Source organism: Pseudomonas sp. 05L36, assembly GCF_056398125.1.
The window spans coordinates 164388-219466 of record NZ_JBFTOU010000005.1 but is presented as its reverse complement, the minus strand read 5'-3'; the positions used below and the strand labels follow the sequence as shown (position 1 = coordinate 219466).

Below are 55079 nucleotides of genomic sequence, written 5' to 3'. Positions count from 1 at the left end.
CCACCGGTGGTAACGCGCTGAAGTTCTACGCATCGGTTCGCCTGGACATCCGCCGCACTGGCGCGGTGAAAGAAGGTGATGAAGTCGTCGGTAGCGAAACCCGCGTCAAGGTTGTGAAGAACAAAGTGGCTTCGCCGTTCCGTCAGGCCGAGTTCCAGATTCTTTACGGCAAGGGCATCTACCTCAACGGTGAGATGATCGACCTGGGTGTTCTGCACGGTTTCGTCGAGAAGTCCGGTGCCTGGTATGCCTATGAAGGCACCAAGATCGGTCAGGGCAAGGCCAACTCGGCCAAGTTCCTGGCAGACAACCCGGAAGTCGCGGCAAAGCTGGAGAAGCAACTGCGTGACAAGCTGTTGTCGCCTGCATCGGTAGCAGACGCCAAAGCTTCTGCGGTCAAAGAGACCGAAGTCGACCTGGCTGACGCTGATATCTGATCGAAGCGATGACCGCCGTACTCGATACACTCGTCGCGGTGCGGCGAACCGCAATGGACCTGCTCGCACGACGCGAGCACGGTCGTGTCGAGCTGACGCGTAAACTGCGTCAGCGCGGCGCCCTCCCTGAAATGATCGAAACAGCACTCGACCGGTTGACAGAAGAGGGGTTGTTGTCCGAAGCCCGTTACCTCGAAAGTTTCGTTTCCTACCGCGCCCGTTCCGGTTATGGCCCTTTGCGCATTCGTGAAGAGCTGGGCCAGCGCGGCCTGCAGCGCACCGATATTGAACTCGCCCTGCGTGAGAGCGGTATCGACTGGCAGGAGCAACTGGCCGATACCTGGCGGCGCAAGTTCTCCGGGCAATTGCCGACGGACGTCCGGGAGCGAGCCAAACAAGGCCGGTTCCTGGCGTATCGGGGATACTCCATGGAAATGATCAACCGCCTGTTCAGCGGTCGAGGGATGGACGATTGAACTGAAACGGCCCGCTATTTCGATAACGGGCCGTTTTTTTATGCCTCACGTAACCTTGGATGGCTCCCGCATGCGCTGCTGGATCTGGGGGGGTGTTTGTGCCCAGTTTTCCGGCAGGTTGATGTAATCCACCAGCTCGCGCAGGCGGCCATGATTGCGGGCGTTGAAGTTGAAGACCAGCCGCGCCAGATGGCTGAACTCGGCTTCGTTGTGTTCTTCACCACTGTAAGCATGCTGATGGAAGTGATCGCTCAGGCACAGGTCGGCGAAAGCCTCCTGCATGTGTTCGAGTGCGTGGTCGCTGAGTGTGTGATTCATGCGAATCAGGAACTGATGCTTGAGCCAGCGACTGGAGTGGAAGTTGCTGTAGAACTGGTTGATGTGCTCTACCGCTTCTTCGACGTTGTAGACCAGTTTCACCAGCTTCATGTCAGTGGGCAGGATGTAGTGGTTTTCCTCCAGTTGCTGGTGAATGAAGTCCAGTGCGCCTTGCCAGAATTTGCCGCCCGGCGTGTCCAGTAGCACCACTGGCACCAATGGACTCTTGCCGGTCTGGATCAACGTCAGCACTTCCAGCGCCTCATCCAGCGTACCGAAGCCGCCGGGGCACAGCACCAGGGCGTCGGCTTCCTTGACGAAGAACAATTTGCGGGTGAAGAAGAAATGGAAGGGCAGCAGGTTGGTCGTGCCGTCGACAGTGGGGTTGGCATGTTGCTCGAAGGGCAGCGTGATGTTGAACCCCAGGCTGTGTGTCAGGCCAGCGCCATCATGGGCGGCGGCCATGATGCCGCCACCAGCGCCGGTAATGACCATCATGTCCGAGCGCGCCAGCGCAGCGCCGAGCTCCCGGGCCATGCTGTAGAGCGGATGTTCGGTGGGGGTGCGGGCCGAGCCGAAAACGGTGACTTTGCGTCGCCCCTTGAATTGTTCGAGTACGCGGAAAGCCTGTTCCAGTTCGCGCAGGGCTTGCAGGGTGATTTTGGCATTCCAGCGGTTGTGGTCTTCCTGGGCCATGCGCAGCACGGTCAGGATCATGTCGCGGTAGATCGGGGTGTTCGGGCTGTTGGGTGAAATCAGCTTGAGCTGTTCTTCGACCTTGCTGATGAGGTCATGGCCGCTTTCTTCAAAATGACGGCTCAGGAGGTCATTCGGTTGGTAAGGCATTCAACTTCTCCTTCTGCACAGAACCCTCGGCCCGACAACGTAAGTCGGTGCCACGACACTTCATGTGTCGCTGTCTGCCCAGGCCCATGCCTGGGCGATCTACTTGACCCGAAAGGTATCGGATCATCCAAACAGGCTCTGTTTTTCCCTTGGATGAAAGAAACGTTCGCACAACACGACAAGCGACGGCCAGCCCCTTTCCAGCCTGAAAAAGTGAACGTGGATACCCTGAAATCTAGACCTTCACAGTGATTTGCGCTGTCTTGATCATTGCGCCACAAAGTCTTTCCTGGCAACCGCATATTGACGATTTGCAAGGTGCTTTCACCGCTCGTCTGAACGTACGTCGCATGTGCGGCACTCTGATTTACTAAGTTACAGGTGTCACACGACAACTTTGCGTCAACGACAGGGCGCGCGGTACAAGCGGTTCAAGGATTTATCGCTCAAACATGAGTGAAGTGCAGGGAGGCGGGAAACCATGACCAGAGTCGTTCTGGAGATCGATACGCAACTGTATCGATTGCTGAAGTCATCAGCCGAGACCCATCATTTGAGTCTCGAAGAGGAGTGCTGCCGGCGTTTGCGCGGTGGCGAACGCCGTTCGCATTACTTGCAGGCGCTGCTGGCGGAATTGCGCGCCGAAGATGAACAACGGCGCGCCAATTCCCGGTGATTACTTTTTCTTCTTGGCCGGTTGCAGGCAATCCGACTCCTGGAAGCTTGCGGAGCCGACCGGGCGGTTGGTCTTCACCTCGGTGAAGTCGTAACGCATGATCGCCCCCTTGGCCATCAGCTTGCGAAACCCTTCGTTTCTGCAGACAGAAGCGCCCAACTGGAAGTACACCGCTTTCGGGTCTGCACGCATCTTGTCGGCGTGGCTGCTCTGCACGCTCAGATGGTTGATCAGCTGTTTGCCTTCAACGGTGTAGCCTTGATCGAGTATGTCTTCGTTGATCGCTCGTGGAGTGCCGACGCTGCTCTGGGTGGCGACGTTTTGCAGCATTTTGTTCAGTTCCGTGTCTTTCAGGGACGCAGCCTGAGCATTGAAGGACGACGCCAGCAAAATGGCCGCGGTAGGAACGATAAGGCGCAGCATGAAACTCTCCTGGTTCAGTGATGGGGGTTGGACCCGTCACGTGGCTGTGCGTTCAGTGGCGGCGAATTATAGGGGAGGCGGGCTGGACGGTACAGGCTTGCGCCGGGCGGTCTGGTAAACTGCTGGCACTTTTCACCCTGTCGAGTGTTTTTCGTGTCGATTTCCCTTCTCTGTGGGCGTTGCCCGCTATGAGTCATGCCCCCGCGCGCTTTGCCTTGAATGCCGTAGCCCGCTTGCGCGATCAGCGCGAGGAGGAGGGCATCAAGCCGATTCAGGCCCGCGGCTGGCGCGCGCCGCGTTGCCGCGACTGCCGGGTGATCGAGAGTCACTGCCTGTGTGCATGGCGTCCGCAGGTCGCTACCCGCTCCGGCGTGTGCCTGATCATGACCAACAAGGAAGTGTTCAAGCCGAGCAACACCGGTTGGCTGATCGCCGACGTGGTACCTGACAACCATGCCTTCATCTGGTCCCGTACCGAGGTCGATCCAAAGTTGCTGGCGCTGTTGTCCGACCCGCAATGGCAGCCTTACCTGGTGTTTCCGGGTGAGTACGTCGAGCCCGAGCGTGTGACAAACAGCGTGGATGTCGATAGCACCAAGCGTCCATTGTTCATTCTGTTGGATGCGACCTGGACCGAAGCGCGGAAGATCTTTCGCAAGAGCCCCTATTTCGATCGATTGCCGATCCTCAGCCTGCTGCCGGAGAAACTCTCCCGCTACCGGTTGCGCCGCTCGACTCGCAGCGAGCATCTGTGCACGGCGGAAGTGGCGGCGCTGTGCCTCGACCTTGCAGGCGATGTAACCGCAGCTTCGGCGCTGGATGCCTATTTTGATGTGTTCAGCCAGCATTACCTCGACGCCAAACATCAGTTGGACATGAACGTTTCGACCCCGGCGCACGCCGAGTTGATGCCCTATGTGCAGCCGGTCACTCCGTTGATGGGCTGATTGTTGCGCATACTGCAATAACGTGTACCGGCCATGCTGCTTGACCACCCCGGCTTCGCTGGGCATGCTTGGCGCCGATCTGGGTGCGGCCAGAGTTTGCAACGTCGTTTTTTGCGTTGAGCGTGCTTTGTTGGTGCGGCTCCGTGGCTGTACCTTGAGTTGCTCTGGCGAAGCCCGAATGCATCGGGCGTCCCATGAAAAACAGGATCATTTGAAAAATGGCCACATACGAAATCCTGATTGCCGATGACCACCCACTTTTTCGTAGTGCCTTGCACCAAGCGCTGACCCTGAGCCTTGGCCCGGATGTCCGTCTGGTGGAAGTGGCGAGCATCGCCGAACTGGAAGTGCGCCTGACGGAAAAATCCGATTGGGATCTGGTGCTGCTGGACCTGAACATGCCGGGAGCCTACGGTTTTTCCGGACTGGTCCTGCTGCGCGGTCAGTATCCGCAGATTCCAGTAGTCATGGTTTCGGCCCAGGAAGAGCCGACCATCATGGTCAAGTCTCGTGAGTTCGGCGCCAGTGGCTTCATTCCCAAATCCAGCGACTTGAGTGTGATCCAGAAAGCCGTGCGTGCGGTTCTCGATGGCGACGTGTTCTGGCCGCCGCAGGCGTTCGAAGCGGTCAGCGTCTCGGATGAAGCCAAGGCGGCCAGCGAAGGCCTTGCCAGCCTGACGCCGCAGCAATTCCGGGTGCTGACCATGGTCTGCGAAGGCTTGCTGAACAAGCAGATCGCCTACGAGCTGAGTGTTTCCGAGGCGACGATCAAGGCGCATGTCACCGCGATTTTCCGTAAACTGAATGTGCGGACCCGGACCCAGGCCGCGCTGCTCTTGCAACAACTTGAGTCAATTTCCAGCCATTAAAGGCTGGCAACTTCACGCTTTTTTGACTTTGGTTGATCTAGCTTTCCTACTTCTTTTTTGTCAGTTGCCCACTCTATGTCACCTTTCAAAGGCCAGACCGGTCTGAAACGTATTCTCAATGCTTCCAGTTATTCGCTGGACGGCCTGCGCGCAGCCTTCACCGGTGAAGCCGCCTTTCGGCAATTGGTATTGCTCAACGTCATCCTGATTCCCCTTTCGTTCTTCCTGAATGTCAGCCGGGTCGAACGGGCGTTGTTGATCGCGGTATGCCTGCTGGCGTTGATCGTCGAGTTGCTCAACTCGGCAGTGGAAGCGGCCATCGACCGCATTTCCCTTGAGCGGCACCCGCTGTCCAAGAATGCCAAGGACATGGGCAGTGCCGCCCAGTTCGTGGCATTGAGCATGATTGCCCTGGTGTGGGCGGTAATTCTGCTCTAGGCGATCGTCGGCAGCACGATCTCGTCGCTGCGCTGAACCCCGGCGGTGAAGGCGCGGCACAGATCGAGGAACTCGCGCATCGCCGAGGTCTGATACTTCTGTTTATGCCAGATGAAATAAAACTGTCGCGCCAGATCCAGATCCGGCGTCTCGACAGGCACCAGACTGCCGCGGCGGAATGCGTCGCGCAAAGCCAGCCTGGAAATGCAGCCAATCCCCAAACCTGACTCCACCGCGCGCTTGATCGCTTCGGTGTGCTCGAGCTCCAGGCGAATGTTTAATGAAGTGCGGTGATGGCGCATGGCTTGATCGAAGGTCAACCGCGTGCCTGAGCCTTGTTCGCGCAAGATCCAGGCTTCGTGACTCAACTCATCCATGGTGGCCGTGCCGCGCTTGGCCAGCGGATGCTGAGGGGCGCAAAACACCACCAGTTCGTCCTCGACCCAGCTTTGTACTTCGATGTCCGGGTGGCTGCAGTCGCCTTCGATTAGACCCAGATCAATTTCATAGTGGGCCACTTGTTGCACGATATTGGCAGTGTTCTGCACGTGCAGTTTCACCTGGCTTTCCGGATGGCGCTGCATGAAGCTGCCGATCAGCAGGGTGGCCAGGTAATTGCCGATGGTCAGGGTCGCGCCCACGGCCAGCGAGCCGAAACCGGACTTGCCGTTGAGCAGATCTTCGATTTCCTTGGCCTGGTCCAGCAGGGCGACAGCTTGCGGCAACAGTTGTTTGCCGAGCGCGTTGAGGCTCAGGCGTTTGCCGGCGCGGTCGAACAACTGGCAGCTGCACTGGCGCTCCAGCTCGGTGATCGAGGTGCTCGCCGCCGATTGCGAGAGGTTGAGCAGGCCCGCGGCACGGGATACGCTTTCCTGCTGGGCGACGGCGACGAATACTTGAAGTTGACGGAGAGTAAATCGCATATCGATATAACCGATAACCCTTATCTTAATAATCCATTTAACAGATATTGTCTCTGCCTTTAGAATGCGATGCAATTGCGCAGAGCTGGCTTTCTTTGCAGAGCACGCCGAACACGCGCAGACAAATCTCCAGGAGTCCCACGTACATGAGCAACATGAACCACGAGCGTGTCCTCAGTGTTCACCACTGGAACGACACTCTGTTCAGCTTCAAGTGCACCCGTGATCCGGGCCTGCGCTTCGAGAACGGTCAGTTCGTGATGATCGGCCTGCAACAGCCCAACGGCCGCCCGCTTATGCGCGCTTACTCGATTGCCAGCCCGAACTGGGAAGAGCATCTCGAGTTCTTCAGCATCAAGGTGCCTGATGGTCCGCTGACTTCGCAGTTGCAGCATCTGAAGGAAGGCGACGAGATCATCATCAGCAAGAAGCCTACCGGCACGCTGGTACTGGATGACTTGAAGCCTGGCAAACATTTGTACCTGCTCAGCACCGGTACCGGTCTGGCGCCGTTCATGAGCGTTATCCAGGACCCGGAAACCTACGAGCGTTTCGAGAAAGTGATCCTGTGCCACGGTGTGCGTTACGTCAACGAAGTCGCTTACCGCGAGTTCATCACCGAGCACCTGCCGCAGAACGAATTCTTCGGCGAAGCACTGCGTGACAAGTTGATCTACTACCCGACCGTGACCCGCGAGCCGTTCGAGAACGAAGGTCGCCTGACCGACCTGATGCGCAGCGGCAAGCTGTTCAGCGACATCGGCCTGCCACCGATCAACCCGCAGGACGACCGCGCCATGCTGTGCGGCAGCCCGAGCATGCTCGACGAGACCAGCGAAGTGCTGAACAGCTTCGGCCTGAAGGTTTCGCCGCGGATGCGCGAACCGGGTGATTACCTGATCGAGCGAGCGTTCGTCGAGAAGTGACCGTAGGTCACTTGTAGGAGCGAGCCTGCTCGCGATGGAGGTCAACGATAACGCGGGAAGCTTGATACCCAGCGGCGTCCTCAGGTTTTTCGCGAGCAGGCTCGCTCCTACAGTAGATTTGCAGCGCATCTGAAAAGCCCGCATGACTTGGGAAGGTCATGCGGGCTTATTCGTTTCCGGCGTTCAGCCCTTTGCAGGAATGACTTCCAGGACGCGGATCAGCTCCGGTGTCGGATAGTGCCAGCGCACATCCAGATCCCAGAACTGCGCGCCGTATTCCCGCGCGGGTGCCGGCGTTTGATAGGCCGGGCGCGGATCTTGCGCCAGGCATTGCTCGATCAGCTCAACCAAAGGCTCTTCCAGGCGCTGAGCATGCTCGTGAGCCTGTTTCAGCGCTGTATCCGTCCACTGTATGGGGATCAGCTGCGGCGCGGCGCTGGCGATGCTGTTGGTGGCTGTGTCGATGATGTCGGCGTAGGGCACGTAGGGTTTGATATCGAGAATCGGCGTGCCATCCAGCAGATCGATGCCCGAGATCCACAAGCGGTTGGCTTCGACCTTGTCCAGTTTCACCACTGACTGCCCGATGCCATTGGGACGGTGGGTGGCGCGGGTAGCGAACACGCCCATGGATTTGTTGCCGCCGAGGCGAGGAGGGCGGACCTTCAAGCGAGGCTTTTCTTCCAGGGCCTGGTGGAACAGGAACAACAGCCATACATGGCTGACCTGCTCCAGGCCCTGTACAGCGTCCCCTTGATCGAACGGTGCCACCAGTTCCAGCACGCCACGGGCGGCCGGGGCCAGTTGCGGCTGGCGCGGAATGGCGAACTTCTCCTTGAAGCAGGAGCGCACGAAGCCGATGGGGGAAACGCTGTAGGTCATGGTTTGAGGTCGAGGTGGATTTAGATAGGGCATGATGCCGCAAAGATCAAAAGATCGCAGCCTGCGGCAGCTCCTACAGAGGAATTCGTTCGGCGTAGGAGCTGCCGCAGGCTGCGATCTTTTAAAGGCTGAATCCGCCATCCAGGGGAATGATATTCCCGGTCATGTAGGCCCCGGCAGTACTCGCCAAACTGATCGCCAGCGCCGCTACCCCTTGATAGGGTAGCTCTCCAGCAGTGCGCCCCAGGTGGTGCTGGCATTGTTCACCAGAATGTCCAGATGAGTGATCTGCTCGCCCAGGCGCCCGCCTCGAGATAGACCTCGGCGATCATTTTACCGGTGCCGCGGGTGCCACCGGTCATCAGGGCAGTGCGGCCTTGCAGGGAAAAGTAGGGATGCATGGCGAATCCTGAGAGCTGAGGTCTTTACACCCTGGTCGTCAGCCGCGGTCAGCGGAGCCACTATTTTTGCGCGGAATGAGCGGGCATAGCGCCATGCGGGAACTGCGATGTGGCGTTCCGACTAGCCAGCGAAGGATGAGGGAACACCGCGTTCATACAGTCAGTACGCGTTATCGTTTGCGACCTTCGCTGGCAAGCCAGCTCCTACAGGCGAACGCGCAGGGTCAGGCCCTTGAGGAAATTGCGCAGCAACTGGTCGCCGCACGGGCGATAGTTGGTGTGGCCGAACTTGCGGAACAACGCGCTCAGTTCAGGCTTGGACACCGGGAACTCGGCGGCCTTGAGGATCGCGTGCATGTCGTCCTCTTTCAGCTCGAACGCCACCCGCAGCTTTTTCAGGATGATGTTGTTGGTCACCGGCACTTCGATCGGCTGCGGCGGACGGCTTTCGTCCTTGCCACGCTTGAAGATCACCAGACCGTCGAGGAAATGCGCCATGACTTCGTCCGGGCAGCGTACGAAGCCTTCCTCGTCTTCTTCTTTTTTGTCGAGGTAGGTCAGCAGGTCCGGCAGGGTCACGTTCAGGCCGCCGAGCTTGATGATCTCGATGACTTTCTTGTCGCTGATGTCGAGCATGTAGCGCACGCTGCGCAGTACGTCGTTATGAATCATGTGTGCAGTCCTGATAATTCAGCTATGGGCGCCGCCGAAAACAGCAGCGCCGAAAGGTGTGGCGGCGCGGGGAGCCTTAGAACTTCTCTTTGCCGGACAAGTAGCGCCATTGCCCCACGGGCACTTTGCCGATGGACACGCCGCCGATGCGGATGCGGCGGATGGCGACGACTTTCAGGCCGACGGCCTGGCACAGCTGGGCGATGATGCCCGGTTGCGGGTTCTTCATGGCAAAGCGCAGGCGGTTTTCGTTCTGCCAGCTGGCCTTGACCGCGGGCAATTCCTTGCCCTTGTAGGTCAGGCCGTGGTTCAGACGGTTGAGGCCGTGAGCCACCATTTCGCCTTCAACCTCGACCACATACTCTTGCTCGATCTTGCTGGAGTCAGCGGTGAGTTTGCGCAGGATTTTCCAGTCCTGGGTGAACACCAGCAGACCGCTGGCGTTGGCCTGCAGGTCGGTGCTGGCGGTCAGGCGCAGGAAGTGCCCGCGCAACGGGCGCTTACCGTAGCGGTGTTCTTCGCTCAAGGTCTCGGCGCCGAGGGTGGCCATGGCGGTGTCTGCGTCCATGCCGGCGGGCACATTGAGCAGCAGGGTCACCGGTTCCGGCGCGGTGGCCTTGGCTTCTGGATCAAGCTCGACTTTCTGGGTGTCGACCTTGAATTGCGGCTCGTCGATGACCTCGCCGTCGACGGTGACCCAGCCGCCCTCGATGAACAGCTCAGCCTCCCGACGGGAGCAGCCGACGAGTTCGATGAGGCGTTTGGAGAGACGAATCGGGTCAGTCATGTCAGGGCCGTAACAAAAAGGGGGGAGGCATTGTACCTGCCTGGCGCCGGTTAATCCCGGTTCCATTTGTAGGAGCTGCCGAAGGCTGCGATCTTTTGATCTTAAAAGCAAAGATCGCAGCCTTCGGCAGCTCCTACACGGGTATCGGTTTTGTGTCATCCATGCCGTGAATTTTGCTGGTTTTGGCGCAATCGCATGTGCAGCAGCGGATACGGCTGGCCCATGCCATCGACTTCCGAGCGACCGATGACCTCGAAGCCCTGCTTGAAGTAAAAGCCCAGGGCTTGCGGGTTCTGTTCGTTGACGTCCAGTTCGTCGGCATTCAGGTGTTCCAGGGCATAGCGCAACAATTTCTTGCCCAGGCCCTGGCCGCGATGGTCGGGGTCGATGAAGAGCATTTCGATCTTGCCGGCCGCGACGCCGGCGAACCCGGTGATGCGTTGGTTCGAATCCTTGGTGCAGATCAGCATCACCGCGTCGAGGTAGCGGGTCAGCACCAGGTTTCTCAGCAGTTTGATGTAGCTGTCCGGCAGAAAGTCGTGGGTAGCGCGTACCGAGGCCTCCCAGACCCGGGTCAGTTCTTCGTAGTCGCCGAGTTTCGGCGTGTGGATGACCGAATGCTGACGCATGCCTGTCTGCCCCTGATGCTTGAGTGATGTGAGTCCGTTCAATCTCAAACGATAGCCGTAAAAAAGCCCCGCATCTCGTCAAGAGAGCGGGGCTTTGCGTATTTTTTGCGTTTAGATCTGTTCAGCCCACAGGTCGTATTCGTTGGCGTCGGTCACTTTGCACCAGACCTTGTCGCCCGGCTTGAGGTTGCTGCCGTTGTCGATGAATACATTACCGTCGATTTCCGGAGCATCGAAGAAGCAGCGGCCCACCGCGCCTTGCTCGTCGACTTCATCGACCAGCACTTCGATCTCGCGGCCGATGCGCATTTGCAGGCGCGCCGAGCTGATGGCCTGCTGGTGCGCCATGAAGCGCTCCCAGCGGTCCTGCTTGACGTCGTCCGGGACGACTTCCAGGTCCAGGTCATTGGCCGGTGCACCTTCTACCGGCGAGTACTGGAAGCAGCCGACGCGGTCGAGCTGGGCTTCAGTCAGCCAGTTCAGCAGGTACTGGAAGTCTTCTTCGGTTTCGCCCGGGAAGCCGACGATGAAGGTCGAACGGATGATCAGGTCCGGGCAGATTTCGCGCCAGTTCTTGATCCGCGCCAGGGTCTTGTCTTCGAAGGCCGGGCGTTTCATCGACTTCAGTACTTTCGGGCTGGCGTGCTGGAACGGGATGTCCAGGTACGGCAGGATCTTGCCGGCGGCCATCAGCGGAATCAGCTCGTCAACGTGCGGGTACGGATAAACGTAGTGCAGGCGAACCCAGACGCCGAGGGTGCTCAGGGCCTCGCAGAGTTCGGTCATGCGGGTTTTCACCGGCGCACCGTTCCAGAAACCGGTGCGGTATTTCACGTCGACGCCATAGGCGCTGGTGTCTTGCGAGATCACCAACAGCTCTTTGACACCGGACTTGACCAGGCGCTGGGCCTCGTCGAGCACGTCACCGACCGGACGGCTGACCAGTTTGCCGCGCATCGACGGGATGATGCAGAAGCTGCAGCTGTGGTTGCAGCCTTCGGAAATTTTCAGGTAGGCGTAGTGGCGCGGGGTCAGCTTGATGCCTTGCGGCGGCACCAGGTCGATCAGCGGGTTGTGGTCCTGGCGTGGCGGTACGACTTCGTGCACCGCGTTGACCACTTGTTCGTACTGCTGCGGACCGGTCACGGCCAGCACGCTCGGGTGTACGTTGCGAATGTTGCCTTCTTCGACGCCCATGCAGCCGGTCACGATGACCTTGCCGTTTTCCTTGATGGCTTCGCCGATCACTTCCAGGGACTCGGCCTTGGCCGAATCGATGAAGCCGCAGGTGTTGACCACTACGACGTCGGCGTCCTGGTAGGTGGACACGACGTCATAGCCTTCCATGCGCAGCTGGGTAAGGATGCGCTCGGAGTCGACCAGTGCTTTGGGGCAACCCAGGGATACGAAGCCAACCTTTGGATTGGCCGGCGCAGGAGTGGTGGACATGTCTAACCTCGGTATTTTGTGACGCCGTTTGCCGGGCAGGGCAAAACCGACGGACGGGCGCTTGAACTGCGCCTCTGATCAAAAAGTGCGCAATTCTAGCGATGAGTCGTTCACTTGACCAGCTTTATGCAGGGAAATACGACGAGTGCTGCGCTATGCTTCGCGCCGTTACGCTTTACTGATTTCTTACTGTCAACAAAACGTCTGTAACGTGAAGTAAAACAGCGCATGCTGCACGACAAAGCATAGTGCTTCTTTCAAAGAAGCCCGGGTCTGAGAAGTAGGAGTGGTGGATGGGTCAGGCAAGTAGTCAGGCTACAGGTGCCGAACATTCGGCGGTGAAGCCGATCGGCATGCTGGTCGCGGCAGTCGGGGTGGTTTATGGCGATATCGGCACCAGTCCGTTGTACACCCTCAAAGAAGTGTTTTCCGGAGGCTATGGCGTGCCGGTCAACCATGACGGGGTGCTGGGGATCCTGGCGCTGATCTTCTGGTCGCTGATCTGGGTTGTGTCGATCAAGTACATGATGTTCGTGCTGCGCGCCGACAACCAGGGCGAAGGCGGGATCATGGCCTTGACCGCACTGGCCCGGCGGGCGGCGGCGGGGCACGCGAAATTGCGCACGTTGCTGGTGGTCTGCGGGCTGATCGGCGCGGCGTTGTTCTATGGCGACAGCATGATCACCCCGGCGATCTCCGTACTGTCGGCGATTGAAGGCCTGGGCCTGGCCTTCGATGGCATCGACCATTGGGTGGTGCCGCTGTCGCTGGTGGTACTGGTCGCGCTGTTTCTGATCCAGAGTCATGGTACGGCGCGGATCGGCATTCTGTTCGGGCCGATCATGGTCGCCTGGTTTTTGGTGTTGGGCGCGTTGGGCGTCTACGGCATCCTTCAACACCCGGAAGTATTGCAGGCAATGAATCCGGTGTGGGGCGTGCGCTTCTTCATCGACCACCCGGGCATGGGCGTGACAATTCTCGGCGCTGTAGTACTGGCATTGACCGGTGCCGAAGCGCTGTACGCGGACATGGGCCACTTCGGCCGCAAGCCGATCGCTCGTGCCTGGTTCATCCTTGTGCTGCCGGCGTTGGTACTGAACTATTTTGGTCAGGGTGCCTTGCTGCTAGGCGACCCGGAAGCGGCCCGCAACCCGTTCTACCTGCTGGCACCCAGCTGGGCATTGATCCCGCTGGTCGGCCTGTCGACCCTGGCCACGGTGATTGCCTCGCAAGCGGTGATTTCCGGTGCGTTCTCCCTGACCCGTCAGGCGATCCAGCTCGGTTACATTCCGCGCATGCACATCCGGCACACCTCCAGTGCAGAACAGGGCCAGATCTACATTGGCGCGGTGAACTGGGCGCTGATGGTCGGCGTGGTGCTGCTGGTGCTGGGTTTTGAATCCTCCGGTGCCCTGGCCTCGGCCTATGGTGTGGCGGTGACCGGGACCATGCTGATGACCACCATCCTGGTGGCGGCAGTGATACTGCTGTTGTGGAAATGGCCACCGCTTCTCGCAGTTCCGGTGCTGCTCGGTTTCCTGCTGGTGGACGGCCTGTACTTTGCCGCCAACGTGCCGAAAATCGTCCAGGGCGGGGCTTTCCCGGTGATCGCCGGTATTGTGCTGTTTGTGTTGATGACTACCTGGAAGCGCGGCAAGCAGCTGCTGGTCGAGCGCCTCGATGAGGGTGGACTGCCGTTGCCGATCTTCATCAGCAGCATTGCCGTACAACCGCCGCATCGAGTTCAGGGCACCGCCGTGTTCCTGACAGCGCGGCCGGATGCCGTGCCCCACGCGTTGTTGCACAACCTGCTGCATAACCAGGTGTTGCACGAGCAAGTGGTGTTGCTGACGGTGGTCTACGAAGACATCCCGCGGGTGCCACCACAACGGCGCTTCGAGGTCGACTCCTACGGCGAAGGTTTCTTCCGCGTAATCCTGCATTTCGGATTCACCGATGAGCCGGATGTACCGCAGGCGCTGAAACTGTGCCACCTCGATGAACTGGATTTCAGCCCGATGCGTACCACCTACTTCCTCAGCCGCGAGACGGTCATTGCCTCCAAGCTCGAAGGCATGGCCCGTTGGCGCGAGGGGTTGTTTGCCTTCATGTTGCAGAACGCCAATGGCAACCTGCGTTTCTTCAATCTGCCGCTAAACCGGGTGATTGAGCTGGGTACTCAGGTCGAGATGTAAGCCTCATCAAAAAGCCCCCGTTGCCATTGCGGCGGCGGGGGCTTTTTTGTGCCTGGGTTCAGCGTGATCCTGTAGGAGCTGGCTTGTCGGATCGCCGCACCGCAGCGAAAGCGGTATGTCTGTGAGACAAATGTTGAATATACCGACGTCTTCGCGGGCAAGCCCGCTCCTACAGGTTGGGTGGCGCACTCGAGAATGAAAAAGCCCCCGCTACCGTGAAGTAGCGGGGGCTCTTGTTCAGCGGGTCCGGATCACTCCTGAGCGGTCGCTTCGGCTTCCTTCGCCTGACGCTTCTCGATCACATCCACCAGACGCTTGGCCAGCGCCGGATAATTCTCGTCGAAGTGATGGCCGCCAGGCAGCTTGATAGCTTCGCCCACAGCAGTCTTGTCGGTGCAGCCACTCTCGTCGGTTTCTTCTTCACCGTAGATGCACACTACTTTGGCGGCTGGCAGTTTGGCCATTTCAGGACCGGTGGCGGCTTCCTTGCCGGCGTTGCCGAGCCAGCCTTCGACTTCGATTTCGAAGCTGCCGGTACGGGCGAAGGCCAGCAGGATGATCGCGTCGACGCGTTGCTGCTCCGACTCGGCCAGACGATTGTAGATCGCTGGCAGGACATCGGCGCCGAACGAGTAACCGGTCAGGATGAAGCGCTTGGTGCCCCATTTCTGCCGGTAGTGTTGCATCAGTTCGGCCAGGTCCAGCGCACTTTGCTCCGGGCTCTTGTGCTGCCAGTAGTAGCGCAGGGTGTCGATACCGACCACCGGGTAGCCGATCTTGGCCATCTCGCCCGCCACGTCACGGTCGAGATCGCGCCAGCCGCCGTCACCGGACAGGAACAGGGTGACGGTGTCCCTGGCCTGGCCTGCCGGCACTTCGACCACCGGGATCTGCAGGCCGCCAGCGGCCTTGTCACCACCGACGAGGATCTTGCGCAGCTCGTTGTTCAGCACTTGTGGCAGGTTGATGTCGTAGTCGCTGATGCTGGTTTCGGCATTGACCTGGTCGCGCACGAAGCCGGCGCTGGTGTCGTCCGGGTTGTCGTTCCATGCCACCAGCCAGTGGCCGTGGGCCGCGCTTTTCGGTAGCAGGTGCGTGCAGCCGGGCTTTTCCAGGGCCAGGTCCACCGAGACGGCCTGGGCCTTGTCGTTCTTCTGCTCGGATAACCAGCGCCAGGCCAGCACGGCGCCCGGGCCGATGCCGCTGACCAGGGTCGCCGGGCCTTTCAGTTCTCTCAGGCCCGATTGCAGGGCTCTGCTTTGCAGCAGGCAGTCCTTGGGCAGGATCACCTGGACAATCTGCGCCGCGCCACTGCGGCTGAGGGTCATCAATTGCTTGTCGCTGAGTTTCTGGTCTTCGTTGACGGCCACCAGTACCTGGGCGCGTGGCGTGGTACCGGGGATGACACGGGTCATCGCCGCACCATCGGCCGGGGTCAGCAATTCGAGGGTCGGTTCCGGTGCCGGGCGTTTCAGGTACCAGTAACCGCCACCGAGAACCAGGGCCACAATCACCAGTGTGCCCAATACATACCGCAAGGAGCGTTGAATCATCAGCGTTTCACCAATCCGGTCAAGCCACCCGCGATCAGGGCAGCAGTGTCGGCCAGCGCAACCAGCGGATCGAGTCCGGCGGGCACGGCCATATAACGGGGTTCCCAATCAGGCTGGAACTTGTCTTTGAAGCGGCGCAAGCCCTGGAAGTTGTACAGCTGCTCACCACGGCGGAATACCATCGAGCCCAGGCGCTGGGTCAATGGCGCGCCGCGACGGGGTTGCAACCCCGACAACGGCACCATGCCCAGGCTGAAACGCGCGTACCCATGGTTTTTATAATGTTGAATCAGGCCGACCATCATGAACTCCATGGTCAGCTTCGGGGCATCCGGGTGCGCGCGCATCAGGTCGAGGCTTGCCAGGTCATGGCCGTAGGTCTCGAGCAGGTTGGCGAACGCCACCGGGCGTCCTTCGAAGCGTATCACCGCGATGCGGAAATACTTGAGGTAGTCATCGCTGAAGCGGCCCAGCGAAAAGCCTTTCTCCCGGACGTTCTTGCCGGTCAGCCAGGCGTCGGAAATCACCTTGAGCTCATCCATCGGCGCGTGGCCCGGCTCATGGATTTCCAGGGACAGGCCGTCACGGGTGCCTCGGTTCCAGGTGTAGCGCAGGTCTTTCATCTCTTTGCCCTTGGCTTCGAGATCAAAACGCTTGAGGTCGACCCGGGCTTCTTCGCCGAGCTTGATCGCGGTCAGGCCGATGTCCATGTAGTACGGCAGGTTCTCTGCGCGCACTTGATAGAACACGGGACGGGCATGGTGGATGTCGCACAGATCGCGGAACTGCCAGATCATTTCCGCCCGTTGCTGGCCCGGGCCGATCGGGTCATACAACGCCACCAGGCTGCGGCCACGGCGGGCGTACATCAGGAACGCCTCGTCGTTGGGGTGAAACAGCAGCGCCTTGTCACCGGTCAGGGCCAGGCCGCCATCCGGTTGGGCCGATGCCATGAGGATCTTGCTGGCGCGCTCCAGTTCGTCGGGCGTCGGCAGGTGAATGACCGGACGCGCGGTGCGCAGCAGCCAGGTCAGCGACACCACCACCAGCAGCACTGCGGCACCGAGCAGCGAACGCAGGCCGCGGGGGGCGTCGGCGTCGAGGGTGAACTGCCACCAGAGCTGGTGGCTGTACGGAACGTCCTGATAGGCGAACAGCAGCAACCAGATCGACGCACCGAGCACGCACAGGCTGGCCACCAGGTACAGCGGCGAGAACGGTACTTCGGTCAGGCGGCTGGGGCGATAGAACGAGCGGCGGAATACCCCGAGCAGGCTCGCCGTCAGCACCATCAGGCTGGCTTCCTCCCAGTCGAAGCCTTTGAGCAGTGAGAGCAGGGCGCCGACCAGCAACAGAATGGTGGTCAGCATCCACGCGGCCGACAGCCGGCGACGCAGCCCCTGGGCCAGCAACAGGCAAAGAACGCCGACCAGGCTGGCACCAAAGTGCGAAGCATCGACCAGTCGATGGGGGATCAGAAACCCGATGTGTTCCAGGCGGGTGTCGATTTCCGGGGTGGCGCCGGAAAAGAGCAGGACAACACCGGACAGGAATACCAGCACCGCCAGTATCGGAGCCGCCAGGCCTGAGGCCGCGCGCAACGTCTGGCGTGTCTGGAACAGGCGCTGACCTTCGTTGATCAGCAACAGCAGGCAGGCCACCAGCAAGGGCAGGACCACGTAGATCAAGCGATAGAGCAGCAGGGCGGCCGCCAGTGGCGCAGCACCCAGGGTGTCGGAAAACGCCGCCAGCAAAATGGCTTCGAACACCCCGACACCGCCCGGCACATGGCTGAGCACGCCTGCAGCCAGCGCCAGCAGGTAAACCAAGAGGAAGGCACCGAAGGGCGGTGCTTCTGGCAGCAGCAGATAGAGCACGGTCGCGGCCGCCGCTACGTCCAGGGCAGTGATGACCAATTGCAGGAACGTCAGGCGACGCCCGGGCAGACGCAAGGTGCGGCGGCCGACCTTGACCAGCAGGTTGTCCGGGTAAGGCTGTTCCGGCAGCCGACGACGGTAGATACCAATGGCCAGCACCGAAAACAGTACGAGCACGGCGCTCGCCACCACGCCCAGCAACGTCTCGGAGAGACCCAGGGCGGTGGATGCCGCTGGCAGGTCGCTGAGCGTCGCCAGGGCGGCCAGCGGCGGCAGGGCGCAACCCAGCGAGAGGCTGGCGAACAGCGTCATGTGGGCGACTTCAGCCGCTCCCAGGCCATGACGGGCATAGAGACGATAGCGAACCGAACCGCCCGACAGCATTGAAAGACCGATGGCGTTGCCGATGGCAAAGGCCGTGAAACCGCCTAGCGCCAACGTGCGCGGTGCCAGGCTCACCCCGGCATAGCGACTGGCCGACCATTCGTAGCCGAGCAGAATGATGAAACCCGCCACCGTTGCGGCCAGTGCGCCCATCAAGGCAGGTTTTGGAACTTCGAGGATCGAGTCGTGCAGCGCGTAAAGGTCGAGTTCGCTCAACAGATGGCGACAGGCAATCAGCGCGATCGCGAACAACAGCAGGGTGACCGCCAGGCCAATGGGTTGACGGTATTTGCTCAATCGATCGAGCAGGCGCAGGCGCTCAGCCTTGATCGGTTGTGTCGCTGTGACAGTGTCTTGTGAATCAGACGAGTTGGCGCGCATCAATCACCTCTTGGATTGTGCGCGACAGGATGGGGGTATCCAGCCAAGTTACCAATCCCTGCAGAAAAAAATAATCACAAATATTAACGCCTATCACCGGGCAACGGGGACGGCGCGTCATCAGTCGTGAAGGCTTCAGCCTGCAATAGAGCATAGTCTGAACCCGGCGCATGGGTGCCCCCCAAACGGCTTGCTTCACAGTGACAGGTCATTGTTGCGAAAGGACTTTTTCAACAGATACAAAAAAGGCCACTCTTTCGAGTAGCCTTTTTTGATGTTTGGTTGCGGGAGCCGGATTTGAACCGACGACCTTCGGGTTATGAGCCCGACGAGCTACCAGACTGCTCCATCCCGCGTCTGTGTGGCGGCATTCTATAGAGATACGCCGGGGTGTCAACCGTTAATCCTGAATCAGGTCAAATAAACGTTGAATCGCGGCAAACGGTCGCGGCGATGGCCTAAGTTTCGGAATCAGAACGATTTCCGGTTTCGGTGTCATTGAGTATCCAGGCCTTGTTTCGGCGTTCGGCGCTACAAAACGAGCGCGCACAAAAAAGGCCACTCTTTCGAGTAGCCTTTTTTGATGTTTGGTTGCGGGAGCCGGATTTGAACCGACGACCTTCGGGTTATGAGCCCGACGAGCTACCAGACTGCTCCATCCCGCGTCTGTGTGGCTCATTCTATAGAGATGCGCTCGGGTGTCAACCTCCAATTCCGATAAAATCTCTTCCCGTTCAATCGGTTAGCGTTCAAAAGGGGAGGTCGATCGGTCTGTGAGGCAGGCAGGGCAAGGCCTGCGCGTCTATTGAAAGTAATTTTTCGATTGAGAAAATAAATTCACAATCGAATCTTCCTACGATTGGAAAAGAACATTCAGACTACTGGTGCTATATACAGGTGTCAGTGAGATACTGTTTGTCCGGCATGCCATGACGCCTTTTCTTTGCCATGAACACGGCTTTGCTATGACTCAACGCAAGATCATCCACGTCGATTGTGACTGCTTCTATGCAGCCATCGAAATGCGCGACGACCCACGCCTCGCCGGTAAACCACTGGCGGTAGGTGGGGCGGCGGACCGGCGCGGGGTGATCGCCACCTGCAATTATGAGGCGCGAGCGTACGGGGTGCGTTCGGCGATGTCCTCCGGGCATGCCTTGAAGCTGTGCCCGGACCTGACCATCGTCAAGCCACGCATGGACGCCTATAGAGAGGCGTCCAGGGAAATCCACACGATCTTTCGCGATTACACCGAGATCATCGAACCGCTCTCGCTCGATGAGGCGTACCTCGATGTGTCGGACAGTGCGCATTTCGGTGGTAGCGCAACGCGCATCGCCCAGGACATCCGGCGCCGGGTCTCCAACCAGTTGCATATCACCGTGTCGGCGGGTGTGGCGCCGAACAAGTTTCTGGCCAAGATCGCCAGTGACTGGAAAAAGCCCAATGGCCTGTTCGTCATCACTCCGGACCAGGTCGAGGATTTTGTCAGTGGCTTGCCAGTGAGCAAATTGCACGGGGTCGGAAAAGTCACCGCCGACAAACTCGGCAAGCTGGGGATTACCGATTGCCTGCAATTGCGCGAGTGGGACAAGTTGGCGCTGGTGCGTGAGTTCGGCAGCTTTGGCGAGCGACTCTGGAGCCTGGCCCGTGGGATCGATGACCGCGTGGTACATAACGACAGTCGCCGTCAGTCGATCAGTGTTGAAAATACCTACGACGTCGATCTGCCAGATCTGAAGAGTTGCCTGGATAAATTGCCCGAGCTGCTGGAGACCCTGGTTGGCCGCATGGCGCGAATTGACAGCAGCTATCGTCCGGGCAAGCCATTCGTCAAAGTGAAGTTCCACGACTTCACCCAGACTACATTGGAGCAGGCCGGGGCAGGGCGGGATCTGGGGAGTTATCAGTTGATGTTGACCCAGGCTTTCAATCGCGGCGGTAAACCGGTGCGGTTGTTGGGCGTCGGCGTGCGGCTGGAGGACTTGCGGGGCGGGTTCGAGCAGATGGAGTTGTTTGAGCGGTAAATTCTGAAACACAAAAGATCGCAGCCTGCGGCAGCTCCTACAGAAGAACGCGATCTGTTGTAGGAGCTGCCGCAGGCTGTGATCTTTTTTGGGGTTTAGTTCAGCCCCGGATTCGCCACCAGTCGCTCGCCATTGCGGGCCAGCGACTTCAGGAACTCGCTCTGCAATTCAGGATCATTGCGCGTCAGTTCGATCAGGCTCTGTTCCAGCTCACTGGCTTCCTCTTCAAGACCCAGCTCCGACAGGCGTTTGACCCGGTGGACCCATTGGCTGACTTCGTCACCTTCGAGATCGTCATAAATCAACCCGTGGGCCTCATAGAGCTTGCTGCGCAAGTTGCTGCTGATGACCAGGGTGGAATCGTTGTGCACGTTGCCCTGGGCATCCTCAACACGGATCAGCAAGCGGCTCAGATGGTTGATGTCATGTTCGGCGAACGGGTTGTCCAGCAGATTCAGGCGTAACACGCCGTTTTTGTCGGTGGTCAGCTCGAAGGTTTCCTTGCCGGCCTTGACCTCGACCGGGCGCTCGCTCCAGGGCAGGCTTGAGTATTCCGTACGCTTGTCGCGCTGGACTTCATCAATGCCGGCCAGGTTCTGCTGCGCGCGACCGTGGGACTGCACGTTCATGAACGGGTTGAGCCCGGCGAAACCGTAGCTCAGCCAATCCTTGGTCACGCTGTCCGGCAGATTGCCGAGGGCGAACACATTGACCACGTTGGCACCGACACCCGCCACCACGGCCACCGCGCCCAGCGGGATTTCGTAAATCTCCCGCCAGGGTTGGTACGGCGTATAGCGGTCGTAGTGACGCGTGACTTCGTACTCGGTGACTTCGAAAGTCTTCTGCTCGTGAATTTTCACCCGCCGTTGCGGCAGCTCAAGCACCTTGGGCTCACCGACATCGATCTGCAGGCTGTGATCGAGCAATTTGCGCTCGACCCGTTCCTCTTGCTCGCTGCGTTGTGACATGTGGTTGGCACAGCCACTGACCAGCAGGGTGCCGCACAAGGCGGCACCACCGAGGCCTAAGGTGTTTCGCTTGAACATGACGCCTCTATATCTGGTATCAGCGGCGGATGCGAGCCTGAAGGAAGGACAGTACGTCGGCGACCGGCAGCGCTTGTGCGTCGGCCTCGGTACGGCTCTTGTATTCCAGGTTGCCTTCGGCCAGGCCGCGGTCGCTGACCACGATCCGGTGTGGAATGCCGATCAGCTCCATGTCCGCGAACTTGATGCCTGGGCTGGTTTTCTTGTCACGGTCGTCGAGCAGCACTTCAAAGCCGGCAGCGGTGAGTTCCGCGTACAGCTTGTCGGTGGCTTCACGAACCTGTTCGGTTTCGTAGCGCAGTGGTACCAGGGCAATCTGGAACGGCGCGAGAGTGTCGCTCCAGATGATCCCGTTTTCGTCGTTGTTCTGCTCGATGGCCGCCGCTACCACGCGGGACACGCCGATGCCGTAGCAGCCCATTTCCAGGGTGACCGGCTTGCCGTTTTCGCCCAGCACTTCGCACTTCATCGCTTTGCTGTACTTGTTGCCCAGCTGGAAGATGTGCCCGACTTCGATGCCACGCTTGATTTCCAGGGTGCCTTTGCCGTCCGGGCTCGGGTCGCCGGCCACAACGTTGCGCAGGTCGGCAACGGTCGGAACAGGCAGGTCGCGCTCCCAGTTCACGCCGAAGTAGTGTTTGTCGTCGATGTTGGCGCCGATGCCGAAGTCGCTCATCAGTTCGACCGAGCGGTCGATGATGATCGGCAGCGGCAGGTTCAACGGACCCAGGGAACCGGCACCGGCGCCAATGGCGTCGCGCAGTTCGCTTTCCGAGGCCATGACCAGCGGGCTGGCAACGCCTGGCTGGTTGGCCGCCTTGATTTCGTTCAGCTCATGGTCGCCACGGATGATCAGGGCAATCAGCTTGCCTTTCTCTTCAGCGTGCACCACGAGGGTCTTGATGGTTTTCTCGATCGGCAGGTTGAAGCCTTCGACCAGTTGCGCAATGGTCTTGGCATTCGGCGTGTCGACCAGACGCAGTTCTTCGCTCGGAGCGGCGCGCGAGGTTTCCCGTGGCACGGCCTCGGCTTTCTCGATGTTCGCCGCGTAGTCGGAACCGTTACTGAAGACGATGTCGTCTTCGCCCGATTCGGCCAGAACGTGGAACTCGTGGGAACCGGCGCCGCCGATGGAGCCGTTGTCGGCTTCAACAGGGCGGAACCTCAGGCCCAGACGGGTGAACACGTTGCAGTAAGCCTGGTGCATGCGGTCGTAGGTGACCTGCAGCGAAGGCTGGTCGGCGTGGAACGAGTAGGCGTCCTTCATGATGAATTCGCGGCCACGCATCAAGCCGAAGCGTGGGCGGATTTCGTCACGGAATTTGGTCTGGATCTGGTACAGGTTGATTGGCAACTGCTTGTAGCTGCTCAATTCGTTGCGCATCAGATCGGTGATGACTTCTTCGTGGGTGGGACCTGCGCAGAAGTCGCGACCGTGGCGATCCTTGAAGCGCAGCAATTCAGGGCCGTACTCTTCCCAGCGCCCGGATTCCTGCCACAGCTCAGCCGGTTGCGTGCTCGGCATCAACACTTCGAGAGAGCCGGCGGCGTTCATTTCTTCGCGAACGACGGCTTCGACCTTGCGCATTACCCGCAAGCCCATCGGCAGCCAAGTGTACAGGCCCGAGGCGAGTTTGCGGATCATGCCGGCGCGCAGCATCAGCTGGTGGCTGATCACGACCGCGTCGGAAGGCGTTTCTTTTTGTGTGGCGAGCAAAAATTGACTGGTGCGCATGGTTGGCCGTTATCGATTGCTGATGACGAGAAATGACGGAGCATTGTACGGGCGAGATCCGCTGGCGTACAGGCGTGCGGTCGGTGGTGTGGCAGGAGGGCGTGATTCACACGGCCCTCCGCGATTCTTCCTGCGTAATGAGCCTACGATTCTTCGGCGACCGGGGTCTGCACCGGTTCCGGTGTCGGTGTCGGACCTGCGCGGCGGTTCTCCTGGAACCAGTGCAAGGCGATCAACAGCAGGGTCGGGACGCCCAGCAGGGCGGTGATCAGGAAGAAGTTGTGGTAACCGAATTTTTCCACCATGACCCCGGAGTAGCCACCGATCAGGCGCGGCAGCAACAGCATGATCGAGCTGAGCAGGGCGTATTGGGTGGCGGAGAACTTGAGGTTGGTCAGGCTCGACAGGTAGGCGACGAACGCCGAAGTCGCCAGGCCTGAACTGAAGTTGTCCAGGGAGATGGTCAGCACCAGCATGTTCAGGTTGGGGCCCATGTCGGCGAGCATCAGGAACAGGATGTTGGTCGCCGCGGATGCGACGCCACCGATGAACAGGATCGGCAGGATGCCGAAACGCACGATCAATAGGCCGCCCATGCCGGCACCCACCAGGGTCATGATCAGGCCGAAGATTTTGCTGACGCTGGCGATCTGGTCCTTGGTGAAGCCCTGGTCGATGTAGAACACGTTGGCCATCACGCCCATGACCGTATCGGACATCCGATAGGTGGCGATCAAGCCGAGTAGCAGCAGCGCTTGCCAGCGGTATCGCAGGATGAAGTCGTTGACTGGCGTGAGCACCGGCGCCAGGCCGCGACGGCCCATGGCCGAGAGGCACAGGGCAGTGAGCGTGATATAGAGGATGGCCCGCAGGAGCGCACGGTCTTCGAGCAGCAGGTCGAGCACGCTCACGCCTTCGAACAGTACGCTGGCGAAGTCGGTGTAGTAGAGCTGGGTGAACATGGCCGGCACGGACACCAGCAATATGATCAGCACGAACACCGAGGCCAGTTGATGCACGAAGCTGTAGCGTCCGGCCTGCAGTTGCGTGCGCAACGGCACGGGTGGTTCACGCATGAATATGGAAGTCAGCAGAGCCGGGACCATCAGTGCCCCGAACAGAATGTAAGTGCCGGCCCAGGCCGAATGCTTGTAGTTGAAGCCGGTGGAGCCAAAGCCTTCGGCGAAGTACAGCGCGCCTGCAGTCGCCAGCAGCGCAGCGACCCGGTAGCCGGACATGTAGCTGGCGGCCAGGGCGGCCTGACGATTGTCTTCGGCGATTTCCAGGCGATAGGCGTCTACCGCAATATCCTGCGTCGCTGATGCGAAAGCGACGACCACGGCAATGGCTATCAGCCAGGACAAATGCTTTTGCGGATCGCAGAAACCCATCCCGATCAGGCCAAGGATGACCAGTGCCTGGGACAGCACGAGCCAGGATCGTCGTCGACCGAGTTTGCCAAGCAATGGCAGTCGCCATTGGTCGAGCAACGGTGACCAGACCCACTTGAAGGCATACGCCAGGCCAATCAGGCTTGCATAGCCAATGGTTTCACGCGCCACGCCAGCCTCACGCAGCCAGACTGAAAGCGTCGAAAACACCAGCATGTAGGGCAGGCCGGCGGCGAAACCAAGCAGCAACAGCACGAGTGTCGAAGGGCTGGCATAAGCGGCGAGCGCGGCGCGCCAGGTTTTACGGGGCATGGGCTGGAGTCTGCCTCAAGAAATACGGAAACAAAGCGCGCACTCTAACCGCTGTGCTCTACCGGACGCCAGCCATGGCGCTGAATATCAACACGATTATTCAGGACACTGATGCCCTCCATGCGTAATCGTGCGCGCTGCTCATCGCCCGAAGGGCTGCCGACCGGCAGGCTGATACGCCCGTTTGCACCCAGAACGCGATGCCAGGGTAATTTGCTGTCGCTCGGCAATTGGCTGAGGGTGCGGCCGACCCAGCGGGCGGCGCGACCCAGTCCTGCAAGCTCGGCCAATTGACCGTAGCTGACGACTTTGCCCTCGGGAACTTGCGCCAGTGTCAGATACAGCGCCGTGCGTCGGATTTGCGCTGCACTCTCGGGTTCATCGGTTGGATCGGTCACGTCCGTCAGTCCTGAAGAAGTTTGCTTTACCGTCTTTAGAGTAATTCCTGTACGGATAGTTGAGAAATGAACTCAACAGAAATAGTCGGGTCAGTCCTTGTCAGGACATTATTCCTACGGATAATGCCGACTTTACTCGCAAGTCCGAGCCCGTATTTTGCTTATGTTGTCCAGATCCCTGCTATGTCTCGCCGTCCTTGGTGCTTCTTCTCCTTTGTTAGCCGATACCGTGTGGTTGAAGAACGGTGACAAGCTGAGCGGCAAGATCACGCTGTTCGATGGCGGCAAGCTGCTGATCCAGACCGAGTACGCGGGAGCGGTGACGATCGACTGGAAACAGGTCAAGACCCTGGACAGCGATCAGGAGTTGCTGGTCAAGCAGGACGCCTACAGTGGCGAGAAAGCCAAGTCGCTGAAAGCGGCGGACGCCGGCAAGGTGACGCTGGCCAATGGCGACGCACCGAAGACGGTCGAATTGGCGAGCATTCAGCAGATTCTCAAGCCAAAACCGGTGGTTGAGGATCTGGTGTGGAAAGGCAACGTCGATATCGCGCTGGATTACCAGCGGGCGGAAAACGACACCGATGACTACGACATCGATTTCAAGACCAGTGCGCGACACGGTCGCTGGCGGCACACCGCCGAAGGTGAATACAACCGTGAGTTCCAGGACGACGTGGTGACCACGGACAACTGGCGGGCCGAGTACTCCATCGACCGATTCCTGACCGACCAATGGTTCTGGCAGGGGCGCCTGGTGTACAAGCGCGACAAGGTCGAAGACCTTTCCCGTCAGCGCACCGTCGGTACCGGTCCCGGCTATCAGTTCTGGGATAACGAGCTCGGGGCGTTCTCCCTGGGCTCGCTGGTCAACCGTACGGACTTTGAGTTCTCCGATGGCCGCAAGGACAATTTCTACGCACTGGCCATGACGTGGGATTACAACCGCTACCTGATCGGCAAGCGTGTCGAGTTCTTCACCAGTGGTGAGGTCGGCAAGCCGCTGTCGGATGTGGCCGACTACGCACTCGATGCCGAGATGGGGTTGCGCTACAAGGTGACTGACTGGGCTTCGCTGAACCTGAAGGCGGAGCGGGACATCATCAGCGGCACCGACGATGCGGATCTGGACAAGACACGCTACACCGCAGGATTTGGCGTGACCTGGTAAGACGCTAAAAGATCGCAGCCTGCGGCAGCTCCTGCAGGGGAGCTATGTTCACCCTGTAGGAGCTGCCGCAGGCTGCGATCTTTTTACCTGTGAAAAACACACAGGCACAAAAAAGCCCCGCTGTTGAGGGCGGGGCTTTTTACTAAAGCAAGTACAAGTTAGATAACTTGAACTTCTTCAGCTTGCATGCCTTTCTGACCGCGGGTAGCGATGAAAGAAACCTGTTGGCCTTCTTTCAGGCTTTTGAAGCCGTCGGACTGGATAGCTTTGAAGTGAACGAACAGGTCGTCACCGGATTGTGGAGTGATGAAGCCGAAGCCTTTTTCATCGTTGAACCACTTAACGGTACCGGTTTGGCGATTAGACATGGTGTAACTCCTTGAACAAAGATAACTGCGACTCAGGAAGAACCCTGGCCGAGACTGAGTGCAAAGAGCAGGAAAAATTCTTGTAGATGGTTGGATCGAAATTCAACATATCGTGTAGAGATTCTCAGTGACACAAGCAGCACAGTGACGCCACCTTAACCCTTTTTCCTGAACGTGCCAATGCTTCTTGCGAAGGTTTCTCTGATTTAAGGATCGGCGGTGTGACGGTTCGTCGCCAGAGCAGGCAATTCCTGCCTGTTCGGCGAGAATTGCACCGCGGACTTTGAACCCGGCGGCGCGCCCGGTAAGATGCCGGACAGAATTTTTCGACCTCGCTATTCAGGACACCCGCCATGAGCATCAAATCGGACAAGTGGATTCGCCGCATGGCGCAGGAACACGGCATGATCGAGCCTTTCGTCGAGCGCCAGATGCGCGGCAGCGACGATAGCCGTGTGATCTCCTATGGCGTGTCGAGCTACGGCTACGATGTGCGTTGCACCAATCATTTCAAGGTGTTCACCAACATCAATTCGGCCATCGTCGACCCGAAGAACTTCGATGCCGGCAGCTTCGTCGACATCCACAGCGACGTGTGCATCATTCCGCCGAACTCGTTCGCCCTGGCCAGCACCGTCGAATACTTCCGCATTCCGCGCAATGTATTGACCATTTGCCTGGGTAAAAGCACCTACGCGCGCTGCGGCATCATCGTCAACGTCACGCCGCTCGAGCCTGAGTGGGAAGGTCACGTGACCCTGGAGTTCTCCAACACCACCAATCTGCCGGCGAAAATCTACGCGAACGAAGGCGTGGCGCAGATGCTGTTCCTTGAGTCTGACGAAGAATGTGAAGTGTCCTACAAGGACCGTGGCGGCAAGTATCAGGGCCAGCGTGGCGTGACCCTGCCTCGCACCTGAGTCAGCCGTCTGACAAATGTCGGGAATTCCTGAGCGGGCGTACACTCTATGGGGTGTACTGTTCCGACCCGCGCAAGGCGGGTCGGGCCATCGCTCAGGAGTGCCGAATGAAGATCGATCCGCGAATCAGTGCCGAACTGGCAAGGCTTGAACCCAATCAGGTGGGTGTTCTGGCCTGGTCGTTGTTGGCTCATCCGCCCGTCAGCATGGCAGGGGGGATCCCCGGCCAGCCTGATCCTGATACCCCGAATGAACAGCCTAACGAGCCGGGCGAGCCGACCCTGCCGGATGAGCCACCGCCTGCGCCTGTTGCCTGATTACCCGGACACTACCAATCAAATGTAGAAGCGAGCCTGCTCCGGGCGGCGCTCCTACAGGAATGTCTGTAGCCGTTACTTAAGGTTGCCGCTGAGGAACTGCTTCAACCGCTCGCTTTTCGGAGTGCCCAGTACGTCTTCCGGCGCGCCTTCTTCCTCAACCAGGCCCTGGTGCAGAAACAGCACCTGGCTCGACACTTTGCGGGCGAAGCTCATTTCGTGGGTCACCATGATCATGGTCCGGCCTTCTTCGGCCAGGCCCTGGATCACCTTCAGCACTTCACCCACCAGTTCCGGGTCCAGCGCCGAGGTCGGTTCGTCGAACAGCATGACTTCCGGCTCCATGGCCAGTGCGCGGGCAATCGCTACCCGCTGTTGCTGACCGCCGGACAGGAATGCCGGGTATTGGTCCGCCACACGGGAGGCCAGCCCCACCTTGTCGAGGTAGCGCCGGGCGCGGTCCTCGGCTTCTTTCCTGTCACACCCCAGCACCCGGCGCGGGGCCATGGTGATGTTTTCCAGCACCGTCATGTGGCTCCACAGGTTGAAGTGCTGGAACACCATGGCCAGGCGGGTGCGAATCCGCTGCAGTTCATCGGCATCGGCCACGTGCATGCCGTGACGATCCTTGATCATGCGGATGTTCTGCCCGTCGAGGCTCATGGCGCCGTCGTTGGGTTGTTCCAGAAAGTTGATGCAGCGCAGAAAGGTACTTTTACCCGAGCCGCTGGCGCCGATCAGGCTGATGACGTCGCCGGTCCTGGCCTTGAGCGAAACACCTTTGAGGACTTCATGGTCGCCATAGCTTTTATGCAGACCTTCGATGGTCAATTTGTACATGGGGCGTGCATCCTCAAGGCGAAAGTAGATAGCCGCTGCGATAGGCTTCGGTGCCCGCGACGTGGGCGATCACCATGCCGGCAGTGGCCATGCGACGCAGCGAACGGGCGTACATCAGCCCGGCGGCGGAGCAGTGAACGGGAGTGACGCGATCGTTGACCGGATCAATGATCTCGGCGATCAGTTGCCCGGCTTCCAGGTACTGGCCGGGCCGCGCGGTGAACACCAGCAGGCCGCCGACGGGCGTGGCCACCGGTTCTACACCGGCCAGCGGTGTCGCCGGATAGGGCAGGTCGGGCAGGGGCGCGGGTTCGCCGGCGATCGCGCCGAAATGGATCAGGTAATCGATCAGTGCCTGGCAATCGAGGCTGGCCAGCGGGTGATTGACGTCGCCCTGGCCGCGCAGTTCGACGGTCACCGAAAAACTGCCCGGCGCAATGTCGAAGTGCTCGCCGAAGCGCTCCTTCAACTGCCACCAGAGCAGGGTGAAGCATTCGTCGAACGACTGACCGCCGGAATCGGTTGCCAGCAGGCTGGCTTCGGCGCCGATATAACGGGCCAGCGGCTCGACCAGTGGCCAGGCATCCGGCGTGGTGTAGAGGTGAGCGACCGCTTCGAAATCGCAATGCAGATCGAGCACCATGTCGGCGTCGCAGGCCAGCCGTTGCAGGGTCAGGCGCTGGGATTGCAATTGGGTGCTGGCGGTCTGCCGGGCCAGCGCATCGCACAGGCTGCTGCGGATCAGTTGCAGGTTGTGCTGCGGATCGTCACTGAGCTTGCCCTCTATCGCGTTGCCGACTTCCTCACTGAGGTCGACGAACCAGCGGTTGAAGTTCTGGCCGCTTTCCAGCTCGTAGCGGCCCAGCGGCACATCCATCAGCACCTGTTCCAGGCCCACCGGGTTGGCGATGGGCACCAGCACGATTTCGCTGCGCAGGCGACCGGCGGCTTCGAGCTCCGCCAGGCGTTGCTTGAGGTGCCAGGCCACCAGCATGCCGGGCATTTCGTCGGCGTGCAGGGAGGCCTGGATGTAGATCTTGCCGTTGGCCGGTTGTGGGCCGAAGTGAAAACTGTGGATCTGTCGCGCGGTGCCCGGCAGCGGGGCCAGCAGGTCATGTTTCTGGTGGCGCATCTGTTGTTTCCTGAAGCAGGTTGAGTGCTAGTGGGTCGGCCCGAGGAAGGCCAGCCATCGGCGTTCGGCAAGGCGGAACAGGCCGACCAGCGCAAAAGTGACGGTCAGGTAGATCAGCGCGGCGATGCCGAACGACTGGAAGGTCAGGAAGGTCGCCGAGTTGGCGTCCCGTGCGACTTTCAGGATGTCCGGGATAGTCGCGGTGAAGGCCACGGTGGTCGAGTGCAGCATCAGAATCACTTCGTTGCTGTAGTAAGGCAACGAGCGACGCAAGGCCGACGGCATGATCACGTAGGCATACAGCCTCCAGCCAGTCAGTCCGTAAGCCTTGGCGGCCTCGACTTCGCCGTGGTTCATGCTGCGAATGGCTCCGGCGAAGATCTCCGTGGTGTAGGCGCAGGTGTTCAGGGCGAAGGCCAGGATGGTGCAGTTCATCGCATCGCGGAAGAAGCTGTCGAGCAGCGGCTGCGCGCGTACGACGGCCAGGCTGTAGATCCCGGTGTAGCAGATCAGCAGCTGGATATAGAGCGGCGTTCCGCGAAACAGGTAGGTGTAGAACTGCACCGGCCAGCGAATGTAGAGGCGCGGTGAAACCCGGGCGATAGACAGCGGAATCGAGACGATGAAACCGAAGAATATCGATGCGCTGAGCAACCACATGGTCATGGCCAGACCGGTGATGTTGTTGCCGTCGCTGTAAAGGAAGGGTTTCCAGTATTCCTGCAGGAGTTCGATCATCGTACGGCCTCCCGGGTACCGGCGGAGTAACGACGTTCGAGCCAGCGCAGAATGAAGTTGGACGCGCTGGTGATCACCAGGTAGATCAGCGCGGCAAGTACCAGGAAGTAAAACAGCTGATAGCTGCTTTTGCCGGCGTCCTGGGCAGCCTTGACCAGATCGGCGAGGCCGATGATCGACACCAGGGCGGTGGCCTTGAGCATCACCATCCAGTTGTTACCTATACCTGGCAGGGCATAACGCATCATCTGTGGGAACACCACGATCCAGAAACGCTGGCCGCGCTTGAGGCCATAGGCGGTGGCCGCTTCGACCTGACCCCGCGGAACCGCGAGAATCGCGCCACGGAAGGTTTCGGTGAAATACGCACCGTAGATGAAGCCCAGGGTGATTACCCCGGCGCTGAACGGGTTGATCTCGATGTATTCCCATTCCATGTAATCGGTAAGCGAGGTCAGCCAGGTTTGCAGGCTGTAGAAAATCAGCAGCATCAGGACCAGGTCCGGAACGCCGCGAATGAGTGTGGTGTAGAGCTGGGCAGGCACGCGCATCAGTTTGACTTTGGACAACTTGGCACTGGCGCCGAGCAGTCCGAGCAACACGGCTACCAACAACGACAACGCCGACAATTTGATCGTCATCCAGGTGCCTTGCATCAGCAGCGGACCGAAGCCCTTGAGGCTGAAGGCAGAGAGCCCCAGATTTTCCAGTAGGTTTTCGAACATAAATCAGCAACCTGATCGGATGAAAAAAGCGCCCATCGAGAGATGGGCGCCGGGCATTATTTGCCGCTATACAGATTCAGATCGCCAAAGTGTTTCTTCTGAATGGTGGCGTAGGTGCCATCATCGTGTAACGCTTTGATACCTTTATCCAAAAGTGCTTTCAGCTCGGTGTTACCTTTCTTAATACCGACCGCTGTTTTGGCGGGTAGCAAAGCGTTGTCGACCGGCTTGCTGACATCGTAGTCGGCACCCTGTGGCGACTTCAGAAAGCCCAGTTTTGCTTGCAGCATGTCCTGAATCCCTGCATCGAGACGACCGGAAGTCAAGTCGGCGTAGACCTGATCCTGGTTGGCGTAGGCTTGGGTTTTCACGCCGGCCTTGTCCAGAACGGCTTTGGCATAGGCTTCCTGAATGGTGCCTTGTTCGTAGCCGACGGTCTTGCCCTTGAGCGAGGCGACGTCTTCAGTCACGCCAGAACCTTTCTTGGACACGTAGGCGGTTGGGCCGGAAAACAGTTCGCTGGAGAAGTCGATGACTTTTTCACGGGCTTCGGTAACGGTCATCGACGAGATCACACCGTCGAATTTATTGGCTTTGAGGCCGGGAATCATGCCGTCGAAGTCACTTTCGACCCACTTGCACTTGACCTTCAGTTCGGCGCAGATCGCGTTCCCCAGATCGATGTCGAAGCCAACCAGGCTGCCGTCGGCCGCTTTCGACTCGAACGGTGCGTAAGAAGGGTCAACGCCGAAGCGCAGTTCTTTGTACTCCTTCGCCATGGCGGAGCCAGCAGCCATGCACAACGCCAGTGCAGAAAGGGTCACCAATGCTTTTTTCATTATTCAATCCCTAAAAACCAATATGAGCGCTTGTGGCGCAGAATTATTGTTACTGGAAAGCGTCAGACCTGTTGAAAGTAGCAATTTCCGAACCAGAGTGCCGAACAAGCGTTTTAAAAGGTGTCTGGAAATAGCCGGAGACAGATTTATGCACGAAAACGGGCGCAGGGAAATGGCCGCACCCGTTCGACTCAAAAAGAAAAAATTTTGAGGATAAAAAGAAGGCTCAGCCGAGCAGATTTTGCAGGGTCGCCAAACTGTCGGCTTCGTCGACCGACTTGTCCTTGCGCCAGCGCAACCGCAACGGCGATTCAACATTCAACCTCTATTTTAAATGTTGAATCGCTATCGTCGGAACGCCGCCCGGAGCCGGCTCGCTCCCACAGGTAAAGGGCGCGGTTACTTTCCTGGTGTCAGCGTCATCCGAGTCTTGCCATAGGCGTTGTCGAAGTTCTGCGGCTGTATCGGCAGGCTCATGTACTGGCCCTTGAGCCACGGTTCGATGCTGTTGAGGTAGTTCGGGCTGGCCGGGTTTCCGGATTGGCCGGTGCCGTTTTGCGCCATCAGCGGCTCGGACTGGCCGAAGTCGACGATAAAGCGCATGGCTGGCGCCAGCGTAGTGTTGAAGTCCTGGCCCCAGGCGAAGGCAGCGGTGTTGAGCGTGGTGTGATCGCCACCGGCCGGCAGCGGTCCGCGTACGGTCTGGCCGCTGGTGTTCTTCCATTCATAGCGGTGCAGTTTGCCCCACTGCCAAGCCTTGTGATCACTGCCCAATTGGCTGTCGCCTGCGCTGATCGCTGCGGCGAGGCTGCGAGCGAGGATCACCGGTTTGTCTTCTTTCTGCGCGGTGCGCACGTCATCCCAGAATGGGCTGTCCTCACGCCCGAGCAAGTGATCGGCTTGGGCCGCGTAGGACAACTTGCCATCGGCGACAAAGGCCTTCCATGCCGGGCTGCTTTCAGGGCCCAGTTCATCGAGGAAGATCTGCCGGGCGCTTTCCTGCAGGAACAGTTCGTAGATTGCCGCATCGGTGGAGGTCGGGCTGAGCTTGCCGTCGAACGCCAACAGGCGGCTGTAGGCCTCGTGTGCCTTGGCGCGATCTGCCGCCGGCAAGGCGTCGATGGCTTGTTTGAGCGGCTGGGTCATACCTGGCGCTTCAAACATTTTCTTCAGCTTGGCAGCGAAGGTAGTGGTCTGGTCGTATTGCATGGCGATCAGGCTGCGGCTGTCGTGTTTGCCTGCGCCGGCCAGTTCGGCCAGGCGCTCGCCGCGCTCCGGAGCCGCCCAGGAATTGGACAACTGCATGCCGTAGCCATGGGGAATGACCCGCTGGTTGGCTGTGCCGAGCCAGCCCTGGGCCGGGTCCTGGTCGTACGGGTGCAGCATCGGGTCGGCGTAACCGTCCCAATCGTAACGACCTTCCCAGCCCGGTGAGGGCAGCAGACCTTCGCCTTCGCGACGGTTCGGGTAACGACCGGTGACTTGCCAGCCGATGTGGCTCGCGTCAGCAAACACCAGGTTCAGCGCGATGGCGCGGATTTCGCGGCTGGCATCAGAGGCTTTCTCGACGCTCTGGGCGCGGGACAGGTCGAAGAACGCGTCCAGGGTCTTGTCGTCGGTGAAGCTCGGCGTCTGCAAGGCCAGGCCGAAACCATTGGCCAGAGTGCTGCCCTGAGCGCTGTTGAGCAGCGGTCCATGGCGGGTTTCGTACACCGCTTCGCGAATCGGCCGCTGGCCTTTGACGAAATAGGTTTCGTTGCGCACGATCGCCGGCTGCCACTTCCCGGCATTTTCGTAGGTGAGCCCGTTGCCCTGGCGTTTGATCTTCTCCAGGAACAGGTCCTGGTTGTCGCCCATCACGGACGTCATGCTCCATGCCACCTTGCCGTTGAAACCACCGAGCACCATTGGCAGGCCCGCGATGGTCACGCCGGACGCCTGATACTTCGGCGCGCGAATCTGCACGTAACTGAACAACGAAGGCACGCCCAGCGGGCCGTGACTGTCACTGGCCAACAGGCTCTTGCCGCTACGGCTGCGTTGCGGGGCGATAGCCCAGTTGTTCGACGAGGTGGCGCCGAGCAGGTTCAGGTCCGACAGTTGCCTGGTGGCCTTGCTGAGTTCGGCCAGCCCCGGCACTTGCCCGTTGAGTTTGATGCCTTGCAGTTTTTCGCTTTCGGCGACCGGCAGTTTTTCGTCGGGAGCCGACGGCGTCAACCACGCCAGTTTGTCGGTGGTGACAGTCTGGGCCAGTACCAGCGAGGAAATTTCTTCCGGCAGGTTGGTCGACTGGCTGAAGTTCAACAGGCAGAAAATCAGCGCCGAATCTTCCGGCTGCCAGTATTCAGGCTGGTACCCGGAGGCCGCGAGGTCCGCCGGCAGTTTGTCGCGGTAGCGGAACAGGTAGGCGTTGACGCCGCGCGCATAGACTTCGAAGAAGCGCTTGAGGCGCGGCGAAGAGGCCTTGTACAACTCGCCGGCACTTTTCTTCAGGTTGACCGCCCGCATGTAACGGTCGGCATCCAGCAGCTGCGCACCGTGCATCTCGGCCAAACGGCCCTGGGCCAGCAGGCGCAGGGTGACCATCTGCGTGATGCGGTCGCTGGCATGCACGTAACCGAGGGTGAACAGCGCGTCGTGGAAGCTGTTGCTTTCGATCAGCGGCATGCCCATGGCATTGCGGCGCACCGAAACGTTTTGCGCCAGGCCCTTGAGCGGCTGTACGCCGGAGGTCGGCGGGAGGGTGTCCTGGGCATTGAAGTTCTGACAACCGGTCAGGCTCAAGGCACCGGCCACTGCTGCGGCAACGCCGAACCGGGGTAGAAAATGAGTAAGGGCTGGCGAGGCCATGGCAAAGCTCCTGCGGGGGTAGAGGCGGCGGCGCGCAATAAAGGCGCTACGTTAGTGAGCAGGAGGTGGCCGTGCAAGCGGGGTACAAGGTTATTTCAGGATTTGTCTGATAAACCGAAAAAATCACGGCCTTGCCAGTCGCAATGGGTGATGTTGAAGTGCGACACGGTCAACAATCCTGGAGAAAAGTCGGCATGGAGCTCAAGGCAAACGCGGCATTGATCATCATCGATCAACAGAAAGGCATCCTGCATCCCAGACTCGGCCGCAGGAATAATCCTCAGGCTGAAGAGCGCATGCTGGAATTGCTCGGTCATTGGCGGCGCACCGTTCGGCCGGTGATCCATGTGCAGCACCTGTCCCGCTCGGAGGACTCAGTGTTCTGGCCGCAGCAGTCGGGGGTGGAGTTTCAGGAGCGCTTTGCACCGGGGGGCGGCGAACTTTTGATCCAGAAACAGGTGCCGGATGCGTTTTGTTCGACGGGGCTGGAGGCGCAGTTGCGCGAGGCGGGGATCGGGCAATTGATCATCGTCGGTGTCGCGACCCACAACTCGGTGGAATCCACGGCGCGTACCGCAGGCAACCTGGGGTTTGATACCTGGGTGGCCGAGGATGCGTGCTTTACCTTCGACAAGGCTGATTTTTTCGGCCATGCCCATAGCGCCGAAGAGGTGCATGCGATGTCGCTGGGGAATTTGCACGGTGAGCATGCAACGGTGGTCAGTACTGCCGACCTATTAAAGGCTGACTGAAAAACCTGTAGGAGCAGCCGGTCGACGCTCGATTGCTCGCGATGGTGTGTCAGCTACACAGATGTCGACTGACACACCATCGCGAGCAAGCTCGCTCCTACAAGGGAACTGCATTCACAGCACAGGTCTGCTCGCGAAGGCGATTCAACAGGCGAAGCAAGCCTTCGCCCGAAGCATCAAGCGCCGTGGCACTTCTTGAATTTCTTGCCGTTTCCGCATGGGCACGGATCGTTGCGGCCGACGTCCTTCAGGGCATTGCGCACCGGTTCCTGGTGAGCGTGGCCGCAGTTCGGACCGTGGACATGGCCGTGGTCGTGATCATGGTGGTGATGGTCATGATCGTGGTTGCAGTCAGGGCCATGGACGTGGGGTTGCTGGGTCATCGGTGTTGCTCCGGAATTAAATCGGCGGCGATTATCACGCCATTGCGCGCCAGGTGCACGTAGTGGGCGATGAATATACCGGTTTCCAGTTCACCTTCCAGACGATAGGGAATGGGTTGATCGGATTTTTTCAGCAGTTTGACCAGATCACGGACCTTGGACCACAGGTTGGTGCGGATCGGCACCTTGAAGTAAGCGCTGTGTCTGGGGCCGATGGTGAACCAGTGTTCGTACTCGCCGTCGGCCAGCAGTATGTCACCCAAGTGAACGCGGTACTCCAGACTGCGCACCGTCAGGTCACTGTCATTGGGGTTGTCGATGCGAAAGTGCAGGAGGAATTTCTGTTCCAGCAGTTTGGCGCTGACCACCTCGATCTTCACCAGATGGACCTCGGGGTCCGGCAAGTCGTCGCCGAACCACGATGCACAGCCGCCGAGCCCGAGTGTCAGGAACAACGTGAGCAGATAGAGTGCGCCGCGGCGGATGATCATCGTGGTGTTTCTCCCTTGAGCCTCAGTCCAGACCCAAAAGATCGCAGCCTTCGGCAGCTCCTGCGGGGTGGACAGACATTCCATGTCCTAACTGCTGAAATACCCTGCGCAACACTTCTTGAACTTCTGCCCACTCGCGCACGGGCAGGTGTCATTGCGTCCGGGCTTGAGCTGCACGGTAGGGTCGATGAAGTACCAGCGCCCGGTGTTTTGCACAAATGACGAACGCTCGCGGTGGCTGTGCTCGCCACTACTGTCGTGCCAGCGTGCAGTGAAGGTCACGAAGGCGTGTTCAGGCTGGCCGCCCAGCACTTCGGAGCTTTCCACCTCAAGGCCCAGCCACGTGCTTTGCGCGCTCCAGTCGCTGATCGATTGACGGTCCAGGCCGGCCTGTTGGGCGGGCAGGGTGGTGGCCACCAGATAGTCGACCAACCCCAGCACGTAGGCGCTATAGCGCGAGCGCATCAAGGCTTCGGCGCACGGCGCCGGGTGCCCGGCATGGTAGTGACCGCAGCAGGCGTCGAGCAGGGTGCCGCTGCCGCAAGGGCAAATGGATGTACTCATTGCATTACCACCAGTATTTCCCGAAGTTTTCCGGATTGGCCCAGAAGCGCGAATTGAGCCAGTCAGGGACTTGTTTGTATTCAAGCAGATCGTAGGTGAACAGGGTCAAGACCTGTTCGTCCCGTTGAAAGCGTTCGCTGGCTTGCAGGGCCAGGGAGAAAAAGTCGGTTTCCTGCCAGCCACACGCTGGCAGATCCGCCAACACGGCGATGCGGCTGGCGTTGAGGTTGCGAATGCCGCCCAAAAGATTCAGGCCGTTGCGCTTGGGCAAATGCTCCAGGCAATCGACCACCAGGGCCAAGTCGAATCGGCGGGCCGCCAACTCGTCGGGCAACGGCCCGGGGGCAGCGAAAGCGACGCTGCTGTCCGGGTGAGCGAGCTTGAAAGCTTCCAGCGCCGGGAACTCGCTGGCGCCGATCAACAACAGGCGCGCGGGGGCATATCGGTCAAGTAAAGCGGCCAGTGCCTGCTGCGGCGTGCGCGAAGAAATACCTGCAATCATCGAAGATCCTCAATCAGATCTGCCAAGACTAGCCTGACCGAACGTTCGGGCCTAGAGCGGCCTGGCGACAAAAGCGTCAACCTGTCGTTAATACACGAATAAACCGCATGGCCTATTGCTGGCGGAGATTAAAACTCGGGTCTTTACTACCTGAATCGGTTCCAAGCCGATCCCTCAGGAGAAAACTAGATGAGCATAGTTCGGACAGCATTACCCTTGGTTCTGCTAACCAGTGTCTTGACTGGTTGCGCAGGTTTGCAGAAAACCGACTGGCCGACCTGTGCGGCGGTCGGTGGTGTCGTGGGTGCGGGCCTCGGTGCGACCGAAAGCTCGGCATGGGCAGGGTATGGTGCTCTGCTCGTCGGCGGTACGGCAGCGGCTTATTGCTGGGTGCACGGTGATGGCGACGAAGACGGCGATGGTGTGCTGGATAGTCGCGACAAGTGCCCAGGCACGCCTAAAGGCGTTCGGGTCGATGCCAACGGTTGCCCACCACCAGCACCTGTGGTCGAAGAGGCGGTTGTGGTCAAGGAAGAAACCATCGTCATCCGCGATGTTCACTTCCAGTTTAATAAGGCCACGCTTACCGCGTCCGACAAACAGGTACTCGACAAGATTGCCGCTCGCCTGAAAGCCGAAGCCCCTACTGCTCAACTGACCGTAACCGGCCATACCGACAGCGTGGGCAGCGATTCCTACAACCAGAAACTGTCGGATAAACGCGCCCACTCGGTGGTTGAATACCTCATCGAACAAGGCGTACCTCGCAGCAACTTCGTGTCGGTTGTCGGTGCCGGTGAGAGTCAGCCAGTTGCGGACAACAAAACCGCTGACGGTCGTGCACAGAACCGTCGTACGGAAATCAAAATCCAGCGTTAAGCCCCCTCGCATCCGCGCCTTGTGCAGTCGCGGATGCGGGTCTTTACTCCTGTGTAACCGGTATTGGCCGGTGACACAGGAGCTTTCAACATGATCGTTCTCACAAGGACCGTCTTGCCGGTTGTGCTACTTGGCAGCCTGTTGAACGGTTGCGCGACCCACAGCGATGGCTCTGCCCCCCTCAATCAACGAACCTGGCCAATCTGCAGCCTGATCGGCGGCCTGGTCGGTGGTGGTCTGGGCGCAATCGAGAGTGGTGGTTGGGCAGCGGGTGGGGCGGCGCTGGGTATCTTGTCCGGCGGCTTGATCTGTTATGCCCAGGATGGCGACGAAGACGGCGACGGCGTTTTCGACCGACGCGACCGTTGCGCTGATACTCCCGCCAATACCCCGGTCGACCATCGCGGTTGCCCGGCGCCGCAGTATCCGGCCAGCGTCAAATCCGAGCCTGCGCAATCCGAAGTCATCACCCTGAGCGATGCCGGCGACGTGCTGTTTGCCTCCAGTCAATCCGGCCTTACCCCGACGGCCAAGAGTCAGCTGGACGCGTTGATGAGCAAGTTCGAGGATGCCGATGTGGTCAGCATCAAGGTGGTCGGCCATACCGACAGCGTCGGTTCGGATGCCTATAACCAGGCCTTGTCGGAGCGGCGTGCCAGCAGCGTGGCGGAATACCTGTTGAGCCAGGGTGTGGCGCCGAACAAAGTCACCAGCGAAGGCAAGGGCGAGAGTCAACCGATTGCCGACAATGAAACAGAAGCAGGCCGTGCGAAAAACCGTCGCGTGGACCTGCATGTAAATCGCTGAGCCATGAGATAGAGCAGTCGGGCGACAGGTGTGAGCGCTGTGACGGCCGTTCGGCGGCCTACATGAAGATTTTTCCGTTGCCCTCTGGCTTATCCCGCGTGGAAGCCGTTACTGTGCGTGCAAACAATAATTTACATCGGGGGCGCGTATGAAAGTCTTATGGGGGCTGGGGCGGTTACTGACCTTGCTGTTCTGGTCGGTAGTGCTGCTCAATCTGCTCACACCGTTTGTCTTTCCGCTGCACCCGTTGGTCAACCTGGCCGGCGGCCTGTTGGGCTTCATCCATCTTCTGGAAGCGTTGCTGTGCTATCGCAGCCTTCGAGGTCGCGCTCATCCCTGGCTTGACCGCCTGAAGATCGTCATTTTCGGCGTATTCCACCTGCAAACCATTCCAGCCCCCACCGCTTCGAAGGCTTCCCATGCGTAAACTCTGTCTGCTCGCCGCACTCATCAGTCCATTGGCCAGCGCACAGGTGGTGAGTGTCGAACCCAACTCGCTGATGCGCTTGCCCAACACCGCCAGTACTCTGCAACTGGAACGCCTGGAAGTGGCCGATTACGGCACCTTGCTGATTCCCTCGAACGTGACCGAAGTCACCGTGGGTGAATTGCATCTGGGGCGTGAAGCGCGCATTGCCATCGTGCCGGGGGAACAGGCGCTGGCGCTGAAGGTCCGTCGCGCTGATTTGTCCGAAGGCAGCCAGATCACCGCCCGTGGCGCCCCCGGGACTTACCAGAAGGCCGCTCGATCCGGGCGCAATCTTGATTTGCAGATCAAGGCACTCAACGCACCGCAATTAATTGTTGATGCACGCGGTGGTGCGGGCGCACCGGGGTTTGTGGGTCTCGATGGGGCCAATGGCCAGGCACCGGGCTGCACCTGGGGCCAGGCCGGTCGCGGTGCTGATGGCAGCGATGGCAGTAACGGCCAGCCAGGGGCGCCGGGGGCACTGGTTAAACTGGCAGTACCGCATGAATTCCCGGCAGACCGGATCAAGGTTCAGGTGGCCGGCGGTGCCGGTGGCCTGGCCGGCCCGGGCGGCAAACCGGGCGTGGGTGGCAAGGCCAAGGGCTGCCTGATTTACAAGGCCGATGGCGGCAAGAGCGGCAAACCTGGGGCTGATGGGCAGCCGGGGCCTGAAGGCGCGGCGGGTTCGGTGACGGTGCAGCGGTTGTAAGCTATCGCCGAAATGTGAGCAGTCTGTCAGACCGCTATCGCGAGCAAGCTCGCTCCTACATGGGATCACGGAACCCTGTGGGAGCGGCGGTGCGGCGATCCGACTTGCCCGTGAAGCTTTTAAAGCGTCGGCCGAGTCGCAGCAATCGCCACCACAGCCAACCCCACCAGCAGATTGATCCCCACCAACCGGCGAATCCGTCCCAGTATCGCGGCCCCGGCTGGCCAATCCTGCCCGGCCACGGCGGTGCGCAGTTCCGGCAGCATCAGCGCCTGAATGCGGATAAACAGCGCGGTCATCACCACATACAAGCCCATCATCACCTGCACATAGCGCGGCGCGTTTTCAAAACCGGTGAAGTGCAGATTCAGCATGCCCACGCCGCTGACCGGCAACAGCACCACCGCCACCCAGACCCAGCGGAAAAAACCTTGAAACACTTCTACCCACAACTTCAGCCGGGCAGGGCCCTCCAGTGCCGTGATCGCTGCGGGGCGCAGGACCATCCAGGCGAAAAACATGCCGCCGACCCAGACCAGGGCCGCCAGTACATGCAGGCTATAAATGAGGCTAAAAGGTGTCATTGGGTTACTCCGTTCTGCGCGGTATTCATTAGCGGGGTATGATAGCGGCCAAACCGAACCACTGAAAATTTATCCAGCGTTTTTGCGCCCGACAATCCATGATCAGCACTGAACTCAAAACCACGATCCAGGGCGCCTACTCGCGTTTTCTCGAAGCCAAGAGCCTCAAGCCGCGTTATGGCCAACGCCTGATGATCGCCGAAGTTGCCAAAGTCCTGGGTGACATCGACACCGACGACGAAGGCCGGCGCAGTGGCGACCCCGCGATTGTCGCGGTGGAAGCCGGCACCGGTACCGGCAAGACCGTGGCCTACAGCCTGGCGGCGATCCCCACGGCGAAGGCCGCCGGCAAGCGCCTGGTGATCGCCACGGCTACCGTGGCCCTGCAAGAGCAGATCGTCTACAAGGACTTGCCCGACCTGATGCGCAACAGCGGGCTGAACTTCAGCTTCGCCCTGGCCAAGGGACGCGGGCGCTACATGTGCCTGTCCAAGCTCGACATGTTGCTCCAGGAGGGCCACGCGCAGACCGCCACGGCGCAGTTGTTCGAAGAAGAAGGTTTCAGGATCGAGGTCGACGAGGCCAGCCAGAAGCTGTTCACCAGCATGATCGAAAAACTCGCCGGCAATAAGTGGGACGGCGACCGCGACAGTTGGTCCACCGCCCTGGAAGACGCCGACTGGGCGCGCCTGACCACCGACCACAGCCAGTGCACCAACCGTCATTGCCCGAACTTCGGCCAGTGCGCCTTCTACAAGGCCCGCGAAGGCATGGGCAAGGTCGACGTGATCGTCACCAACCACGACATGGTCCTGGCCGACCTCGCCCTGGGCGGCGGTGCGGTGTTGCCGGACCCGCGCGACACCATCTACGTGTTCGACGAAGGCCATCACCTGCCGGACAAGGCCATCGGCCACTTCGCCCATTACACGCGCCTGCGCTCCACCGCCGACTGGCTGGAAACCACCGCCAAGAACCTCACCAAACTGCTGGCCCAGCACCCGTTGCCGGGCGACTTGGGCAAGTTGATCGAGCAGGTGCCGGAGCTGGCGCGGGAGATCAAGACCCAGCAGCAGTTCATGTTCACCGCGTGCGAGCAGATTGCCGATTTCAAACCCGGCGAAGACGTCGAAGGCCGCGAGCGCCCGCGTCACCGATTCGTCGGCGGTGTGATTCCCGAGCACATGCGCGAGATGGGCATTGAACTGAAGAAAGGCTTCGCGCGGCTGACGGACTTGTTCACCCGCCTGACCGACCTGCTCAAGGAAGGCATGGATGGCGAGGTCAACATCGGCATCGCCAGCAACCAGGCCGAAGAGTGGTATCCGCTGTTCGGCAGCCTGCTGTCGCGTTCTTCCGGCAACTGGGAGTTGTGGACTGCCTTCACCGTCGAAGATCCGGAAGACAACCCGCCCATGGCCCGCTGGCTGACCCTGGCCGAGAGCGGTTCACTGTTCGACATCGAGGTCAACGCAAGTCCCATCCTCGCGGCGGAAATGCTTCGTCGCAACCTGTGGAACGTGGCGTATGGCTGTCTGGTGACTTCGGCGACCTTGACCGCCCTCGGCACCTTCGACCGCTTCCGCATGCGCGCCGGCCTGCCGAAAAAGGCCGTGACGGCGGTGGTGCCAAGCCCGTTCCATCACGCCGACGCCGGTGTGTTGCGGGTACCGAACCTGAACGCCGACCCCCGTGATGCAGCGGCGCATACCGCCGCGATCATTCGTGATCTGCCTGAATTGGTCGAAGGCTCGCGGGGCACGCTGGTGCTGTTTTCCTCGCGTAAACAGATGCAGGACGTGTTCGATGGCCTGGATCGCGACTGGCGCAAGCAAGTGTTCATCCAGGGCAACCTGTCGAAACAGGAAACCCTTAACAAGCACAAGGCGCGAGTCGATGGCGGGGATTCCAGCGTGTTGTTCGGCCTGGCGAGCTTCGCCGAAGGGGTCGACTTGCCCGGTGCCTATTGCGAGCACGTGGTGATCGCCAAGATTCCTTTCTCTGTGCCCGATGATCCGGTCGAGGCCGCACTGGCCGAGTGGATCGAAGCCCGGGGCGGCAATCCGTTCATGGAAATCTCCGTGCCGGACGCCTCGCTGAAGCTGGTCCAGGCCTGCGGTCGCTTGCTGCGCACCGAAGAAGACCGCGGCACGATCACCTTGCTCGACCGGCGCCTGGTGACCCAACGTTATGGCAAAGCCATCCTCAACGCGTTGCCGCCGTTCCGTCGAGAAATTTCCTGAAACACTGGTGGGTAGTTTTGCCCACCGCGTTGTCTATCTCTCTGCCATCGCTTTTCCACTGGCCCATTGAAGGTCGTTAGGGAGATTTTCGTTCTCATGATTTGCCGTTCGTTGCCTGCTGTTTTTGCCCTGCTGTTCGCAACACCGCTGTTGGCCGCTCCCGCCAGCCCGCAGACTTTGTTCAACTTTGTGCGCCCCGCCGACGTGGTCCAGGTGGCGACTCAGGATGCCAGCCTGCCGCAATCCAACGCCGAGCAAACCCCCGAGGGCGAAGTGTTGCGTCGGGTGACGTTCAGCCCGGCCACCCGGCCGACTTTGCGCCTGGCCCCGCAAACCGGCGCCTGGGACTGGTCGCAGTCGGGCGTCATGAGCCTGCGGATCCAGAGCGCGATGAGCTGGGCCCTGACCCTGTACGTGACCATCCAGAGCAACGACGGCAAGACACTGGTCAGCCGCGTCGATTTGCCGGCGGGGCCTGCGCAAACCCTGTTGGTGCCTTTGCAAGCGACATCACCACTGATCCAGGGCATGAAGGCTGGCCCGCCGATGCCGATGACCGTCGAGGGGCAGCGAGTGTTGCTGGCCAGCAGCGCCGGTGAACTGGATCGCAGCCAGGTGGTGTCGGTGAGTTTGTCGATGGACCAGCCGAAAGCGGCACAAAGCATCTTGCTGGAACGCTTTGGTGTGCAGGACGGCGAGTCGGTCACCCAAGACGTATATGGCGGGTTGGTGGATGCTTACGGCCAGTCGACCCGAGACAAATGGCCGGAAAAAATCAGCAGCGACGAACAATTGAAAAACGCCGCAAGCAAGGAGCAGCAGCAACTGAAAACCTGGCTGGCCGAGCGTGAAAAGTCGTCCCTGGACAAGTTCGGTGGTCTAACCAAAGGCCCGTCCTTCAAGGCCAGCGGCTTTTTCCGCACCGAGAAACGCGACGGACGCTGGTATCTGGTGACGCCGGAAGGCCATCCGTTTTATTCGCTAGGGGTTAACACCGTCGCTGCAGACGTCAACCAGACCTACGTTGCCGGTCGCGAGTGGATGTTCGAATCCCTGCCCAAGGCGGACGAGGCCCTGGCCAGTCATTTCGGCGAAGGCGACAACCGTGACGGCAACGGTGCCGGTCAGGGCCGCGGCTACAATGCCGGGCGCTGGTACGACTTCTACGGCGCCAATCTGCAGCGTCTGTATGGCGATCCGTGCGCGAAGGGTAGCGATACCAAGGCCGGTGTCGCCGAAGCGACAGCCGCTGAGCAAAAACCTGCCGAACCGTGCAAGGCGCAGTTCGACGAGCAGCGCTGGGCCAGTCACACCCTTGATCGTTTGCAGGCCTGGGGCTTCAACACCATCGGCAACTGGAGCGCCGCCGTACTGGGCGACGCGGATCGCGTGCCGTACACCTTGCCGCTGTCGATCGTCGGCGACTACGCCAGCATCAGCACCGGTACTGACTGGTGGGGCGGCATGCCCGACCCGTTTGACCCGCGTTTCGCCATGGCCACCGAGCGCGCAGTGGCGATTGCTGCCCGCGACCATCGTGACGATCCATGGCTGATCGGTTACTACGCCGACAACGAACTGGCCTGGGCCGGTCCCGGCGACGACCCGAAAGCCCGTTATGCGCTGGCTTACGGCACCTTGAAAATGACCACCGACGTGCCGGCCAAGCGCGCATTCCTCAAGCAGTTGCGTGACAAGTACCGCAATCAGGCTGGCCTGTCGAAAGCCTGGGGCATTGATCTGCCAGCCTGGGAGCTGATGGAAGATCCGGGGTTCGTGCCACCGCTTCCGAGCGCCGAGTACCCGGAAATCGAAGCCGACTTCAAATACTTCCAGAAGGTCTTTGCCGACACTTACTTCAAGACCATCTCCGACTCGCTCAAGTGGCACGCGCCGAACCAGTTGCTGCTCGGCGGCCGTTTCGCGATCAGCACGCCGGAAGCGGTGGAGTCCTGCGCCCAGTACTGCGACGTGTTGAGTTTCAACATGTACACCTTGCAACCCCAGGACGGTTACGACTTCGCCAAACTGCGCAGTCTCGACAAACCGGTGCTGATCACCGAGTTCAATTTCGGCTCGGCTGATCGTGGCCCGTTCTGGGGCGGCGTCACGCCGTTGGCGAAGGAGGAGGACCGCGGTGCGGCTTATGCCAACTTCCTCAAGCAGGCCTTGATCGAGCCGTCGATTGTTGGCGTGCATTGGTTTCAGTACCTCGATCAACCGGTCACCGGGCGTCTGCTTGACGGTGAAAACGGTCACTTCGGGTTGGTGGGCATTACTGATCTGCCGTTCCAGGGTTTTGTCGATAGCGTACGCAAGAGCAACCTGGCGACGGTCGAGCAATTGGGCAAGGAGGCCGAGAAGGCTACGGCCGCCGCCGACAAAGCCAGCCACGACGCCGAGGGCGGCCGCAAGGCCGAGGCCGGCAAGGGGCCGGGGAAGGGCGCTGGTGGGCATTCCGGCAAAGGTCATTAAATTCTGAGGCAGCCAAGATCGCAGCCTTCGGCAGCTCCTACAGGGGAAGTGTGAACACCTTGTAGGAGCTGCCGCAGGCTGCGATCTTTTGATTTTCATCTTGATCTTGAATTGACCGCCTAGCCCGCCCCTGTTCCAAAAACCCTCAAGGGCTGGAACAATGCGGCCCACTTTACAGAACGTTTTCCGGGGAGTTGCGGGTGCAGATTCAGGGTCATTACGAGCTTAAGTTCGAAGCGGTGCGAGAGGCGTTCGCTGCGCTGTTCGACGATCCCCAGGAGCGTGGCGCAGCGTTGTGCGTTCAGGTTGGTGGCGAAACCGTCCTCGATCTGTGGGCCGGCACTGCCGACAAGGACGGGGCCGAGGCCTGGCACAGCGACACCATCGCCAACCTGTTCTCCTGCACCAAGACTTTTACCGCTGTCACCGCGCTGCAACTGGTGGCCGAAGGCAAGCTGCAACTGGATGCCCCGGTCGCGCGCTACTGGCCTGAGTTCGCCGCCGCCGGCAAAGAGTCCGTCACCCTGCGACAATTGCTCTGCCATCAGGCCGGCCTTCCGGCATTGCGCGAGTTACTGGCCCCCGAAGCCCTTTACGACTGGCAAACCATGGTCGACGCCCTGGCCGCCGAAACGCCATGGTGGACGCCGGGCGAAGGCCACGGTTACGCGGCGATCACCTATGGCTGGCTGGTCGGTGAATTGCTGCGCCGTGCCGACGGTCGTGGACCGGGGGAGTCCATCGTCGCGCGGGTCGCCAAGCCGTTGGGCCTGGACTTCCATGTCGGCCTGGCCGACGAAGAGTTCCATCGCGTGGCCCACATTGCGCGGGGCAAGGGCAATGTCGGCGATGCGGCCGCCCAGCGCCTGCTGCAAGTGACCATGCGTGAGCCAACGGCCATGACGACCCGGGCGTTCACCAACCCGCCGTCGATCATGACCAGCACCAACAAACCCGAGTGGCGACGCATGCAGCAGCCGGCCGCCAATGGCCATGGCAATGCCCGCAGCCTGGCCGGCTTCTATGCAGGCCTGCTCGATGGCAGCTTGCTGGAAAGCGAAATGCTCGATGAACTGACCCGCGAGCACAGCCTCGGCGAGGACAAGACTTTACTGACCCAGACCCGTTTCGGCCTGGGTTGCATGCTCGATCAACCGGACGTTGCCAATGCCACCTTCGGCCTTGGTCCGCGGGCGTTTGGTCATCCCGGTGCCGGCGGTTCCATCGGTTTTGCCGACCCGGAGCACGATGTGGCTTTCGGATTTGTGACAAATACCCTGGGGCCGTACGTCTTGATGGATCCGCGTGCACAAAAGCTGGTGCGGGTTCTGGCCACTTGTCTGTAAAAACGACTATCGGGTGTCAGGGCTGGAACCCGATAGCCATTCCAGTTTCAAACCGTCTGCTTCTACCGGCCAATCTGGCCTGATTTTTTTGACTTCATTTTTGTGGATATCCAATGTCATCCAATAAAACCCTCGCCTTGGCCCTGTGCTTTGCTATTACCGGTTGCGCACAGACTCCACAGAAAGATGCGACGGCGCCTGTCGCCAAGACTGAAAGCGGCAGCCACTGGTACTGGCCGTTCGGCTCCGACGACAGCACCGGCAAGCCCGTGGCCAAGCCGGAGGTGAAACCTGCAGTCAAGCCCGTTGCGGTGGCCAAGGCCGAAACCGATAGCGGCAGCAAGTGGTGGTGGCCGTTCGGCGGCAGCAAGCAGAGCGCCGCCAAAGCTGTGCCGATGCCAGATCCAAAAGTCACCCAGGCCTGGCTTGACGACTACGAACCGCGCCTGCGCGAGGCGGTCAAGGGCAGCAACATGCAACTCGAGCGCCGCGAAAACGTGCTGGTGGTGACGACCCCGGTCGAAGGCTCGTTCAACCCTGATCGTCCGGCCATGCTGCTGCCGGTCACACTCGGTCCGTTTACCCGCATTGCCAAAATCCTTGAAGCCGATCCACAGACCGCGGTCCTGATTCTCGGCCACAGCGATACGTCCGGTGCGGCGTCTGCCAACGTCAAGCTGAGCCAGGAACGTGCCCAGGCCGTCGCGGCGATTTTCCGTCTCAGTGGTTTGCAGCGTGATCGCCTGATGCTGCGTGGCCTGGGCGGTGATGCGCCGCGCGCCGCCAACGACAGCGCGGAAGGGCGTGCGTTGAACCGTCGCGTGGAGCTGCTGGTGACCCCGCAAAACACCATGGTCGCACTGCTGAGCAAGTACAACATGCCGGCGCCGGCCCCTGTGACCAAGGTCACTGCCGCTGACGTCAAGCCGGTCGCCAAGCCTGTGACACCGGCCCCGGCTGCGAAAAAAGCGACCGTCCCGACCACGAAAAAAGCGCCAGCGAAAAAAGCACCGGCCAAGAAATCACCTGCGAAAACCGCAACGCCGGCGAAAAAGACCACGCCAGCCAAAGCCTCCGCGGCTGACAAGAAAGGCGCCGCCACCGATACTGCAAAGCAGTGATTCGTTAACCAAAAGGAATGCGCCATGACCCAGGGCCTGGCTGATATGCGTCGTGACTACACCCGTGATGGCCTGACCGAGGCACAAGCCCCGGCCGAGCCGTTTGCGCTGTTCCACCAGTGGTTCGCCGACGCGGTGAAAACCGAGCAGGCGCCGGTGGAAGCCAACGCCATGACCCTGGCCACCGTCGACCAGGACGGTCGACCGCACTGTCGCATTCTGTTGCTCAAGGGCCTGGACGAACAAGGCTTCACCTTTTTCACCAACTACGACAGCGCCAAGGGCCAGCACCTGGCCGCGAATCCGTTCGCGGCCATGACGTTTTTCTGGCCGGCGCTGGAGCGCCAGGTGCGCATCGAAGGGCGGGTGGTGAAGGTCACGCCTGAGGAGTCCGACGCCTATTATCAGGTCCGTCCGCTGGGCAGTCGCCTGGGGGCCTGGGCATCGCCGCAGAGCCGTGTGATCGCCGATCGTGGCGAGCTCGAAACGCTGCTCAAGGACACCGAGCACCGTTTCAGCGACACCCAGCCGCATTGCCCTGAACACTGGGGTGGTTATCGCCTGCTGCCGGAGCGCATTGAATTCTGGCAGGGCCGCCCAAGCCGCCTGCATGACCGCCTCAATTACCGCCAGCAGGGCACCGGCTGGATTCTTGAACGTCTGGCCCCCTGAGCAGTTTACCTACCGGGATAGCCTGCCGCAGCGGCCTCTAGCCACTTCGGCAGGTCTCGACGCTTGATCTTCTGCACCTGAGCGCTCGCCAACTGTTCGAGCATGAAGGCTTTTTTCAGCTCGTCCTTGCCCGCCAGCGCTAGCGCCAGGTCGCGGTCCATCCAGCGTTTGATCCGTACGTACAACCACCCGTGGAAGTACAGACCAGCGACGGTAGTAACGAAAATGATAAAGTAGTCCATGAAAATCCTTGGCCAGTGGGGCAGTTTTCCGATTTTGCCGCTACTGTGTGAGTTCGTGGAGGCGCCTTAACGGAGCCTGAATCAAACCAATTTTACCCGGGCGGTGCCGTGACAGGCGTCAAGCTGCGGAGTTTAATGAATATCTGTTTCTTTGGAGTTGATGCTATGCGTAAGTCTGTTCTGCTGGTTGCTTCCTTTTCCACGATGGCGATGTTGCTCACTGGTTGCCAATCGAACCTGACCGGTGACTCCTACTCCCGTGACGAGGCGCGTCGTGTGCAGACCGTTCGCATGGGCACCATCGAAGCATTGCGTCCGGTGAAAATCGAAGGCACCAAAACCCCGATCGGCGGCGCTGCAGGCGCAGTGGTCGGCGGCGTTGGCGGCAGCTCCATCGGTGGTGGCAAAGGCAGCGTCGTTGCTGCCGTCATCGGTGCTGTGGCCGGCGGTCTGCTCGGTTCGGCCGCTGAAGAAGGCCTGACCCGCACCCAGGGCGTGGAAATCACCGTGCGCGAAGACGATGGCAGCATGCGCGCCTACGTTCAGGAAGTTCAGCCGAACGAGGTGTTCCGTGTTGGCGAGCGTGTGCGCATCGCCAGTGTGAATGGCACCAGCCGCGTTTCGCACTAAGCGCAAACACCGGATAAACAAAAAACCCGATCAGGTGACTGATCGGGTTTTTTGTTTTTGGCTGAGGTGAGTCTTGATTGGCGCCAGGCGTTATCGCGGTTTATCAGGATGCCAGGCTGGAGTTCTTACGGCTCGCCATCGCCGTCACCCCATAACCGATCAGCGCGGCCAGAATCGAACCGGTCAGGATCCCCATGCGGTCCATCCCGGCGAAATCACTCACGCCCGGCTCAAAGGCCAGCGAGCCGACAAACAGGCTCATGGTGAAGCCGATGCCGCAGAGAATCGCCACGCCCAGAATCTGGCCCCAATTGGCGCCTTGGGGCAGAGCGGCGATACCGGTTTTCACGGCCAGCCAGGTCAGGCCGAAGACACCGACGGTCTTGCCCAGCAACAGCCCGATGGCGATGCCCATGGGGACGTGGTGAGTGAAGCTTTCGACGGTGACACCGCTCAGGGACAGTCCGGCATTGGCAAAGGCGAACAGCGGCAGGATGCCGTAGGCGACCCACGGGTGCAGGGCGTGTTCCAGGGTCAGCAATGGCGAGGGCTCGGCATTTTTCGTGCTCAGCGGAATGCAGAAAGCCAGGGTTACACCGGCCAGGGTGGCGTGGACACCGCTCTTGAGCACGCAGACCCAGAGAATCAAGCCAATGATCATGTAGGGCCCGAGCTTGACCACGCCGAGCCGGTTCATCCCGATCAGCGCGGCAATACAGGCCGCGGCCAGCGCCAGGGACAGGGTCGACAGCGCACCGGAATAGAAGATCGCAATGATGATGATCGCGCCGAGGTCGTCGATGATCGCCAGGGTCATCAGGAACAGTTTCAGCGAGACCGGAACGCGTTTGCCCAGCAGCGCCAGCACGCCAAGGGCGAAGGCGATGTCGGTAGCGGTCGGGATTGCCCAGCCGTTGAGGGCCGGTGGCGTGTCGCGATTGAGGTACCAGTAGATCAGCGCTGGCACTACCATGCCACCAATCGCCGCCGCGCCAGGCAGGACGATTTGCGACGGTTTGGACAACTGGCCGTCGAGGACTTCGCGCTTCACTTCCAGGCCAATCAGCAGGAAAAACAGCGCCATCAGGCCGTCGTTGATCCACAGCAGCAACGGCTTGGCGATTTTAAGCGCGCCGATCTGCGCCACCACGGGGGTGTCCAGCAGGCCGTTGTACAGCCACGACAGCGGCGAGTTGTTGATGATTAGAGCCAGAACGGCAGCGGCGATCAGTAACAGACCGCTGGCAGCTTCCAACTGAAAGAAACGCGTGAAAGTGCTACGCAGAGGCAAGGTCGCTCTCCATCCGTGAATTCAAAAGGTGTTACACCCTAACAAGTACTGTTAGTTGTTAAAACAAAAGTTATATTCTTTTTTGTTATATGCCGTTACAGAGTGAACCGCCAGTACCGAGCAGAGCCTAGCAGTTGCCGGGCGTATTGGACCTCAGCTGTACCTGTGCTGGATGTAGGTTTTTTCCTAAGCTTGTTGGATGAGCCTCGATAAAAGGCCGACTCCTGCCCGATTCAACGAGAAAACCATCATGAGCGACAACCGACAGTGGTCCCGCGAAGCGATCCGGATCATCGAAGCCGATTTCCAGCGCAGCGCCGACACCCACTTGATCCCCTTGCCGCTGCCGGGATTTCCAGGCATCGAGTTGTACTTCAAGGATGAATCCAGCCACCCCACGGGCAGTCTCAAGCACCGACTGGCCCGTTCGCTGTTCCTGTACGCGCTGTGTAATGGCTGGCTCAAGCCAGGAGCGCCGGTCATTGAGGCTTCCAGCGGTTCCACGGCGATTTCCGAAGCGTACTTCGCGCGCATGCTGGGCTTGCCGTTCATTGCGGTGATGCCGGCGACTACCTCGAAAGAAAAGATCGCGCAAATCGCCTTCTATGGCGGCCAAAGCCACCTGGTGGACGATCCGACCCAGATCTACGCAGAGTCTGAACGACTGGCCCGCGAACACGACGGGCACTTCATTGACCAGTTCACCTACGCCGAGCGCGCCACCGACTGGCGGGCGAACAACAACATTGCCGAGTCGATCTTTCATCAGATGCGTTTCGAGCAGCATCCCGAGCCGAGCTGGCTGATTTCCAGTCCCGGTACCGGGGGCACCACGGCCACCCTGGGCCGATACGTGCGTTATCGCCAGTATTGCACCCGCGTGCTGTGTGCCGATGCCGAGCGTTCGGTGTTCTTCGATTACTACCAGACCGGCGATGCCAGCCTGCGACTGGACCACGGCTCGCGGATCGAAGGTATCGGCCGGCCGCGTGTGGAGGCGTCGTTTCTGCCCAAGGTGATCGACGCGATGGTCAAGGTGCCGGATGCCTTGTCACTGGCGGCCATGCACTACCTGGCGGAGCGTTTGGGACGCCATGTGGGCGGGTCGAGCGGGACCAACCTGATCGGCGCGCTGATGGCCGCTCAACACATGAAGGCGCAGGGGGAGACGGGGTCGATGGTGGCGATTCTGTGTGACAGCGGCGAGCGCTACGCCACAACCTATTACGATCAGGATTGGCTCAAGGCTCAGGGATATGAGTTGAGTGGTTTGATGGCTGCGGTAGCGGCGACGGTGGAGCGGGGTGAGGCGCTGCCGGCTAGCGTGTTGCGCGCCAATATCTGACACAAATGAAAAGATCGCAGCCTTCGGCAGCTCCTACAGGGAATGGTGTAAATCCTGTAGGAGCTGCTGAAGGCTGCGATCTTTTGCTTTAAGGCTTAAGCCTCCAGGCCGAGGATGTCCCGAGCCACCGCCTCTGCAATCCGAATCCCGTCAACACCCGCCGACAGAATCCCGCCCGCATAACCGGCACCCTCACCGGCCGGGAACAAGCCTTTCACGTTCAGGCTCTGCAACGACTCGTTGCGGGTAATGCGCAGCGGTGAGGAGGTACGGGTCTCGATGCCGGTCAACACCGCGTCGTGCAGCGAGTAACCACGAATCTGCTTTTCGAACGCCGGCAAGGCTTCGCGAATCGCTTCGATGGCGAACGCCGGCAGTGCCAACGCCAGGTCACCCAGGGCAACGCCCGGCTTGTAGGACGGCTCGACGCTGCCCAGTTCGGTGGACGGTTTGCCCGCGATAAAATCGCCGACCAGTTGCGCCGGGGCTTCGTAGTTGCTGCCGCCCAGCACAAAGGCGTGGGATTCCAGGCGTTCCTGCAACTCGATACCGGCCAGGGGGCCGCCCGGATAATCGACTTCCGGGGTGATGCCGACGACGATACCGGAGTTGGCATTGCGCTCGTTACGCGAGTACTGGCTCATGCCGTTGGTGACCACGCGGTTCGGCTCGGAAGTCGCTGCCACCACAGTGCCGCCCGGGCACATGCAGAAGCTGTAGACCGAACGGCCGTTCTTGGCGTGGTGCACCAGTTTGTAGTCGGCGGCGCCCAGTTTCGGGTGGCCGGCGTACTTGCCCAGGCGCGCACGGTCGATCAGCGACTGCGGGTGCTCGATGCGGAAACCCACCGAGAACGGCTTGGCTTCCATGAACACGCCACGACCGTGGAGCATGCGGAAAGTGTCGCGGGCGCTGTGGCCAAGGGCCAGGATCACGTGTTTCGAATGGATCTGTTCGCCGCCATTGAGTTCGACGCCGACCAGTTGCCCGTCTTCGATCAGCACGTCGGTGACACGCTGCTGGAAGCGCACTTCACCGCCCAGGGCGCGAATCTGCTCCCGCATGTTTTCCACCACGCCGGTCAGACGGAACGTACCGATGTGCGGCTTGCTGACGTAGAGGATTTCTTCCGGGGCACCGGCCTTGACGAATTCGTGCAGGACTTTACGACCGAGGAATTTCGGGTCCTTGATCTGGCTGTAGAGCTTGCCGTCGGAGAATGTCCCTGCGCCGCCTTCACCGAACTGCACGTTGGATTCCGGGTTGAGCACGCTTTTGCGCCACAGGCCCCAAGTGTCCTTGGTGCGCTGGCGTACTTCGGTGCCGCGTTCGAGGATGATCGGCTTGAAGCCCATTTGCGCCAGCAGCAGCCCGGCGAAAATCCCGCACGGGCCGAAGCCGACGACGATCGGCCGCGCGCTCAGGTCGGCCGGTGCCTGGCCTACCGCTTTGTAGCTGACATCAGGCGCCACGTTGACGTTACGGTCATCGGCAAACTTGTGCAGGACCAAAGCCTCATCGCGAACTTCAAGGTCGATGGTGTAGATGAAGCACAGCTCGGAGGACTTTTTTCGCGCATCGTAGCTGCGCTTGAACAAGGTGAAATCGAGCAGGTCATCGCTGGCAAGCCCTAAGCGCTGCACGATGGCAGGGCGCAGGTCTTCTTCGGGATGGTCGATCGGCAACTTGAGTTCGGTGATTCGTAACATGGCAGGATCCGGTTCGCGGGGCGCACAACTGCGCCAGGGCGTTTGAAGCCCGCGATTATAAGCCCCAAAGGCAATGCCCAGTGAGGCAAAAACCGCCTCTCGTCGAATCAGTCGTCGCGCGAGCCGCCGAAATACCCGCATCCACGCTGGACCTGGCCGTCAACGCGCAGCTCGGCACTCATGTGCTGGATGCTGCCAGTGCTGCTGTCGACGCAACGTTGCGGCGCAACCCACAGTTCGATGTGTTGGTTATTGGCTTCGGTGCTGAGGTTGAAACGGCCATCGCCCAGTTGCTCTTCCACGTAGGGCACGGCGAGGGGAGGCTGGCCGGCGCGGTCAATGACCATGCCTTTGCCGCTGACCTTGACGTTCCATTCCGGCGTATGGCCGGCGGCGCGCAGGATCAGCAGGTTGAAGTTCGGATCGTCGCACGCGGTGCCTGAGCGCTCGACACGGTACAACTGCTCCAGATCGACCTGGCCGTCACCACCGCTGCCGGCCACAACCCGCCCACGCACGTCGGCAAACAGTTTGCCCTGCTTGTCCGCCAGGTTTGCCGCCTGC

54 protein-coding genes, 2 tRNA genes and 1 pseudogene (2 of these 57 cut by a window edge) are annotated in these 55079 nt (G+C 60.1%); 24 read left to right on the top strand and 33 right to left on the bottom strand.

The window, feature by feature from the left end:
- Nucleotides 1–437, top strand: partial view of a recombinase RecA gene (gene recA, locus AC1DKH_RS08150; RefSeq protein WP_477753001.1) — the final stretch only. 622 nt of this gene lie to the left of the window's left edge; the window shows 437 of its 1059 coding nt (coding positions 623–1059); the start codon falls outside the window, past its left edge; the stop codon is at nucleotides 435–437.
- A gap of 8 nt (nucleotides 438–445) precedes the next feature.
- Nucleotides 446–913 carry a recombination regulator RecX gene (gene recX, locus AC1DKH_RS08145; protein WP_477753000.1) on the top strand — a complete coding sequence of 156 codons (468 nt, stop codon included), beginning with the start codon at nucleotides 446–448 and terminating at the stop codon, nucleotides 911–913.
- Nucleotides 914–958: 45 nt separating this feature from the next.
- On the opposite strand, the gene AC1DKH_RS08140 is transcribed toward recX, so the two are convergent.
- Complete coding sequence (locus AC1DKH_RS08140) at nucleotides 959–2077, bottom strand: LOG family protein (RefSeq protein ID WP_477797909.1); 1119 nt, start codon at nucleotides 2075–2077, stop codon at nucleotides 959–961.
- 481 nt (nucleotides 2078–2558) lie between these two features.
- On the opposite strand from AC1DKH_RS08140, the gene AC1DKH_RS08135 reads away from it, so the two are divergent.
- Nucleotides 2559–2753 carry a hypothetical protein gene (locus AC1DKH_RS08135; RefSeq protein WP_218430242.1) on the top strand — a complete coding sequence of 65 codons (195 nt, stop codon included), beginning with the start codon at nucleotides 2559–2561 and terminating at the stop codon, nucleotides 2751–2753.
- Here the strand turns inward: AC1DKH_RS08135 and AC1DKH_RS08130 are convergent, their stop codons facing one another.
- Nucleotides 2754–3176: a quorum-sensing-regulated virulence factor family protein gene (locus AC1DKH_RS08130; protein ID WP_007990204.1), complete on the bottom strand. Its 423-nt coding sequence runs from the start codon at nucleotides 3174–3176 to the stop codon at nucleotides 2754–2756.
- Between the two features lie 188 nt (nucleotides 3177–3364).
- Between AC1DKH_RS08130 and AC1DKH_RS08125 the strand changes: the two genes are divergently transcribed.
- From AC1DKH_RS08125 to AC1DKH_RS08115, 3 genes are all read left to right on the top strand, one after another.
- A complete protein-coding gene (locus AC1DKH_RS08125) occupies nucleotides 3365–4123 on the top strand; it encodes a tRNA-uridine aminocarboxypropyltransferase (protein ID WP_477797908.1) in 759 nt (252 codons plus the stop codon).
- Between the two features lie 218 nt (nucleotides 4124–4341).
- Nucleotides 4342–4992 carry a response regulator transcription factor ErdR gene (erdR, locus tag AC1DKH_RS08120; protein ID WP_477759812.1) on the top strand — a complete coding sequence of 217 codons (651 nt, stop codon included), beginning with the start codon at nucleotides 4342–4344 and terminating at the stop codon, nucleotides 4990–4992.
- 75 nt (nucleotides 4993–5067) lie between these two features.
- Complete coding sequence (locus tag AC1DKH_RS08115; protein WP_477752996.1) at nucleotides 5068–5430, top strand: diacylglycerol kinase; 363 nt, start codon at nucleotides 5068–5070, stop codon at nucleotides 5428–5430.
- Here the strand turns inward: AC1DKH_RS08115 and AC1DKH_RS08110 are convergent.
- Nucleotides 5427–6353, bottom strand: coding sequence for a LysR family transcriptional regulator (locus tag AC1DKH_RS08110; protein WP_046041182.1), 927 nt, complete (start codon nucleotides 6351–6353; stop codon nucleotides 5427–5429). The two genes, AC1DKH_RS08115 and AC1DKH_RS08110, sit on opposite strands and share 4 nt — an antisense overlap.
- A gap of 146 nt (nucleotides 6354–6499) precedes the next feature.
- Between AC1DKH_RS08110 and fpr the strand changes: the two genes are divergently transcribed.
- On the top strand, nucleotides 6500–7279 hold the full coding sequence (gene fpr / locus AC1DKH_RS08105; RefSeq protein ID WP_003443014.1) for a ferredoxin-NADP reductase: 780 nt from the start codon (nucleotides 6500–6502) through the stop codon (nucleotides 7277–7279).
- A 183-nt stretch (nucleotides 7280–7462) separates the two neighbouring features.
- Here the strand turns inward: fpr and tsaA are convergent, their stop codons facing one another.
- The 6 genes and pseudogenes from tsaA to rimO form a co-directional block, all read right to left on the bottom strand.
- Nucleotides 7463–8161, bottom strand: a complete 699-nt coding sequence (tsaA, locus tag AC1DKH_RS08100) for a tRNA (N6-threonylcarbamoyladenosine(37)-N6)-methyltransferase TrmO (protein ID WP_477752995.1) — start codon at nucleotides 8159–8161, stop codon at nucleotides 7463–7465.
- Between the two features lie 210 nt (nucleotides 8162–8371).
- A pseudogene (locus tag AC1DKH_RS08095) lies at nucleotides 8372–8562 on the bottom strand (3-oxoacyl-ACP reductase); the annotation flags it as partial.
- 204 nt (nucleotides 8563–8766) lie between these two features.
- Nucleotides 8767–9234, bottom strand: coding sequence for a YehS family protein (locus AC1DKH_RS08090; RefSeq protein ID WP_477752994.1), 468 nt, complete (start codon nucleotides 9232–9234; stop codon nucleotides 8767–8769).
- Nucleotides 9235–9310: 76 nt separating this feature from the next.
- Complete coding sequence (locus AC1DKH_RS08085) at nucleotides 9311–10021, bottom strand: rRNA pseudouridine synthase (RefSeq protein WP_043302481.1); 711 nt, start codon at nucleotides 10019–10021, stop codon at nucleotides 9311–9313.
- 155 nt (nucleotides 10022–10176) lie between these two features.
- On the bottom strand, nucleotides 10177–10650 hold the full coding sequence (locus AC1DKH_RS08080; RefSeq protein ID WP_477797907.1) for a GNAT family N-acetyltransferase: 474 nt from the start codon (nucleotides 10648–10650) through the stop codon (nucleotides 10177–10179).
- Between the two features lie 111 nt (nucleotides 10651–10761).
- On the bottom strand, nucleotides 10762–12099 hold the full coding sequence (gene rimO, locus AC1DKH_RS08075; RefSeq protein ID WP_477797906.1) for a 30S ribosomal protein S12 methylthiotransferase RimO: 1338 nt from the start codon (nucleotides 12097–12099) through the stop codon (nucleotides 10762–10764).
- A 293-nt stretch (nucleotides 12100–12392) separates the two neighbouring features.
- On the opposite strand from rimO, the gene AC1DKH_RS08070 reads away from it, so the two are divergent.
- Nucleotides 12393–14294, top strand: a complete 1902-nt coding sequence (locus tag AC1DKH_RS08070) for a potassium transporter Kup (protein WP_477797905.1) — start codon at nucleotides 12393–12395, stop codon at nucleotides 14292–14294.
- A gap of 251 nt (nucleotides 14295–14545) precedes the next feature.
- Here the strand turns inward: AC1DKH_RS08070 and AC1DKH_RS08065 are convergent, their stop codons facing one another.
- From AC1DKH_RS08065 to AC1DKH_RS08050, 4 genes are all read right to left on the bottom strand, one after another.
- The gene (locus AC1DKH_RS08065; protein ID WP_477763866.1) at nucleotides 14546–15847 is read right to left on the bottom strand and encodes a virulence factor family protein; all 1302 of its coding nucleotides are present in this window, start codon (nucleotides 15845–15847) and stop codon (nucleotides 14546–14548) included.
- Nucleotides 15847–18489, bottom strand: coding sequence for a bifunctional lysylphosphatidylglycerol flippase/synthetase MprF (gene mprF, locus AC1DKH_RS08060; protein WP_477759810.1), 2643 nt, complete (start codon nucleotides 18487–18489; stop codon nucleotides 15847–15849). The genes AC1DKH_RS08065 and mprF overlap by 1 nt, the downstream gene beginning before the upstream one ends.
- Nucleotides 18490–18768: 279 nt before the next feature.
- Nucleotides 18769–18845 (bottom strand) — tRNA-Met (locus AC1DKH_RS08055).
- A gap of 232 nt (nucleotides 18846–19077) precedes the next feature.
- Nucleotides 19078–19154 (bottom strand) — tRNA-Met (locus AC1DKH_RS08050).
- Between the two features lie 300 nt (nucleotides 19155–19454).
- Between AC1DKH_RS08050 and dinB the strand changes: the two genes are divergently transcribed.
- Nucleotides 19455–20516 carry a DNA polymerase IV gene (gene dinB, locus AC1DKH_RS08045; RefSeq protein WP_477752988.1) on the top strand — a complete coding sequence of 354 codons (1062 nt, stop codon included), beginning with the start codon at nucleotides 19455–19457 and terminating at the stop codon, nucleotides 20514–20516.
- Nucleotides 20517–20611: 95 nt separating this feature from the next.
- Here the strand turns inward: dinB and AC1DKH_RS08040 are convergent, their stop codons facing one another.
- From AC1DKH_RS08040 to AC1DKH_RS08025, 4 genes are all read right to left on the bottom strand, one after another.
- The gene (locus AC1DKH_RS08040; protein WP_477763864.1) at nucleotides 20612–21565 is read right to left on the bottom strand and encodes a hypothetical protein; all 954 of its coding nucleotides are present in this window, start codon (nucleotides 21563–21565) and stop codon (nucleotides 20612–20614) included.
- A gap of 19 nt (nucleotides 21566–21584) precedes the next feature.
- A complete protein-coding gene (locus AC1DKH_RS08035; protein WP_477797904.1) occupies nucleotides 21585–23300 on the bottom strand; it encodes a proline--tRNA ligase in 1716 nt (571 codons plus the stop codon).
- A 143-nt stretch (nucleotides 23301–23443) separates the two neighbouring features.
- Nucleotides 23444–25003: an AmpG family muropeptide MFS transporter gene (locus AC1DKH_RS08030; protein ID WP_477759809.1), complete on the bottom strand. Its 1560-nt coding sequence runs from the start codon at nucleotides 25001–25003 to the stop codon at nucleotides 23444–23446.
- A gap of 44 nt (nucleotides 25004–25047) precedes the next feature.
- The gene (locus tag AC1DKH_RS08025) at nucleotides 25048–25401 is read right to left on the bottom strand and encodes an MGMT family protein (RefSeq protein WP_007971652.1); all 354 of its coding nucleotides are present in this window, start codon (nucleotides 25399–25401) and stop codon (nucleotides 25048–25050) included.
- Between the two features lie 163 nt (nucleotides 25402–25564).
- Here AC1DKH_RS08025 and AC1DKH_RS08020 point away from each other — a divergent pair, with 163 nt between their 5' ends.
- Nucleotides 25565–26572 carry a DUF481 domain-containing protein gene (locus AC1DKH_RS08020; RefSeq protein WP_477797903.1) on the top strand — a complete coding sequence of 336 codons (1008 nt, stop codon included), beginning with the start codon at nucleotides 25565–25567 and terminating at the stop codon, nucleotides 26570–26572.
- A 158-nt stretch (nucleotides 26573–26730) separates the two neighbouring features.
- Here the strand turns inward: AC1DKH_RS08020 and AC1DKH_RS08015 are convergent, their stop codons facing one another.
- Nucleotides 26731–26940 (bottom strand): cold-shock protein, encoded by a 210-nt coding sequence (locus AC1DKH_RS08015; protein WP_002554837.1) that lies wholly within the window; start codon nucleotides 26938–26940, stop codon nucleotides 26731–26733.
- Between the two features lie 353 nt (nucleotides 26941–27293).
- Between AC1DKH_RS08015 and dcd the strand changes: the two genes are divergently transcribed.
- Both dcd and AC1DKH_RS08005 read left to right on the top strand, forming a co-directional pair.
- The gene (dcd, locus tag AC1DKH_RS08010) at nucleotides 27294–27860 is read left to right on the top strand and encodes a dCTP deaminase (RefSeq protein WP_007940589.1); all 567 of its coding nucleotides are present in this window, start codon (nucleotides 27294–27296) and stop codon (nucleotides 27858–27860) included.
- Between the two features lie 107 nt (nucleotides 27861–27967).
- Nucleotides 27968–28177: a hypothetical protein gene (locus AC1DKH_RS08005; protein WP_033047523.1), complete on the top strand. Its 210-nt coding sequence runs from the start codon at nucleotides 27968–27970 to the stop codon at nucleotides 28175–28177.
- Nucleotides 28178–28252: 75 nt separating this feature from the next.
- Here the strand turns inward: AC1DKH_RS08005 and AC1DKH_RS08000 are convergent, their stop codons facing one another.
- The 6 genes from AC1DKH_RS08000 to AC1DKH_RS07975 form a co-directional block, all read right to left on the bottom strand.
- Nucleotides 28253–29017 (bottom strand): ABC transporter ATP-binding protein, encoded by a 765-nt coding sequence (locus AC1DKH_RS08000; protein WP_477763860.1) that lies wholly within the window; start codon nucleotides 29015–29017, stop codon nucleotides 28253–28255.
- A gap of 13 nt (nucleotides 29018–29030) precedes the next feature.
- Nucleotides 29031–30149 carry a succinylglutamate desuccinylase/aspartoacylase family protein gene (locus AC1DKH_RS07995; protein WP_477752981.1) on the bottom strand — a complete coding sequence of 373 codons (1119 nt, stop codon included), beginning with the start codon at nucleotides 30147–30149 and terminating at the stop codon, nucleotides 29031–29033.
- A gap of 27 nt (nucleotides 30150–30176) precedes the next feature.
- Nucleotides 30177–30887 (bottom strand): ABC transporter permease, encoded by a 711-nt coding sequence (locus AC1DKH_RS07990; protein WP_477797902.1) that lies wholly within the window; start codon nucleotides 30885–30887, stop codon nucleotides 30177–30179.
- Nucleotides 30884–31612 (bottom strand): ABC transporter permease, encoded by a 729-nt coding sequence (locus tag AC1DKH_RS07985; RefSeq protein ID WP_477759807.1) that lies wholly within the window; start codon nucleotides 31610–31612, stop codon nucleotides 30884–30886. The genes AC1DKH_RS07990 and AC1DKH_RS07985 overlap by 4 nt, the downstream gene beginning before the upstream one ends.
- Nucleotides 31613–31668: 56 nt before the next feature.
- Nucleotides 31669–32451: a transporter substrate-binding domain-containing protein gene (locus AC1DKH_RS07980; RefSeq protein ID WP_477752978.1), complete on the bottom strand. Its 783-nt coding sequence runs from the start codon at nucleotides 32449–32451 to the stop codon at nucleotides 31669–31671.
- Nucleotides 32452–32850: 399 nt separating this feature from the next.
- Complete coding sequence (locus AC1DKH_RS07975; RefSeq protein WP_477797901.1) at nucleotides 32851–35301, bottom strand: penicillin acylase family protein; 2451 nt, start codon at nucleotides 35299–35301, stop codon at nucleotides 32851–32853.
- A gap of 194 nt (nucleotides 35302–35495) precedes the next feature.
- On the opposite strand from AC1DKH_RS07975, the gene AC1DKH_RS07970 reads away from it, so the two are divergent.
- Entirely contained in the window at nucleotides 35496–36053 is a 558-nt protein-coding gene (locus AC1DKH_RS07970) for a cysteine hydrolase family protein (protein WP_477797900.1), read from the top strand.
- Nucleotides 36054–36229: 176 nt separating this feature from the next.
- Here AC1DKH_RS07970 and AC1DKH_RS07965 read toward each other — a convergent pair whose 3' ends face one another.
- The 4 genes from AC1DKH_RS07965 to AC1DKH_RS07950 form a co-directional block, all read right to left on the bottom strand.
- Nucleotides 36230–36436, bottom strand: a complete 207-nt coding sequence (locus AC1DKH_RS07965; RefSeq protein ID WP_007955014.1) for an SEC-C metal-binding domain-containing protein — start codon at nucleotides 36434–36436, stop codon at nucleotides 36230–36232.
- Nucleotides 36433–36927: an LEA/WHy family protein gene (locus tag AC1DKH_RS07960; protein ID WP_477753008.1), complete on the bottom strand. Its 495-nt coding sequence runs from the start codon at nucleotides 36925–36927 to the stop codon at nucleotides 36433–36435. Before AC1DKH_RS07960 ends, AC1DKH_RS07965 begins: the two co-directional genes overlap by 4 nt.
- An 87-nt stretch (nucleotides 36928–37014) precedes the next feature.
- Complete coding sequence (locus tag AC1DKH_RS07955; protein WP_477763857.1) at nucleotides 37015–37491, bottom strand: YchJ family protein; 477 nt, start codon at nucleotides 37489–37491, stop codon at nucleotides 37015–37017.
- A 4-nt stretch (nucleotides 37492–37495) separates the two neighbouring features.
- Nucleotides 37496–37993 carry a DUF6231 family protein gene (locus AC1DKH_RS07950; protein ID WP_477759806.1) on the bottom strand — a complete coding sequence of 166 codons (498 nt, stop codon included), beginning with the start codon at nucleotides 37991–37993 and terminating at the stop codon, nucleotides 37496–37498.
- A 189-nt stretch (nucleotides 37994–38182) separates the two neighbouring features.
- Here AC1DKH_RS07950 and AC1DKH_RS07945 point away from each other — a divergent pair, with 189 nt between their 5' ends.
- From AC1DKH_RS07945 to AC1DKH_RS07930, 4 genes are all read left to right on the top strand, one after another.
- Nucleotides 38183–38872 carry a PA1041 family peptidoglycan-binding anchor lipoprotein gene (locus AC1DKH_RS07945; protein WP_477752973.1) on the top strand — a complete coding sequence of 230 codons (690 nt, stop codon included), beginning with the start codon at nucleotides 38183–38185 and terminating at the stop codon, nucleotides 38870–38872.
- A 90-nt stretch (nucleotides 38873–38962) separates the two neighbouring features.
- Complete coding sequence (locus tag AC1DKH_RS07940) at nucleotides 38963–39679, top strand: PA1041 family peptidoglycan-binding anchor lipoprotein (protein ID WP_477752972.1); 717 nt, start codon at nucleotides 38963–38965, stop codon at nucleotides 39677–39679.
- Nucleotides 39680–39827: 148 nt separating this feature from the next.
- A complete protein-coding gene (locus tag AC1DKH_RS07935) occupies nucleotides 39828–40106 on the top strand; it encodes a DUF1145 domain-containing protein (protein ID WP_477752971.1) in 279 nt (92 codons plus the stop codon).
- Nucleotides 40099–40857: a collagen-like protein gene (locus AC1DKH_RS07930; RefSeq protein ID WP_477797899.1), complete on the top strand. Its 759-nt coding sequence runs from the start codon at nucleotides 40099–40101 to the stop codon at nucleotides 40855–40857. The genes AC1DKH_RS07935 and AC1DKH_RS07930 overlap by 8 nt, the downstream gene beginning before the upstream one ends.
- Nucleotides 40858–40976: 119 nt before the next feature.
- Here the strand turns inward: AC1DKH_RS07930 and AC1DKH_RS07925 are convergent, their stop codons facing one another.
- The gene (locus AC1DKH_RS07925; protein WP_477797898.1) at nucleotides 40977–41441 is read right to left on the bottom strand and encodes a CopD family protein; all 465 of its coding nucleotides are present in this window, start codon (nucleotides 41439–41441) and stop codon (nucleotides 40977–40979) included.
- A 98-nt stretch (nucleotides 41442–41539) separates the two neighbouring features.
- Here AC1DKH_RS07925 and dinG point away from each other — a divergent pair, with 98 nt between their 5' ends.
- From dinG to pdxH, 5 genes are all read left to right on the top strand, one after another.
- Nucleotides 41540–43684: an ATP-dependent DNA helicase DinG gene (gene dinG, locus AC1DKH_RS07920; RefSeq protein ID WP_477797897.1), complete on the top strand. Its 2145-nt coding sequence runs from the start codon at nucleotides 41540–41542 to the stop codon at nucleotides 43682–43684.
- 96 nt (nucleotides 43685–43780) lie between these two features.
- Nucleotides 43781–46159 (top strand): beta-agarase, encoded by a 2379-nt coding sequence (locus tag AC1DKH_RS07915; protein ID WP_477797896.1) that lies wholly within the window; start codon nucleotides 43781–43783, stop codon nucleotides 46157–46159.
- Between the two features lie 200 nt (nucleotides 46160–46359).
- Complete coding sequence (locus tag AC1DKH_RS07910; RefSeq protein WP_477797895.1) at nucleotides 46360–47505, top strand: serine hydrolase domain-containing protein; 1146 nt, start codon at nucleotides 46360–46362, stop codon at nucleotides 47503–47505.
- A gap of 113 nt (nucleotides 47506–47618) precedes the next feature.
- Entirely contained in the window at nucleotides 47619–48626 is a 1008-nt protein-coding gene (locus tag AC1DKH_RS07905; RefSeq protein ID WP_477752966.1) for an OmpA family protein, read from the top strand.
- Nucleotides 48627–48650: 24 nt separating this feature from the next.
- On the top strand, nucleotides 48651–49298 hold the full coding sequence (gene pdxH, locus AC1DKH_RS07900; RefSeq protein WP_477797894.1) for a pyridoxamine 5'-phosphate oxidase: 648 nt from the start codon (nucleotides 48651–48653) through the stop codon (nucleotides 49296–49298).
- 5 nt (nucleotides 49299–49303) lie between these two features.
- Here pdxH and AC1DKH_RS07895 read toward each other — a convergent pair whose 3' ends face one another.
- Nucleotides 49304–49540: a hypothetical protein gene (locus AC1DKH_RS07895; protein WP_477797893.1), complete on the bottom strand. Its 237-nt coding sequence runs from the start codon at nucleotides 49538–49540 to the stop codon at nucleotides 49304–49306.
- 165 nt (nucleotides 49541–49705) lie between these two features.
- On the opposite strand from AC1DKH_RS07895, the gene AC1DKH_RS07890 reads away from it, so the two are divergent.
- The gene (locus tag AC1DKH_RS07890; RefSeq protein ID WP_111281476.1) at nucleotides 49706–50170 is read left to right on the top strand and encodes an outer membrane lipoprotein; all 465 of its coding nucleotides are present in this window, start codon (nucleotides 49706–49708) and stop codon (nucleotides 50168–50170) included.
- Between the two features lie 103 nt (nucleotides 50171–50273).
- Here the strand turns inward: AC1DKH_RS07890 and nhaA are convergent, their stop codons facing one another.
- Complete coding sequence (nhaA, locus tag AC1DKH_RS07885) at nucleotides 50274–51461, bottom strand: Na+/H+ antiporter NhaA (RefSeq protein WP_477797892.1); 1188 nt, start codon at nucleotides 51459–51461, stop codon at nucleotides 50274–50276.
- A gap of 247 nt (nucleotides 51462–51708) precedes the next feature.
- Here nhaA and AC1DKH_RS07880 point away from each other — a divergent pair, with 247 nt between their 5' ends.
- A complete protein-coding gene (locus AC1DKH_RS07880) occupies nucleotides 51709–52806 on the top strand; it encodes a PLP-dependent cysteine synthase family protein (protein WP_477797928.1) in 1098 nt (365 codons plus the stop codon).
- A 95-nt stretch (nucleotides 52807–52901) separates the two neighbouring features.
- Here AC1DKH_RS07880 and AC1DKH_RS07875 read toward each other — a convergent pair whose 3' ends face one another.
- Both AC1DKH_RS07875 and AC1DKH_RS07870 read right to left on the bottom strand, forming a co-directional pair.
- Nucleotides 52902–54515, bottom strand: coding sequence for an NAD(P)/FAD-dependent oxidoreductase (locus AC1DKH_RS07875; protein ID WP_477797891.1), 1614 nt, complete (start codon nucleotides 54513–54515; stop codon nucleotides 52902–52904).
- Nucleotides 54516–54622: 107 nt separating this feature from the next.
- Nucleotides 54623–55079: the 3' portion of a COG3650 family protein gene (locus tag AC1DKH_RS07870; RefSeq protein ID WP_477797890.1), read on the bottom strand. 212 nt of this gene lie beyond the right edge of the window; the window shows 457 of its 669 coding nt (coding positions 213–669); its start codon lies beyond the right edge, outside the window — the gene reads right to left on this strand; the stop codon is at nucleotides 54623–54625.

Excerpts from the sequence above, each read along its gene's own strand:
- AC1DKH_RS08130 (WP_007990204.1), bottom strand. The coding sequence starts at position 3,176 with ATGCTGCGCCTTATCGTTCCTACCGCGGCCATTTTGCTGGCGTCGTCC.
- AC1DKH_RS08065 (WP_477763866.1), bottom strand. The coding sequence starts at position 15,847 with ATGATTCAACGCTCCTTGCGGTATGTATTGGGCACACTGGTGATTGTG.
- AC1DKH_RS07875 (WP_477797891.1), bottom strand. The coding sequence starts at position 54,515 with ATGTTACGAATCACCGAACTCAAGTTGCCGATCGACCATCCCGAAGAA.
- dinG (WP_477797897.1), top strand. The coding sequence starts at position 41,540 with ATGATCAGCACTGAACTCAAAACCACGATCCAGGGCGCCTACTCGCGT.
- AC1DKH_RS08015 (WP_002554837.1), bottom strand. The coding sequence starts at position 26,940 with ATGTCTAATCGCCAAACCGGTACCGTTAAGTGGTTCAACGATGAAAAA.
- AC1DKH_RS07965 (WP_007955014.1), bottom strand. The coding sequence starts at position 36,436 with ATGACCCAGCAACCCCACGTCCATGGCCCTGACTGCAACCACGATCAT.
- dcd (WP_007940589.1), top strand. The coding sequence starts at position 27,294 with ATGAGCATCAAATCGGACAAGTGGATTCGCCGCATGGCGCAGGAACAC.
- AC1DKH_RS07955 (WP_477763857.1), bottom strand. The coding sequence starts at position 37,491 with ATGAGTACATCCATTTGCCCTTGCGGCAGCGGCACCCTGCTCGACGCC.
- AC1DKH_RS08135 (WP_218430242.1), top strand. The coding sequence starts at position 2,559 with ATGACCAGAGTCGTTCTGGAGATCGATACGCAACTGTATCGATTGCTG.
- AC1DKH_RS07895 (WP_477797893.1), bottom strand. The coding sequence starts at position 49,540 with ATGGACTACTTTATCATTTTCGTTACTACCGTCGCTGGTCTGTACTTC.
- AC1DKH_RS08035 (WP_477797904.1), bottom strand. The coding sequence starts at position 23,300 with ATGCGCACCAGTCAATTTTTGCTCGCCACACAAAAAGAAACGCCTTCC.
- AC1DKH_RS08115 (WP_477752996.1), top strand. The coding sequence starts at position 5,068 with ATGTCACCTTTCAAAGGCCAGACCGGTCTGAAACGTATTCTCAATGCT.
- AC1DKH_RS08030 (WP_477759809.1), bottom strand. The coding sequence starts at position 25,003 with ATGCCCCGTAAAACCTGGCGCGCCGCGCTCGCCGCTTATGCCAGCCCT.
- AC1DKH_RS07930 (WP_477797899.1), top strand. The coding sequence starts at position 40,099 with ATGCGTAAACTCTGTCTGCTCGCCGCACTCATCAGTCCATTGGCCAGC.
- AC1DKH_RS07945 (WP_477752973.1), top strand. The coding sequence starts at position 38,183 with ATGAGCATAGTTCGGACAGCATTACCCTTGGTTCTGCTAACCAGTGTC.
- mprF (WP_477759810.1), bottom strand. The coding sequence starts at position 18,489 with ATGCGCGCCAACTCGTCTGATTCACAAGACACTGTCACAGCGACACAA.
- pdxH (WP_477797894.1), top strand. The coding sequence starts at position 48,651 with ATGACCCAGGGCCTGGCTGATATGCGTCGTGACTACACCCGTGATGGC.
- AC1DKH_RS07935 (WP_477752971.1), top strand. The coding sequence starts at position 39,828 with ATGAAAGTCTTATGGGGGCTGGGGCGGTTACTGACCTTGCTGTTCTGG.
- AC1DKH_RS07970 (WP_477797900.1), top strand. The coding sequence starts at position 35,496 with ATGGAGCTCAAGGCAAACGCGGCATTGATCATCATCGATCAACAGAAA.
- AC1DKH_RS08090 (WP_477752994.1), bottom strand. The coding sequence starts at position 9,234 with ATGATTCATAACGACGTACTGCGCAGCGTGCGCTACATGCTCGACATC.
- AC1DKH_RS08020 (WP_477797903.1), top strand. The coding sequence starts at position 25,565 with ATGTTGTCCAGATCCCTGCTATGTCTCGCCGTCCTTGGTGCTTCTTCT.
- AC1DKH_RS08125 (WP_477797908.1), top strand. The coding sequence starts at position 3,365 with ATGAGTCATGCCCCCGCGCGCTTTGCCTTGAATGCCGTAGCCCGCTTG.
- AC1DKH_RS07980 (WP_477752978.1), bottom strand. The coding sequence starts at position 32,451 with ATGAAAAAAGCATTGGTGACCCTTTCTGCACTGGCGTTGTGCATGGCT.
- AC1DKH_RS08080 (WP_477797907.1), bottom strand. The coding sequence starts at position 10,650 with ATGCGTCAGCATTCGGTCATCCACACGCCGAAACTCGGCGACTACGAA.
- AC1DKH_RS07915 (WP_477797896.1), top strand. The coding sequence starts at position 43,781 with ATGATTTGCCGTTCGTTGCCTGCTGTTTTTGCCCTGCTGTTCGCAACA.
- erdR (WP_477759812.1), top strand. The coding sequence starts at position 4,342 with ATGGCCACATACGAAATCCTGATTGCCGATGACCACCCACTTTTTCGT.
- AC1DKH_RS07940 (WP_477752972.1), top strand. The coding sequence starts at position 38,963 with ATGATCGTTCTCACAAGGACCGTCTTGCCGGTTGTGCTACTTGGCAGC.
- tsaA (WP_477752995.1), bottom strand. The coding sequence starts at position 8,161 with ATGACCTACAGCGTTTCCCCCATCGGCTTCGTGCGCTCCTGCTTCAAG.
- AC1DKH_RS07990 (WP_477797902.1), bottom strand. The coding sequence starts at position 30,887 with ATGATCGAACTCCTGCAGGAATACTGGAAACCCTTCCTTTACAGCGAC.
- fpr (WP_003443014.1), top strand. The coding sequence starts at position 6,500 with ATGAGCAACATGAACCACGAGCGTGTCCTCAGTGTTCACCACTGGAAC.
- AC1DKH_RS07960 (WP_477753008.1), bottom strand. The coding sequence starts at position 36,927 with ATGATCATCCGCCGCGGCGCACTCTATCTGCTCACGTTGTTCCTGACA.
- AC1DKH_RS07950 (WP_477759806.1), bottom strand. The coding sequence starts at position 37,993 with ATGATTGCAGGTATTTCTTCGCGCACGCCGCAGCAGGCACTGGCCGCT.
- AC1DKH_RS08040 (WP_477763864.1), bottom strand. The coding sequence starts at position 21,565 with ATGTTCAAGCGAAACACCTTAGGCCTCGGTGGTGCCGCCTTGTGCGGC.
- AC1DKH_RS07890 (WP_111281476.1), top strand. The coding sequence starts at position 49,706 with ATGCGTAAGTCTGTTCTGCTGGTTGCTTCCTTTTCCACGATGGCGATG.
- AC1DKH_RS07975 (WP_477797901.1), bottom strand. The coding sequence starts at position 35,301 with ATGGCCTCGCCAGCCCTTACTCATTTTCTACCCCGGTTCGGCGTTGCC.
- AC1DKH_RS07985 (WP_477759807.1), bottom strand. The coding sequence starts at position 31,612 with ATGTTCGAAAACCTACTGGAAAATCTGGGGCTCTCTGCCTTCAGCCTC.
- AC1DKH_RS07925 (WP_477797898.1), bottom strand. The coding sequence starts at position 41,441 with ATGACACCTTTTAGCCTCATTTATAGCCTGCATGTACTGGCGGCCCTG.
- AC1DKH_RS08085 (WP_043302481.1), bottom strand. The coding sequence starts at position 10,021 with ATGACTGACCCGATTCGTCTCTCCAAACGCCTCATCGAACTCGTCGGC.
- AC1DKH_RS08000 (WP_477763860.1), bottom strand. The coding sequence starts at position 29,017 with ATGTACAAATTGACCATCGAAGGTCTGCATAAAAGCTATGGCGACCAT.
- dinB (WP_477752988.1), top strand. The coding sequence starts at position 19,455 with ATGACTCAACGCAAGATCATCCACGTCGATTGTGACTGCTTCTATGCA.
- AC1DKH_RS07905 (WP_477752966.1), top strand. The coding sequence starts at position 47,619 with ATGTCATCCAATAAAACCCTCGCCTTGGCCCTGTGCTTTGCTATTACC.
- recX (WP_477753000.1), top strand. The coding sequence starts at position 446 with ATGACCGCCGTACTCGATACACTCGTCGCGGTGCGGCGAACCGCAATG.
- AC1DKH_RS08005 (WP_033047523.1), top strand. The coding sequence starts at position 27,968 with ATGAAGATCGATCCGCGAATCAGTGCCGAACTGGCAAGGCTTGAACCC.
- AC1DKH_RS08110 (WP_046041182.1), bottom strand. The coding sequence starts at position 6,353 with ATGCGATTTACTCTCCGTCAACTTCAAGTATTCGTCGCCGTCGCCCAG.
- AC1DKH_RS07995 (WP_477752981.1), bottom strand. The coding sequence starts at position 30,149 with ATGCGCCACCAGAAACATGACCTGCTGGCCCCGCTGCCGGGCACCGCG.
- AC1DKH_RS08140 (WP_477797909.1), bottom strand. The coding sequence starts at position 2,077 with ATGCCTTACCAACCGAATGACCTCCTGAGCCGTCATTTTGAAGAAAGC.
- rimO (WP_477797906.1), bottom strand. The coding sequence starts at position 12,099 with ATGTCCACCACTCCTGCGCCGGCCAATCCAAAGGTTGGCTTCGTATCC.
- AC1DKH_RS08070 (WP_477797905.1), top strand. The coding sequence starts at position 12,393 with ATGGGTCAGGCAAGTAGTCAGGCTACAGGTGCCGAACATTCGGCGGTG.